The 57,671-nt window shown below is 34.6% G+C and carries 52 protein-coding genes (1 of these 52 running past the window's edge); 29 read left to right on the top strand and 23 right to left on the bottom strand.

Annotated features, from left to right (window positions below):
- The 3 genes from mltG to AB8B52_RS11780 all read left to right on the top strand — a co-directional run.
- A protein-coding gene (gene mltG / locus AB8B52_RS11790) for an endolytic transglycosylase MltG (RefSeq protein WP_406028343.1) crosses the window boundary here: on the top strand, positions 1 to 159 show its 3' portion. 885 nt of this gene lie to the left of the window's left edge; the window shows 159 of its 1,044 coding nt (coding positions 886-1,044); its start codon lies beyond the left edge, outside the window; its stop codon occupies positions 157 to 159.
- A gap of 1 nt (position 160) precedes the next feature.
- Positions 161 to 1,066, top strand: coding sequence for a DUF2279 domain-containing protein (locus tag AB8B52_RS11785; RefSeq protein WP_406028341.1), 906 nt, complete (start codon positions 161 to 163; stop codon positions 1,064 to 1,066).
- A 118-nt stretch (positions 1,067 to 1,184) separates the two neighbouring features.
- On the top strand, positions 1,185 to 1,841 hold the full coding sequence (locus AB8B52_RS11780) for a peptidoglycan-binding protein LysM (protein ID WP_406028339.1): 657 nt from the start codon (positions 1,185 to 1,187) through the stop codon (positions 1,839 to 1,841).
- A 140-nt stretch (positions 1,842 to 1,981) separates the two neighbouring features.
- On the opposite strand, the gene AB8B52_RS11775 is transcribed toward AB8B52_RS11780, so the two are convergent.
- The 4 genes from AB8B52_RS11775 to dnaA form a co-directional block, all read right to left on the bottom strand.
- Positions 1,982 to 2,698, bottom strand: coding sequence for an SAM-dependent methyltransferase (locus AB8B52_RS11775; protein ID WP_406028337.1), 717 nt, complete (start codon positions 2,696 to 2,698; stop codon positions 1,982 to 1,984).
- Positions 2,698 to 4,119 (bottom strand): PQQ-dependent sugar dehydrogenase, encoded by a 1,422-nt coding sequence (locus tag AB8B52_RS11770; RefSeq protein WP_406028335.1) that lies wholly within the window; start codon positions 4,117 to 4,119, stop codon positions 2,698 to 2,700. The genes AB8B52_RS11775 and AB8B52_RS11770 overlap by 1 nt, the downstream gene beginning before the upstream one ends.
- A gap of 70 nt (positions 4,120 to 4,189) precedes the next feature.
- A complete protein-coding gene (locus AB8B52_RS11765; RefSeq protein ID WP_406028333.1) occupies positions 4,190 to 4,645 on the bottom strand; it encodes a low molecular weight protein-tyrosine-phosphatase in 456 nt (151 codons plus the stop codon).
- Positions 4,646 to 4,657: 12 nt separating this feature from the next.
- Positions 4,658 to 6,085: a chromosomal replication initiator protein DnaA gene (gene dnaA / locus AB8B52_RS11760; protein WP_406028331.1), complete on the bottom strand. Its 1,428-nt coding sequence runs from the start codon at positions 6,083 to 6,085 to the stop codon at positions 4,658 to 4,660.
- A 203-nt stretch (positions 6,086 to 6,288) separates the two neighbouring features.
- Here dnaA and AB8B52_RS11755 point away from each other — a divergent pair, with 203 nt between their 5' ends.
- The gene (locus AB8B52_RS11755; RefSeq protein WP_406028329.1) at positions 6,289 to 6,696 is read left to right on the top strand and encodes an acyl-CoA thioesterase; all 408 of its coding nucleotides are present in this window, start codon (positions 6,289 to 6,291) and stop codon (positions 6,694 to 6,696) included.
- On the opposite strand, the gene AB8B52_RS11750 is transcribed toward AB8B52_RS11755, so the two are convergent.
- The 5 genes from AB8B52_RS11750 to AB8B52_RS11730 form a co-directional block, all read right to left on the bottom strand.
- A complete protein-coding gene (locus AB8B52_RS11750; protein WP_406028327.1) occupies positions 6,691 to 7,296 on the bottom strand; it encodes an IMPACT family protein in 606 nt (201 codons plus the stop codon). The genes AB8B52_RS11755 and AB8B52_RS11750 overlap by 6 nt on opposite strands.
- Complete coding sequence (locus AB8B52_RS11745; protein WP_406028325.1) at positions 7,296 to 8,147, bottom strand: EamA/RhaT family transporter; 852 nt, start codon at positions 8,145 to 8,147, stop codon at positions 7,296 to 7,298. The genes AB8B52_RS11750 and AB8B52_RS11745 overlap by 1 nt, the downstream gene beginning before the upstream one ends.
- Entirely contained in the window at positions 8,144 to 8,755 is a 612-nt protein-coding gene (locus AB8B52_RS11740) for an HAD family hydrolase (RefSeq protein ID WP_406028323.1), read from the bottom strand. The genes AB8B52_RS11745 and AB8B52_RS11740 overlap by 4 nt, the downstream gene beginning before the upstream one ends.
- A 285-nt stretch (positions 8,756 to 9,040) precedes the next feature.
- Positions 9,041 to 10,147, bottom strand: coding sequence for a bifunctional diaminohydroxyphosphoribosylaminopyrimidine deaminase/5-amino-6-(5-phosphoribosylamino)uracil reductase RibD (gene ribD / locus AB8B52_RS11735; protein WP_406028321.1), 1,107 nt, complete (start codon positions 10,145 to 10,147; stop codon positions 9,041 to 9,043).
- Entirely contained in the window at positions 10,148 to 10,528 is a 381-nt protein-coding gene (locus tag AB8B52_RS11730) for an LEA type 2 family protein (RefSeq protein WP_406028319.1), read from the bottom strand.
- Positions 10,529 to 10,710: 182 nt separating this feature from the next.
- On the opposite strand from AB8B52_RS11730, the gene AB8B52_RS11725 reads away from it, so the two are divergent.
- The 5 genes from AB8B52_RS11725 (at position 10,711) to AB8B52_RS11705 (ending at position 15,630) form a co-directional block, all read left to right on the top strand.
- Complete coding sequence (locus tag AB8B52_RS11725; RefSeq protein ID WP_406028317.1) at positions 10,711 to 11,202, top strand: GNAT family N-acetyltransferase; 492 nt, start codon at positions 10,711 to 10,713, stop codon at positions 11,200 to 11,202.
- The gene (gene prmC, locus AB8B52_RS11720; RefSeq protein WP_406028315.1) at positions 11,202 to 12,077 is read left to right on the top strand and encodes a peptide chain release factor N(5)-glutamine methyltransferase; all 876 of its coding nucleotides are present in this window, start codon (positions 11,202 to 11,204) and stop codon (positions 12,075 to 12,077) included. Before AB8B52_RS11725 ends, prmC begins: the two co-directional genes overlap by 1 nt.
- A gap of 73 nt (positions 12,078 to 12,150) precedes the next feature.
- Positions 12,151 to 12,732 carry a TIGR00730 family Rossman fold protein gene (locus tag AB8B52_RS11715; protein ID WP_406028313.1) on the top strand — a complete coding sequence of 194 codons (582 nt, stop codon included), beginning with the start codon at positions 12,151 to 12,153 and terminating at the stop codon, positions 12,730 to 12,732.
- A 59-nt stretch (positions 12,733 to 12,791) separates the two neighbouring features.
- A complete protein-coding gene (ligA, locus tag AB8B52_RS11710) occupies positions 12,792 to 14,786 on the top strand; it encodes an NAD-dependent DNA ligase LigA (protein WP_406028311.1) in 1,995 nt (664 codons plus the stop codon).
- Positions 14,787 to 14,889: 103 nt separating this feature from the next.
- Positions 14,890 to 15,630 carry a hypothetical protein gene (locus AB8B52_RS11705; RefSeq protein ID WP_406028309.1) on the top strand — a complete coding sequence of 247 codons (741 nt, stop codon included), beginning with the start codon at positions 14,890 to 14,892 and terminating at the stop codon, positions 15,628 to 15,630.
- Between the two features lie 91 nt (positions 15,631 to 15,721).
- On the opposite strand, the gene AB8B52_RS11700 is transcribed toward AB8B52_RS11705, so the two are convergent.
- A complete protein-coding gene (locus AB8B52_RS11700) occupies positions 15,722 to 16,636 on the bottom strand; it encodes a bifunctional metallophosphatase/5'-nucleotidase (RefSeq protein ID WP_406028307.1) in 915 nt (304 codons plus the stop codon).
- Positions 16,637 to 16,687: 51 nt separating this feature from the next.
- Positions 16,688 to 17,440, bottom strand: coding sequence for a 5'-nucleotidase C-terminal domain-containing protein (locus tag AB8B52_RS11695; protein WP_406028305.1), 753 nt, complete (start codon positions 17,438 to 17,440; stop codon positions 16,688 to 16,690).
- 71 nt (positions 17,441 to 17,511) lie between these two features.
- Here AB8B52_RS11695 and AB8B52_RS11690 point away from each other — a divergent pair, with 71 nt between their 5' ends.
- The 17 genes from AB8B52_RS11690 (at position 17,512) to AB8B52_RS11610 (ending at position 40,785) form a co-directional block, all read left to right on the top strand.
- Entirely contained in the window at positions 17,512 to 18,030 is a 519-nt protein-coding gene (locus tag AB8B52_RS11690) for a DUF6913 domain-containing protein (RefSeq protein WP_406028303.1), read from the top strand.
- Positions 18,030 to 18,914 (top strand): 4-hydroxy-tetrahydrodipicolinate synthase, encoded by an 885-nt coding sequence (dapA, locus tag AB8B52_RS11685; RefSeq protein ID WP_406028301.1) that lies wholly within the window; start codon positions 18,030 to 18,032, stop codon positions 18,912 to 18,914. Before AB8B52_RS11690 ends, dapA begins: the two co-directional genes overlap by 1 nt.
- A gap of 222 nt (positions 18,915 to 19,136) precedes the next feature.
- Entirely contained in the window at positions 19,137 to 19,937 is an 801-nt protein-coding gene (locus AB8B52_RS11680; RefSeq protein ID WP_406028299.1) for an outer membrane protein assembly factor BamD, read from the top strand.
- 11 nt (positions 19,938 to 19,948) lie between these two features.
- Positions 19,949 to 20,281 (top strand): DNA-directed RNA polymerase subunit omega, encoded by a 333-nt coding sequence (locus AB8B52_RS11675; RefSeq protein WP_406028487.1) that lies wholly within the window; start codon positions 19,949 to 19,951, stop codon positions 20,279 to 20,281.
- Positions 20,282 to 20,288: 7 nt separating this feature from the next.
- On the top strand, positions 20,289 to 21,500 hold the full coding sequence (coaBC, locus tag AB8B52_RS11670) for a bifunctional phosphopantothenoylcysteine decarboxylase/phosphopantothenate--cysteine ligase CoaBC (protein WP_406028297.1): 1,212 nt from the start codon (positions 20,289 to 20,291) through the stop codon (positions 21,498 to 21,500).
- Positions 21,493 to 22,380: a DUF4835 family protein gene (locus tag AB8B52_RS11665; RefSeq protein ID WP_406028294.1), complete on the top strand. Its 888-nt coding sequence runs from the start codon at positions 21,493 to 21,495 to the stop codon at positions 22,378 to 22,380. The genes coaBC and AB8B52_RS11665 overlap by 8 nt, the downstream gene beginning before the upstream one ends.
- A 128-nt stretch (positions 22,381 to 22,508) precedes the next feature.
- Complete coding sequence (gene recN / locus AB8B52_RS11660; RefSeq protein ID WP_406028292.1) at positions 22,509 to 24,161, top strand: DNA repair protein RecN; 1,653 nt, start codon at positions 22,509 to 22,511, stop codon at positions 24,159 to 24,161.
- A 135-nt stretch (positions 24,162 to 24,296) separates the two neighbouring features.
- Entirely contained in the window at positions 24,297 to 25,115 is an 819-nt protein-coding gene (locus AB8B52_RS11655; RefSeq protein ID WP_406028290.1) for an enoyl-ACP reductase, read from the top strand.
- Positions 25,116 to 25,192: 77 nt separating this feature from the next.
- Positions 25,193 to 26,917 carry an FG-GAP-like repeat-containing protein gene (locus AB8B52_RS11650; protein ID WP_406028288.1) on the top strand — a complete coding sequence of 575 codons (1,725 nt, stop codon included), beginning with the start codon at positions 25,193 to 25,195 and terminating at the stop codon, positions 26,915 to 26,917.
- Positions 26,918 to 27,070: 153 nt separating this feature from the next.
- Positions 27,071 to 31,099 (top strand): FG-GAP-like repeat-containing protein, encoded by a 4,029-nt coding sequence (locus AB8B52_RS11645; protein WP_406028286.1) that lies wholly within the window; start codon positions 27,071 to 27,073, stop codon positions 31,097 to 31,099.
- A gap of 208 nt (positions 31,100 to 31,307) precedes the next feature.
- Positions 31,308 to 35,309, top strand: a complete 4,002-nt coding sequence (locus AB8B52_RS11640) for a T9SS type A sorting domain-containing protein (protein ID WP_406028284.1) — start codon at positions 31,308 to 31,310, stop codon at positions 35,307 to 35,309.
- A gap of 77 nt (positions 35,310 to 35,386) precedes the next feature.
- Positions 35,387 to 36,388, top strand: a complete 1,002-nt coding sequence (locus AB8B52_RS11635; protein WP_406028282.1) for a glycosyltransferase — start codon at positions 35,387 to 35,389, stop codon at positions 36,386 to 36,388.
- 25 nt (positions 36,389 to 36,413) lie between these two features.
- Positions 36,414 to 37,358 carry a CdaR family protein gene (locus tag AB8B52_RS11630; RefSeq protein ID WP_406028280.1) on the top strand — a complete coding sequence of 315 codons (945 nt, stop codon included), beginning with the start codon at positions 36,414 to 36,416 and terminating at the stop codon, positions 37,356 to 37,358.
- Between the two features lies 1 nt (position 37,359).
- Positions 37,360 to 37,950: a dephospho-CoA kinase gene (gene coaE / locus AB8B52_RS11625; protein ID WP_406028278.1), complete on the top strand. Its 591-nt coding sequence runs from the start codon at positions 37,360 to 37,362 to the stop codon at positions 37,948 to 37,950.
- 71 nt (positions 37,951 to 38,021) lie between these two features.
- Complete coding sequence (locus AB8B52_RS11620) at positions 38,022 to 39,590, top strand: sensor histidine kinase (RefSeq protein ID WP_406028276.1); 1,569 nt, start codon at positions 38,022 to 38,024, stop codon at positions 39,588 to 39,590.
- Positions 39,591 to 39,599: 9 nt separating this feature from the next.
- Complete coding sequence (locus AB8B52_RS11615) at positions 39,600 to 40,310, top strand: response regulator transcription factor (protein WP_406028274.1); 711 nt, start codon at positions 39,600 to 39,602, stop codon at positions 40,308 to 40,310.
- 76 nt (positions 40,311 to 40,386) lie between these two features.
- Positions 40,387 to 40,785, top strand: a complete 399-nt coding sequence (locus AB8B52_RS11610) for a VanZ family protein (RefSeq protein WP_406028272.1) — start codon at positions 40,387 to 40,389, stop codon at positions 40,783 to 40,785.
- A gap of 30 nt (positions 40,786 to 40,815) precedes the next feature.
- Here the strand turns inward: AB8B52_RS11610 and miaA are convergent, their stop codons facing one another.
- The 6 genes from miaA to AB8B52_RS11580 form a co-directional block, all read right to left on the bottom strand.
- Positions 40,816 to 41,721, bottom strand: a complete 906-nt coding sequence (miaA, locus tag AB8B52_RS11605; protein WP_406028485.1) for a tRNA (adenosine(37)-N6)-dimethylallyltransferase MiaA — start codon at positions 41,719 to 41,721, stop codon at positions 40,816 to 40,818.
- 23 nt (positions 41,722 to 41,744) lie between these two features.
- Positions 41,745 to 42,638 carry an ion transporter gene (locus tag AB8B52_RS11600; RefSeq protein WP_406028271.1) on the bottom strand — a complete coding sequence of 298 codons (894 nt, stop codon included), beginning with the start codon at positions 42,636 to 42,638 and terminating at the stop codon, positions 41,745 to 41,747.
- Between the two features lie 24 nt (positions 42,639 to 42,662).
- A complete protein-coding gene (locus AB8B52_RS11595; protein WP_406028483.1) occupies positions 42,663 to 44,027 on the bottom strand; it encodes an exonuclease domain-containing protein in 1,365 nt (454 codons plus the stop codon).
- Between the two features lie 102 nt (positions 44,028 to 44,129).
- On the bottom strand, positions 44,130 to 44,789 hold the full coding sequence (locus tag AB8B52_RS11590) for a YggS family pyridoxal phosphate-dependent enzyme (protein ID WP_406028481.1): 660 nt from the start codon (positions 44,787 to 44,789) through the stop codon (positions 44,130 to 44,132).
- A 73-nt stretch (positions 44,790 to 44,862) separates the two neighbouring features.
- A complete protein-coding gene (locus AB8B52_RS11585; protein WP_406028269.1) occupies positions 44,863 to 46,101 on the bottom strand; it encodes a DUF1015 domain-containing protein in 1,239 nt (412 codons plus the stop codon).
- 13 nt (positions 46,102 to 46,114) lie between these two features.
- On the bottom strand, positions 46,115 to 47,005 hold the full coding sequence (locus AB8B52_RS11580; protein WP_406028267.1) for a 3-hydroxybutyryl-CoA dehydrogenase: 891 nt from the start codon (positions 47,003 to 47,005) through the stop codon (positions 46,115 to 46,117).
- Positions 47,006 to 47,294: 289 nt separating this feature from the next.
- Between AB8B52_RS11580 and AB8B52_RS11575 the strand changes: the two genes are divergently transcribed.
- Positions 47,295 to 48,476, top strand: a complete 1,182-nt coding sequence (locus AB8B52_RS11575; RefSeq protein WP_406028265.1) for a pectin acetylesterase-family hydrolase — start codon at positions 47,295 to 47,297, stop codon at positions 48,474 to 48,476.
- Positions 48,477 to 48,512: 36 nt separating this feature from the next.
- Here AB8B52_RS11575 and AB8B52_RS11570 read toward each other — a convergent pair whose 3' ends face one another.
- Positions 48,513 to 49,472: a Gfo/Idh/MocA family protein gene (locus AB8B52_RS11570; protein WP_406028263.1), complete on the bottom strand. Its 960-nt coding sequence runs from the start codon at positions 49,470 to 49,472 to the stop codon at positions 48,513 to 48,515.
- Positions 49,473 to 49,752: 280 nt separating this feature from the next.
- Here AB8B52_RS11570 and AB8B52_RS11565 point away from each other — a divergent pair, with 280 nt between their 5' ends.
- Entirely contained in the window at positions 49,753 to 50,394 is a 642-nt protein-coding gene (locus tag AB8B52_RS11565; RefSeq protein ID WP_406028261.1) for a protein-L-isoaspartate(D-aspartate) O-methyltransferase, read from the top strand.
- 87 nt (positions 50,395 to 50,481) lie between these two features.
- Here the strand turns inward: AB8B52_RS11565 and AB8B52_RS11560 are convergent, their stop codons facing one another.
- The 4 genes from AB8B52_RS11560 to smpB form a co-directional block, all read right to left on the bottom strand.
- Positions 50,482 to 52,323, bottom strand: a complete 1,842-nt coding sequence (locus tag AB8B52_RS11560; protein ID WP_406028259.1) for a Xaa-Pro dipeptidyl-peptidase — start codon at positions 52,321 to 52,323, stop codon at positions 50,482 to 50,484.
- Positions 52,324 to 52,437: 114 nt separating this feature from the next.
- Positions 52,438 to 52,956 (bottom strand): hypothetical protein, encoded by a 519-nt coding sequence (locus tag AB8B52_RS11555; RefSeq protein WP_406028257.1) that lies wholly within the window; start codon positions 52,954 to 52,956, stop codon positions 52,438 to 52,440.
- Positions 52,957 to 52,965: 9 nt separating this feature from the next.
- Entirely contained in the window at positions 52,966 to 55,428 is a 2,463-nt protein-coding gene (locus AB8B52_RS11550) for a DUF5686 and carboxypeptidase regulatory-like domain-containing protein (RefSeq protein WP_406028255.1), read from the bottom strand.
- A gap of 213 nt (positions 55,429 to 55,641) precedes the next feature.
- Positions 55,642 to 56,100 carry an SsrA-binding protein SmpB gene (gene smpB / locus AB8B52_RS11545; protein WP_406028253.1) on the bottom strand — a complete coding sequence of 153 codons (459 nt, stop codon included), beginning with the start codon at positions 56,098 to 56,100 and terminating at the stop codon, positions 55,642 to 55,644.
- Between the two features lie 51 nt (positions 56,101 to 56,151).
- Here smpB and AB8B52_RS11540 point away from each other — a divergent pair, with 51 nt between their 5' ends.
- The gene (locus AB8B52_RS11540; RefSeq protein WP_406028251.1) at positions 56,152 to 56,304 is read left to right on the top strand and encodes a hypothetical protein; all 153 of its coding nucleotides are present in this window, start codon (positions 56,152 to 56,154) and stop codon (positions 56,302 to 56,304) included.
- Positions 56,305 to 56,659: 355 nt separating this feature from the next.
- Here the strand turns inward: AB8B52_RS11540 and AB8B52_RS11535 are convergent, their stop codons facing one another.
- Positions 56,660 to 56,923, bottom strand: coding sequence for an NIF family HAD-type phosphatase (locus tag AB8B52_RS11535; protein WP_406028249.1), 264 nt, complete (start codon positions 56,921 to 56,923; stop codon positions 56,660 to 56,662).
- Positions 56,924 to 57,671 lie beyond the last annotated feature (748 nt).

Below are 57,671 nucleotides of genomic sequence, written 5' to 3'. Positions count from 1 at the left end.
ATAAAAGCAGTTTTAAATCCTGAAACTCATCAATACCTCTATTTTGCAGCAGATGCAAAGCGTATAGGTTACCACAAGTTTGCAAAAACACTTGGGCAACATAACAATAATGCAAGGGCTTACCATCAATATTTATCGTCTCAAGGGATTAATAAATAAGGTGAAGCGTTTTTACTGCTATACCGTTTTTTTTATTTTTTTAAGTCATTCGCTTTTTTCACAATCTCAATTCAATTCCTTTTTAAAACCGAGCGATTCGTTAAATCTTACACGCAGAAATATTGTGGTAATCACAGAAACCGCGCTAGCTACAGCAACCTTAGTCGGACTCAATCAATTATGGTACGCAGATTATCCACGTTCAAAATTTCAAACTTTAGATGATAGTGGCGAATGGTTGCAGATGGATAAAATGGGTCATGTGTTTTCTTCTTACCAATTGGGAAGGCTAGGAGCCAATGCTTTAAGTTGGGCAGGAGTCAGCAAAAAAAATCAGCTTATTTATGGATCTACCTTAGGTTTGGGTTTTTTAACTGCTGTTGAAGTATTAGATGGTTTTTCAGAAGAATGGGGATTTTCTTGGACAGATATGGCAGCCAATGCCGCAGGAACAGGTTTGCATGTAGGTCAAGAATTACTATGGGATGAGCAACGCATCCTTTTAAAATATTCTTTTCAGCGTACTCAATTTGCACAACAACGCCCTAATATATTAGGCAGCGGCCTTTCTGAAGAATTTCTAAAAGATTATAATGGACAAACGTATTGGCTTAGTGCTAATATAAATTCATTTTTAAAAACAGAAACCATTCCTAATTGGTTGAATATTGCCTTTGGTTATGGAGCCGATGGTATGCTGACAGGAAATCCAAATGACTTATCCGTTTTAAATCAGAACAGAACACGTCAATATTACCTGAGCTTGGATGTTGATTTAACCCGAATTAAAACAAATTCTCACGTCCTGAAATCCATTTTTGATGTTTTAAACGTAATTAAGCTACCTTTTCCAGCCATTGAGATAAACAGCAATGGACGGATAAAAGGACACTATATCTACTTTTAAGTTAAAAATTTAATACTTAAACGGTTGATTTTCAATAATTAGAAAAATGTCGTATATTTGCACGCGAATTTGATAAAGTAGTTTGAGGAAATTATTTTACAACATAAATTTAGCTGTTATGATTAAAAATAGCATTAAGAATTTTATAGTACCTTTTGCAATTTGTTTATTTGCTGCATTAGCTTTATATCCAGATTCATCTCTAAATCCTGAGCATTATTCTACAGAGGGATTGGAGCTTAATTATAATATTTCAGAAGATTTAGCGATGGTTGATTTGGACCATGCTTCACATCAAAGTTTATTTACCCCACATTTAGGAAAATCCTTTCAAGGTTTTAAAGAAGCGTTAGCATTTAAAGAATCTCGAGGTGATTATTTTACGGTTAATTCTTTGGGTTATTTAGGTAAATACCAATTTGGATCAGAAACTTTAAAGTTAATAGGAATCTATACTCCAAATCAGTTTTTGTACAATCCTGAATTACAAGAAAAAGCATTTATTGCAAATGCAGAACGTAACAAATGGGTATTACGAAAAGACATTAAACGTTTTGAAGGCAAACAGATTGCTGGTATAAAAATAACAGAATCAGGTATTTTGGCTGCAGCGCATTTGGCAGGACCAGGAAGTGTGAAAAAATATCTTCGCAGCTCTGGAGGTCATAATATTTCGGATGCTTATGGTGCAACAGTAAGATATTACATGAAAAAGTTTTCAGGTTATGATACATCTATGATTATTCCTGATCAAAAAGCGAGAGTAACTTTGTAGGTTTTAAGTTCGGATTTTAGAGTTCAGTGTTGAGAGTTCGGAGTTTCAAATTGGAATGACTAATTATTCCTTTTTCTTTGTCAATTTCCGTGCCGTCTCTGTGAAACTTTGCGTAATCTTCCGTCTTCCATCTAAAAAACTCAATCCTTCTGAATAATAAATATCGCAGGACGTTTATGGAAATCTTCTTTATTATGTTTCCAGTCGCTAGCTGATTTTGTTTTAATAAATTCTGTTGGTAAAGTTAAATCGCAAGCAATACAAAGTCGTGTGCTAGGATGCAGCGTGTTTGCTAAATCTTCAAGCATTTTCATATTTCTATAAGGTGTTTCTATAAAAATTTGAGCTTGATTATGTTCTTGGGATAAACGCTCTAAGGTTTTTAATTTTGCTTTACGTTCACTTTTATCAATAGGTAAATAACCATTAAAGGTAAAACTTTGGCCATTCATACCTGAACCCATTAATGCCAATAATATAGAAGATGGCCCAACAAGAGGCACAACTTTTATATCCATTTGATGCGCTAAACTTACAATATCAGCACCAGGATCTGCAATAGCAGGACAACCAGCTTCAGAAATTAACCCTATTGAAATACCTTCTAAACATGGATTTAAAAAAGTATTGCGTTCTGCTTCTGTGGTATACTTATTAAGCACTTGTAATTTTAATGAGGGCTGCGACTTTCCAGAAGAGACGCGTTTTATAAAACGACGTGCTGTTTTTTCATTTTCAACAATATAATAATCAAGTGATTCAATTATTTTCTTAATAGAAATTGGTAATACTTCTAGTGGTGGATTATCTCCTAACCGTGTTGGTATGAGATATAATTTTCCTTTTGTTTCGCTCATTACTGAATAACCAGTTTATGTGTTCCTTGTGATCCGTTGTTCGAATTTACGTTTAAAATATAAATACCACCAGCCAGTTGTGATGTGTTAATAGTTTGAATATTGTCTTGATTACGACTAACGGACATTACTTTTTTACCTTGTAAATCGTGAATATCTATTTCAATTGCCTGGTCTGAAGTACTAAAAGGCCCAAAGTTAATGTTGACCTGATTTTTTGCTGGATTAGGATAGATAGATATGGAAGATATGACATCATCATCAAGACTTAGAGTCGTATCAATTAATTTAAAAATGTTTCCTGATGAAAGGTCTGATACATAGATTTCACCATTTAAATCTTCACCAAATGCAGACCATTGTCCTGAAAATTGTTCAAAGGTTTTGGACCAAGTCATCGTGCTTTCGTTAAACGTTAGGTATCCAATTTCTTGACTACAAATATCTGCAAAGAAGTATAAGCCTTCAAAATTAGTATAGGTAGTTCCTCTATAACGGTATCCGCCTGTTATGGAACATTTAGACGCTCCATCACCAGAGTGAAAATATCCTTCAACTGGAAATGTGTAAGCACTAGCATCGGAACAGTCGTCTGTATTAAAAGGACCATTGCCTTCATAACATCTCCAGCCATAATTTAAGCCAATTGCGGCCTCTGCTGAAGATACCATATTGATTTCTTCGTATTGGTTTTGGCCTACATCTGCAATCCATAAATCATTTGTAAAACGATCAAAAGAAAATTTCCAAGGATTTCTTAAGCCGTAAGCAAAAATTTCTGCTCTAAAGTTAGGGTGACCTATAAAAGGGTTGCTCGAAGGAATACTATAATTTTGTGTCGGTGTCGTAGCATCAATATCTAACCTTAAAAGATTTCCTAATAAATTTAAAGTATTTTGTGCGTTATCTTCTGGATCTCCACCAGAACCACCATCACCTGAAGCAATATAGAGATAACCATCTGGTCCAAAGGCTAAATCTCCACCATTGTGGTTGGAGAAGGGCTGGGCGTAGGTGATAATTATGAATTCAGAAGTAGGATCAGCAATATTAGAATTTGTAGCATCTCTTGTAAATCTCGAAACCACTGTATCACCAGCATTATTAATATAGTTAATGAAAAAGTAACCATTTGAGGCATAATCTGGATGAAAAGCTAAACCCAAAAGGCCACGTTCATTTCCTGTGTTTATCACACGATTATTAATATCTAAAAACGGAGTGCTTTGATTAGAGCCATCAGCATTAATTATTTTAATAAGGCCGTCTTGTTCAACAATAAAGAGTCTATCGTCTCCAGCATGTTTAATACTTACAGGGCGGTCAAAATTTGAGGCATAGAGTTCTAGATCTAAGATTTGAGCACTTACGAAAGACGTTGTTATAAAAATAAACAGCACTAATGTAATTGTAGATTTCATTTTTTTAGAATAACAGAGTTAAGCCCCTAAATTACAAAAAAGAAAAGTAGTTAAGGTGTTAATGTTTTCCTTACGCTTGTAATTGCTTTGCTAAGATATCGCAAGTCTCGTTAACCAAAGTGTAAACATATTCAAAATCTGATTGGTCTCCATAATAAGGATCTGGCATGTTTTTATTTTCAATGGAAGGATGTGTCTCTAGAAAAAGTTTTACTTTTTTAAGGTCTTCGTTGGTTCTAGCCAAACTAATAATATTGTCATAATTAGAATGGTCCATAGCGTAGATATAATCAAATGTATCAAAATCTGAAACTTTAAATTGCCTAGCACTTTGATGGCTAATATCTAATCCATTGTCACGCGCAACTCTAATAGAGCGTTTATCTGGCGCATTACCAATATGATACGCTGCTGTACCAGCAGAATCAACATAAAACTCAGTTTCGGAAAGTTTAGATTGCATCACTCCATGTGCTAAAGGAGAACGACAAATGTTTCCTAAGCATACCATTAAGATACGTGTCATAAAATGAAATAATTAAAGGGCTAACTTTTTAGATAAGTCTTCAACGTATTTTCTAAATTGCTTATCTGTAGAAGACAAGTTATCAACGGTTTTACAAGCGTGTAATACGGTTGCGTGATCACGTTGCCCAATTTGAGAACCAATACTAGCCAAAGACGCTTTAGTATATTTTTTAGCAAAAAACATAGCTAATTGACGTGCTTGCACAATATGGCGCTTTCGAGTTTTAGATTGAAGCGTATTGACATCCATTTGAAAATAATCGGAAACCACTTTCTGAATGTAATCAATAGAAACTTCACGCTTCGTATTCTTTACAAACTTCTCTACAATATCCTTCGCAAGATTAATTGTGATTTCTTTTTTATTAAAGGATGATTGTGCGATTAATGAGATAATAGCACCTTCTAGTTCTCTAACATTTGTTTTAATATGCTTCGCCACATATTCTACAATGTCATCTGGCATTTCAACACCATCTCTGTAAAGTTTATTCTTAAGAATAGACACTCTCGTTTCAAAATCTGGTGTTTGCAATTCTGCCGAAAGTCCCCATTTAAAGCGCGATAGTAAGCGTTGCTCAATATCTTGCATATCTACAGGTGCTTTGTCACTTGTTAAAATAACTTGCTTTCCGTTTTGGTGCAAATGATTAAAAATATGAAAGAAGACATCTTGCGTACCTGTTTTACCAGATAAGAATTGGACATCATCAATAATAAGTACATCTATAATTTGATAGAAATGAATAAAATCGTTTCTATTATTCTTTTTAACAGAATCTATATATTGTTGCGTAAATTTTTCAGCAGAAATATATAAAACGGTTTTTTCAGGATATTTATCTTTTATATCAACACCAATAGCGTGTGCTAAATGTGTTTTACCTAAGCCAACACCACCAAAAATTAAAAGTGGATTAAAAGACGTGCCTCCTGGTTTATTAGCAACTGCAATACCTGCATTTCTTGCTAATCGGTTAGAGTCGCCTTCTAAGAAGTTTTCAAAACTATAACTTGGGTTAAGTTGCGATTCAATCTTTACATTTCTAATGCCTGGAATAATAAATGGATTTCTTAATTCAGGACTTTTATTATTAAATGGCACATCAACATCTTGCGATTTTAAGGCAGAACGGTTAGCACTTGGAATTTTCTCGGTAAACGGTTGTTTGTTACCATAGGTGTTTTCCATTTTAATAACGTACACCAATTTAGCATCTTCACCTAACTCTTTGGTCAAAGAAACTTTAAGAATTTTTACATAATGCTCTTCTAACCATTCATAAAAAAATTTACTTGGTACTTGTATGCTTAAAGCGTTGCCAGAAAGTTTAACAGCATCTATAGGTTCAAACCATGTTTTATAGGCTTGTGGTTGTATATTGTCTTTTATAAAGGCAAGACAATTACTCCATACAGTTTGAGCTGTGTTCTCCATGCGTTAATTTTAGATTATGCGTTGTTAGTTAGATTCGCAAAAAAAAAGAGAATTAGAATTCTCTCTACGTTTTCAACAGGACAAATATGTGAACAAAATTCTTAAAAAAAAAATCTTATATCATTGAATGTTTAGAATTTTTTCCTCATGTTTAAAACGTTATAAAACTACAAATTTATTCCTAAACAAAAGTATATATCAATATGAATTATAATGAAGCAGAAATAAGAGTGCGTTATGGCGAAACAGATCAGATGGGCGTTGTATACCATGGGAACTACGCTGTGTACTTTGAAGTGGGTAGAACTGAGTGGTTGCGTGAGTTTGGACTTACTTATAGCGGAATGGAAGCAGATGGCATCATGCTACCTGTGGTTTCATTGTCTATAAATTACAAAAATTCAGCACGTTATGATGATGTGCTTAAAGTAAAAACAACACTAAAAAAAATGCCAACAGCGTCTATTGAATTTGAATATGAACTACGAAATGACTCGGATGTTTTACTGGCTACAGGGAGCACAATTTTAGCTTTTATAGACACGTTGAAGAATAGACCTACACGATGTCCGAAATATCTTTTAGACAAACTGCAAAATTATTCGTTATAATTCTTTAATCTCTACTCCGAAAAATTGATTAAACAGTTCAAATACTTTAGAACTGTTACTTTTTCTGACAGATATTTCTAACAAGCAATTTAATTCTAAAGTCTGATTTGTAATTTCAACGTCATTTTCTTTTAGAATTCGCATCACTTTGCTCATGTTTTTATATTCAAATTGAAGTTGAAAATTTTTGTTAATCGTGCGTTCTACAATTTTTGAAGCTTCTAAGGCGAATTGCGCACCAGTTCGGTAGGCGTTTATTAAACCACCAACTCCGAGTTTTACTCCTCCATAATACCTAACAACCACAATTAAAATGTTAGTGACCTCAAAAGATTGAATTTGTCCATAAATAGGCATGCCAGCCGAATTGTTAGGTTCTCCATCATCATTGGCTCTGTATTGCATGGTTTCCGTCCCAATCTGATAAGCATAACACCAATGCCTTGCAGAGTAATGTTCTTTTTTTAAATCTTCAAGGTGCTGTTTTATCTGAGCTTCATTAGTTACAGGATACGTAAATCCATAAAACTTGCTATTCTTATCTTTAAAGAGTTCGCCTTTGGCTGGTTTTAAAATGGTTTTGTAGAGGTCGTTTTCCATTACGCTAAAGTCACTAATAAAATTGAGATTAAAGCCAGCCCAATTCCTATCCAATTAACAACACTGATTTTTTCTTTAAATAAAACTAAACCAATTAAAGACGACAGCATTAAAATAGCAATATTGTTAATGGTAAATAATGCAGAGCTTTCGGTATTTTCAACGCGCAATGCTAATAATAAAAAATGAATGGAACAGTAATTTACCAGACCTAAAGCCATGCCAAAAGGTATACTTTTTAGTTGAAATCTTTGTTGATGTTTTAAGTTATTAAACACTAAGACAGAAACACCAATAACTGCAGCTATTGCAAAAATAGTTGCTGAGAATAAAGGGATGTCATCATCTGGTGCAAAATAATTTATGGACGTGTCTATAACACCAGAACCAAAAAACAGAATAATAGGTAAGTATAAAGATTGTGTGAGTACAACTGTTTCTTTCTGCTTTATGGAGGTTAAATAAACCGCAACTAAAGCTAAAAGAATGCCTATTATTTTCTGAGCACCAACACTTTCATTAAACACTATAATTCCGAACATTACAGGAATAATAACACTCATTTTACTAGAAACCGAAGCAACAGAAAGTCCGTTTTTTTGAGCCGTTAATGCCATCACATTGAAAATGGCGATAAATAAAAAGCCTAGAGCAACGGCAGCAAAGAACCAACTGGTTTGTATGATTTCAGAAGGGATAATAGCTTCTTCATAAAGCATAAACCCACAAAAACAAGCCGTAAAATAGTTAACAACAATGACCTGTAACGTATTGACCTTATATTTCCCTAAGAGTTTAAAAATTACAAAAATCCCAGTAGAGGATAGGATACTAAGTAGCAGATATATCAAAAGAGCTCTTTTTTAGTTTCAAAAAGCGTCACTACATCTTCTTTGGTTTCATCAATGTTCCAAGTATGAAAGTTTAATGTTTTAGCCATATCTATGTTGTCTTTAGTATCGTCGATAAAAAGACATTCGTTAGCAATAAGTTGATTTTCTTTGAGCACGAATTCAAAAATATCCGCATTTGGTTTTCTTAGGTGAATTTCTTGAGATAAGTAAAAGACATCAAAATAAGCTTTAAATTCCTCGTAAAATGAAACGTTCTCTTTTATGAAATTGATATGTAAATCATTAGTATTGCTTAGTAAAATAAGTTTGTATTCTTTTTGATGTGCTAATTCTTTAATAAAATCTAATCTGTGTTTTGGGAAATCTTTAATAATGAAATTCCAAGTATTTATAAGCGCTGTTTCATGAACGTTTGAAAATTTAGTTTTATAAAACTTAATAAATTCTGAAGTTGAAATCTTACCAACTTCATAAAGTGTGTTGGTTTCAATTATATCTGCTTCAAAGGTTTCAAGCTGAAATAAGTCCAAAGCGTTTTGCATAGCACCTTGCTTATCTAAATTGATAAAAACATCGCCAAAATCGAAAATTAGTGTTTTAATCATGTTTGTTTCTCTTGAAAATTAGTTATCTTAAGTTATTCTATTCACTAGCTCAGACCTGTCAGGTTTTTAAAACCTGACAGGTCCTGTCTCAGTTACGTTTGTTCCTGAAATTAAAGATGGTGTTTTTACTCATAATCATTTCCTTTCTTTCACACTGAGTGTAGTAGAAGTGTTTTTTATTTTAAATTATGTTTTCGCTTAAAGATCTGACAGATTTTTAATCCCGAAAAACTTTAGGGACTGCTAGGTCTTAGAATACTCGACTTACCGAGACCTCAAAGGTTTTTAAAACCTTTGAGGTCTGTAAATCTGAAGTATATCATCTAATATCTTTGTTTCCGAAATCAATTTCCCTTTTAAAACAGGTGCTTTTATACCTTGTTTAAATTCAGAATGACCAATAAAAATTCGCGCTTCGTCCCAAAGATTTTCATCTATAAACGTTTGTAATGTTTGTGCGCCACCTTCTATTATTACCGAATTGATATGTCGTTGGTATAAAACCCTAAGAATTTGAATCGCAATTGAATCTTTCAAATTCCAATCTATAAATTCCAAATTCATATTTACGGCAACATTCTTCAAGCTTCGCGCTTCTATCTTCGAGCCTACAGCAACATTCTTCAAGCTTCGTGCTTCTATCTTCGAGCTTATCGCAACCGTTTCAGCGTCATCATTAAACACATTATAATCAGAACTTAACTTCAAATCTTTATCCAAAACTACTCTAATCGGGTTTTCACCTGTCCAATCTCTAACCGTTAAACTCGGATTATCCTCAATAACCGTATTGGTGCCAATTAAAATTGCTTGTTCTTCAGCACGCCATTTATGCACCAATTGCCTGGAATAAGGATTTGTAATCCAAACCGGTTTTTTTTCATCCTTTTTTAAAGGCGCAATAAAACCATCAGTGGTTTCAGCCCATTTTAAAATAATAAAAGGACGTTTTTTATTATGAAACGTAAAAAATCGTTGGTGATGTGCTTTGCATTCCGCTTCTAAAACACCAACCATAACGGAACAACCTGAAGCTTTCAATTTGGCAATACCTTTGCCAGCCACTTCTGGATTATCGTCCACACAACCAATAACCACATTTGGTATTTGGTGCTTCACAATTAAATCGCTACAAGGTGGTGTTTTTCCAAAATGACTGCATGGTTCTAGCGTCACGTAAAGTGTGCTTTTTTTTAATAGGTCTTTGTCCTTTACGGAATTAATGGCATTGACTTCAGCATGATTGCCACCATATAGACTCGTAAAACCTTCACCAATAATTTTACCATTACAAATAATAACAGCACCAACCATAGGATTTGGTCTTGTAGTACCCAATCCGTTTTTCGCAATCTGTAAACAGCGTTTTATGTAGGTTTCGTGCGTGGTCAACTAAAGTTTTATTTTTACATCTTGAATTTCATCAACAGTATAAGTCGACGAAAAGCCCATAATTTTATATTTAATAGCGCCTTTGTATTGTACTTTCAATTTTTGCGAAATTAAACTGCCTAGTAAACCACCAAGACTATTTTTATTAAAAATGCTGTCCGTAGAAACAGCAACGGTTAGTGGAATAGTAAAATTATCTTTTTTAGGCACATCAAATTCATCCGAAATAATAGAAGCCACTTCTGTATCATTGATGTAAACTTTAAAATCATCGGTTTTTAAAGTGCCACCTACATTATTTTTATTGAGAAATAAAGCGTCGGCACTAAGGGTAATGTTTTTAGAGTTAGAGTCAATGACTTGTATATTATCGAGTTTCAAAAATTCTGGTTTTTTAGTGACCGAACAGTTGAAAAGTAATGTAAAAGTTAACGAAAACAGTAAGCATCTTTTAAGCATAAAATTGTTTTTATATGTATTTTTGAATCTATATGAAGGTGTCATTTTTAGTTATAAGCGTTACGCGAAATCAGGATAAATAAAAGTGATTTAAAATAAAATTAGTGCACAAAGATACTATTGTTATTCGAGAAATTGAAGCTAAGGATAATCCTAAAATAGCAAAAGCCATTCGTTCTGTTTTAATAGAAATGGGTGTGCCAAAGGTAGGTACAGCTTATGAGGATGCTGCGCTAGATTGTATGACAGAAACTTACAGCCAGCCAAATAAAACTTATTTTGTGGTAGAGCGTGGTAATGCTATTTTGGGTGGCGCAGGCATTTCACCTTTAGATCATTATAAAGGTAGTGTGGCCGAGTTGCAGAAAATGTATTTTATGCCAGAGGCGAGAGGCAAAGGCTTAGGAAGTGAAATGATGGCAAAATGTTTGGCTTTTGCTAAAAAAGCTGGTTTTGAGCAATGCTATCTCGAAACCTTACCATACATGGATGATGCACGTAAATTATATAGAAAGGTAGGTTTTAAATCTATAGCAGAACCTATGGGAAACACAGGTCATTACTCATGTACCGTTTGGATGCTTAAAGATTTATAATGGTATTAAAAGACTTACAAAACATATTTCACAAGGAATTAGATGCCATTTATGGTAAAGATGAAGTCAACAGTTTTTTCTTTTTGTGCACCGAACATTACCTCAGCGTGCCTCGCATTCAATTAGTCTTAGAACCACAATTCACCATTGCAAAGTCTGAAACGGCTATTTTTTTTAACGTATTAGAAGATTTAAAACAACAAAAACCAATACAATACATATTAGGTGAAACCGAATTTTTCGGGTTGCAATTTAAAGTCAATGAAAGTGTTTTGATTCCGAGACAAGAAACCGAAGAACTAGTGGCTCTTATCATCGCAAATTCCAAAAAACAAAAACAAAATTCCAAACCGATTAACGTTCTTGATATTGGAACAGGTTCTGGTTGCATAGCGATCGCTTTGGCTAAGAACTTATTAAATGCTAAAGTTTACGCTATAGATGTAAGCAAAGAGGCATTAAAAGTTGCAAAATATAACTCAAGACTAAATAACGTAGAAATTACATTCTTCGAAGCTGACATTTTAAACAAGACCAACTGGAATTTAGAGTTTGAAAACTTGGAATTCGACATCATAGTTTCTAATCCACCATACGTTAGAGAATTAGAAAAGCAAGAAATACAACCTAACGTTCTAGATAACGAGCCACATTTAGCTTTGTTTGTAGAAGATAATAATCCGCTGTTGTTTTACAAAGCCATCACAGAATTTGCCATTAATAATTTGGAACCAAACGGAAGCCTTTACTTTGAAATTAACCAGTATCTTGGTGAAGAAACAAAGCAGTTATTGGTTGATGCTAACTTTGAAGGTGTTGCGTTGTTGAAGGATTTGAATGGGAATGATAGACTATTAACAGGAAATAAAAAATAATTCTAAATAGAAACACAACTACAATTTTAAATCTTACCTCGATTAAAGTTGACATAAAAAGAAAAAGAAATTAATGAAAAGTATCGCTGTATTTTGTGGAAGTAGTGAAGGTAATGACCAAATAATTATAGAAGAAGCCTACAAGTTAGGTCAAACTTTAGCCAGCCAAAATATCACTTTGGTTTATGGAGGTTCTAAAATTGGTATTATGGGAAAAGTAGCGCAAGCTGTTATAGATGGTAATGGTGATACCATTGGTATTATTCCTGTATTTTTAAAAACAAAAGAAATTGTCCATACCGAACTAACCGAATTAATCGTCACTGAAAACATGCACGATCGTAAAGTCATTATGTATGAAAAAAGTGATGGTTTTATAATTATACCAGGTGGATTTGGTACGATGGACGAGTTTTTTGAAATTACCACTTGGGGACAATTAGGCTTGCACACCAAACCCATCGGAATTTTAAACACCAACAGTTATTACGATGCCTTAATTGCCCAATGCAAAATGATGGTAGAACGTGGTTTTCTGAAACAAGAAAATTTAGAGGCTGTGGTGGTTGATACGACGATAGACGGTTTGTTAGAAAAAATGAACAACTACAAACCATTACCAGCGCCACAGTGGTTAAATAAATCTGGACTCTAAATTCCTGTGAAAGCAGGAATCTTATATTACGAAGAAAATAATAGTCATACCTCTTTTAAATGAACATAAAACAAAAAATAGAAACGCTCAGAGAAGAACTAAGTCAGCACAACTACAATTATTATATTCTAGACAATGCGACGATAAGTGATTACGACTTCGATATTAAACTAAAAGAACTTCAAGCTTTAGAAGATGCTCATCCTGAGTTTTTTGACGCAAATTCGCCAACGCAACGTGTTGGAGGTACCATTACTAAAAATTTTAAAACGACGGTTCACGACTCTCGAATGTACTCTTTAGATAATTCCTATTCCAAAGAAGATTTATTGGATTGGGAAACCAGAATCAAAAAAATGGTAGATGGTGAAGTAAATTACACCTGCGAGCTAAAATACGATGGTGCTTCCATGAACCTTACTTACGAAAATGGTAAATTGCTAAGAGCTGTAACAAGAGGAGATGGAGTGCAAGGCGATGAGGTGACGGCAAACATAAAAACCATAAACACCGTACCATTACAATTAAAAGGCGATTATCCTGAACGTTTTGATATTAGAGGCGAAATCATTTTACCAATAGCAGGATTCCTTAAAATGAATGAAGAGCGCATTGCTAACGACGAAGAACCTTACAGAAATCCAAGAAATACAGCTTCGGGAAGTTTGAAACTTCAAGACAGCTCAGAAGTTGCAAAACGGCCTTTAGAATGTTTACTATATAGTATTGTAGGAAGCGATCTTAATATTACCACACAATATGAAGGTTTAGAAAAAGCCAGAGCTTGGGGATTTAAAGTGCCACAAGAAGCCAAATTAGTCCATTCCATCGATGCTGTTTTAGATTACATTAATCATTGGGATAAAGAAAGACACAACTTACCATATGAAATTGATGGTGTTGTTGTAAAGGTGAATAATTTATACCAACAAGACGAATTAGGCTTTACGTCTAAAGCACCACGTTGGGCTATGGCTTATAAATTTAAAGCCGAACAAGTTTCAACCCGATTAAACGAAATCACATACCAAGTAGGAAGAACAGGGGCCATTACACCAGTAGCAAATTTAGAACCTGTAGAATTAGCAGGTACAACAGTGAAACGTGCATCGCTTCATAATGCAGATCAAATTGAAAAATTAGACATTAGAGAAGGTGATGAGGTGTTTGTAGAAAAAGGCGGTGAAATTATTCCTAAAATTATAGCTGTGGATTTAACGAAACGACCTTTAGAGTCCCAGCCTACAACATATATTACCAATTGTCCTGAGTGCGAAACAGAACTCATTCGAGTAGAAGGTGAAGCCAAACATTACTGTCCTAATTATAAAGGCTGTCCAACACAAGTGGCTGGCAGAATTCAACATTTTATATCTAGAAAAGCCATGGATATTGATGGTTTGGGAGGTGAAACCGTCTCGCTTTTAGTGAAAGAAGGCTTAATTAGGAATTATTCAGATTTGTATGAATTAACCATAGAGCAGGTGATTCCGCTAGAGCGTATGGCAGAAAAAAGTGCCGAGAATTTAGTGAATGGCATTGCGGCTTCAAAACAAATTCCGTTTGAACGCGTATTGTTTGCTTTGGGTATTCGCTTTGTTGGTGAAACCGTTGCGAAAAAATTAGCCAAACATTACAAATCGATTGATGCCTTAATGTTTGCTTCAACCTTAGATTTAGTAACTGTAGATGAAATAGGAGAGCGGATAGCAGAGAGTGTGGTTGAGTTTTTTAGTTCAGAAGAAAACAAACAAATTATAGAACGATTAAAGTCTTTTGGTGTGCAATTAGAAATTTCAGCCGAAAAACTAGCAGGCCAAACCGAAAAATTAAAAGGGCAAACCTTTGTGGTCTCTGGTGTGTTTGAAACCATTTCTCGTAATGAACTGAAAAAACTTATCGAAGATAATGGTGGTAAAGTAGCTTCATCTATCTCATCTAAAACATCTTACGTAGTTGCAGGTGACAAAATGGGACCAAGCAAACGTACAAAAGCTGAAAATTTAAACATTGCCATACTAACAGAAATAGAGTTTTTAGATTTTTTGAAATAAATTCCTACACAAAAACAGCTATTTATTCGATGAAATACACTTTTTTAACGTTAAAATGTAAAATATTTGTTTATATTTGCTTCCGTTAATAAGGGATTAATTAATGTTAGTAAATAAAATTTTAAAAATAGTATTGTTACTACTTGGTGGTACTTACGTTGTTCTTCAAGGTCTCGCTTTAGAGAAAGAAGGTTCAGCATTAGGAGCACTCATGCTCATTCTACTTATTTGGCTTTATGTGGGTTGGACAAAACACAAGTCTAAATTCTTTTTTTGGTTTTTAGTTGTGTTTACCTCTGGGCAAATTATAGGCTTTTTAGCTTGGTACATGCCCGAAACCAAAGAAGGAGATATAAATTATTCCTATTACTTAGCTAACATGCTTTTTATTCTATCCTACGCATTATTAATTTTTAGAATACTTAAAGGTTTAAACTTTAAAAAGGTATTTTCAGAATTAACGATTCCAATTATTGTGTTAGTTGTTTTGGATGTATTCTGCGTCTCGTTAATTTCTGGAACAACAGAAGGTCTCTTGTCGTATGATGAATATCTTTTAGAATATACGTATAATGCCGTTGTTATGGCACTTTTATCATGCGCTTTAATTAATTATATGTATCGTAATAATAATAAATCGATGCTTTTTTTAATTGGGTCTATTTTTATGGTGTTTTCGGAGATTATCCAATTAGCCTATTACTATATCTTGCCTGAAGATAGTTTAGGTTTAGTTTACGCTATATTTTTAGTGATTGCCTTTATTTTCTTTTACTTGCAATCGCAACACAAAGTTTCAGAACCTGTTGCTGCTTATTCAGACGAACCTTTAGAGGTTAATTAAATTTTTGTAAGGTACAAGTATAATTCAGCTTAAGCAATTTATGGTATTTTCAAACTTTAGAAGTACATCTTTAAGTATTCAATTTTAGAACCTATACCATAATAGAAGCACCACCCGCTTTAACTTTTTTTCCTGGTGTAAAATGAAAATCTACTTTACCGAGATATAAGCCATATGCGCCAACTTGGTTAACGAGAACGTCTTTTCCGATACTATTTTTTTCTACAGTCGGTTTTGGTAAAAAGGTATGTGTATGTCCACCAATAATAAGATCAATATCCTTAGTCGCTCTTGCTAAGACAATATCGCTAACACGACTAGGATCGTTTTTGTAGTAATATCCTATATGAGAGAGGCAAATCACCAAATCACAATGCTGTTCTTCCTTTAGAATACGAGACATGTCCTGAGCAATTTCAATAGGTGGATTGTAGACCGTTTCTTTGTACATATTCTTATCTACCAAGCCTTCAAGCTTTATACCAAGTCCAAATATGCCGATTTTAATACCATCCTTAATAAATATCTTATACGGCTTTACATGTGTGTCCATTTCCGTGTTGTAGAAATCGTAATTTGCAGAAACAAAGTCGAATTTAGCATGCGGTAATTGTGCATAGAGTCCAGAAATACCATTATCAAAATCGTGATTACCAATGGTGGCTAAATCGTATTTTAGTATGCTCATCAGTTTAAATTCTAATTCGCCGCCATAATAGTTAAAGTATGGTGTGCCTTGAAATATATCTCCTGCATCTAATAGTAAGGTGTTCGGATTTTCTTGTCTAATAGCTTCTACTAAAGTGGCACGTCTTGCAACACCACCTTTATTGGCGTTTCTGCCATCATCTGGTCCAAATGGATCAATATGACTGTGGACATCGTTAGTATGAAGAATGGTTATTTTCGTTTTCTTTGCAGGACTAAAAGACTGTAATCCCAAACCACCAACACCAGCTAAAACGGTTGCTGCAGTAGATTTTTTTATAAATTGAATTCTTTTCATTGCACATTATTTGTTAGCTCCAACGACGTGGAAATGCTTTGTTCTTAATTTTTAGAGTTGAATAAAACGATCATCACGTTTAGGATTGAGCGAATCTTTCTTTTTAAAATGATCAATTAATACATCTCTAATTTTATAATCTAAAACATGTAAGCCGTCGTTTGGTTGAAAAAATACCATGCCATCACCACCATTATAGAGATAGTCGTTAGTGGCGACATAATAGGTTTTGTCATTGTCTATTGGTTGTCCATTAACAGTTGCAGATTGCACAGCACCAGTAGAATCTAAAGTAAGTTGAAATTGCTTAGAAAGCGGATGCGCACGTTTGGCTGCAGCAAGATACGTCACCATTTCATTAACTTGTGCGCCTTTTATGGCAGCTATGACGACGGAATTTTCAAAAGGCATAATTTCATAAGCGGTTCTTATAGTAATATTACCTTTAGAAATAATGGACCGAATACCTCCGTGATTAAGAAGTACAAAGTCAATGGTGTTACCAGTGCGTTTATTAAAAATTGGGTTGCCTTCGCTATAAACAGCATCTGCCATAAGATTGCCAATCGCTGTGTTTAAAAGGCCATCTTTTTTGGTGTACGTTTCAGGAGCATATGAAATAATGCTATCCATGTTTTTATTCACATGTTCGCGAAAGGGTTTAATAAAATCTTCTACGGCCTGATTTGGTTGAATGCTTTCATCAACACTAAGGCGTTCTCCTTCAATTTTAGAAATTTTTGTTGATGCACAAGAAAAAATGAGCAACAAAAAACAGAGTTTTAAAGCTTGTTTAATAGTCATTGAATAACTTATAGGTAGTTTATAATAAAATGTTAGTGCTTTTATTAAATTTGCACAAAGCCTAAAGGTAAATGATTTTAAAAGCATTTAAAGAAAAATCAAATTTAAAATATGTCAATAATTTATTGGCAACGCGCAAATCTACTGTAGACAACAGTAAAATACAGACGGTTGCCGTGTTGCTTAATGCTAATGAATTTCATGAGTTTGAAGTGTTTAGGGTTTATTTTAAAGCCCTAGGTTTAATCTCTCCAAAAAACAAAATTGTAGCATTTACTTTAGATGATAAATTAGAGCATAATAAATGGAATGCGCATTTTAGTCCAAAAGATTTTGGTTGGAAAGGACAAATTAAAAATCCTGAATTGGAAGCTTTTATTAATGAGCCTTACGATATGCTCATCTGTTTTTTTAAAAACCCTGTACTTCAGTTAAATTTAATGTCCGCTGCGTCTAGCGCAAAATTTAAAGTAGGCATCTCTCAAGAAGACGAGCGGTTATATGATCTCATAATTGATGTAAATTTGCAAGACATCAACATTTTTAAACAAGAATTAAAAAAATATTTAAACATTCTAAAAAAATTATAATGACCCAATTTATAGGAACAGGTGTGGCACTAATTACACCTTTTAAAGCAGATTTAAGTATCGATTTTGATGCCTTAGAACGTTTAATAGAGCATAATATAGCTAATGGCACGGATTATTTAGTTATAAGTGGTACCACAGGCGAAAGTGTTACCGTAACACCTGAAGAGAAAATAAAATTAATAGCGTTTATTGCCAAAGTAAACAAAGGCAGATTGCCCTTAGTGTTAGGTATTGGTGGAAATAACACCGCTAACGTAATTAATGAAATTAAGGCTACTGATTTTACAGAGATCGACGGTATTTTGTCTGTATCTCCATATTATAGTAAACCAACACAAGAAGGGATTTACCAACATTTTAAAGCTATTTCTGAAGTGTCACCAAAACCAATCATTCTATACAATGTTCCTGGCAGAACAGCATCAAACATGTCTCCTGAAACAACCGTAAGATTGGCAAATGATTTCACCAATATTGTAGCCGTAAAAGAAGCAGGTAATAATGTACATCAGTATTTAGAATTGTTAAGAACCAAGCCTAAAGATTTTTTAATCCTTTCTGGTGATGATGATTTAGCGCTTGGTGTGGCTTTGGCAGGTGGATCTGGTGTGATTTCTGTGATAGGGCAAGCGTTACCAAAAGCGTTTTCGAAAATGATACGCTTAGGAATAGAAGGTAAGGCTAAGGAAGCTTATGATATTCATTTTAAATTGATGCCAATTACCGCATTAATTTTTTCTGAAAACAATCCTTCTGGAATCAAAGCTGTTTTAGAGGTTTTAAACATCTCCGAGTCGCATGTGCGTCTGCCATTAGTGAAGGCAACAGACCAGTTAATAATTAACGTTAAAAAAGCACTAAATGATTTAGAGAAAAGTTAAACTTTCTACAAATGGCTTTTTAGGCTTTGAACAACGCTTATTTTAGCCAAGAATAAAGTCATCATTTTATTTTGAGATCTATATTTACTAAACATCTCAAGTACTAAATTATACTGTGCTTTAGAAGTTTTTTTAAGGTCTAAAATAAATGAAACAGAGTTCAATACTATTTGTTTTTTAAATCCGTTAATAATGTTTACTTTTGCAATCTGTTTAAAATTTATGAATCGAGGAATTTACATACTACTAATCAGTATTTTATTTGCGTCTTGCAGTAACTATCAGAAAGTTTTTAAGTCTGAAGAAACAGCTCCAAAGTTTGAGCTTGCAACTAAATTATTTGAAGAAGAAAAGTGGAGTAAATCGCTTAAGCTTTGCGATCAAATTCTTCAAAAGTATAGAGGAAAGCCACAGGCTGAAAAGCTAACTTACATGCACGCCATGTGCTCTTACCAGCTAAAAGACTATTATATTGCAAGCTACCATTTAGATAAGTTTACAGATATTTATCCTAAAAGTGAAAAGGCGGAAGAAGCGTCCTTTTTGTCAGCTAAAGGTTTTTATTTTGGTTCTCCAGTCTATTCTAAAGAGCAAAAAGAAACCGTTGAAGCTATTGAAAAATTACAATTATTTGTAAATGCATATCCCAATTCGCAATATTTAAGCGAAGCAAATACATTGGTTAAGGAACTCGATTTCAAGTTAGAGAAAAAGGCTTTCGAAATAGCAAAGCAGTATGATTTAATTAAAGATTACAAAGCTTCTGTAAAATCGTTTAATAATTTTTTACTCGAATTTCCAGGAACAACATTAAGAGGTGAGGCATTTTATTATAGATTTGATGCGGCTTTCAATTTAGCAACTCTAAGTGTCAATTATCTTAAGGAAGATCGAATTAAAGAAGCTAAAGGTTATTACAACGCTCTATTAAAGTCATATCCAGATAGTAAATACATGGAAGATGCCAATTTAAAAAAAGCACAATTAGAACAAGAATTAAATACATTGACTACTAAAAGTTAAAGATTATTATGATGGATTTAAAAAAAACAGATGCACCAGTAAGTACTATTACTTACAACAGAAATGAAATCGACGCTGCAACAGATAATATCTATGAAGCTATTTCTGTAATTTCTCGACGTGCTGAGCAAATTAATACAGATATTAGACGTGAGTTGATTGACAAATTAGAAGAGTTTGCAACTTACAACGATAGTCTTGAGGAAATTTTTGAAAACAAAGAGCAAATTGAAGTGTCTAAGTTTTATGAAAAATTACCAAAACCACATTCTTTAGCGGTTAAAGAGTGGTTAGATGATAAAATTTACCACAGAAATACTGAGGATACTCAGCCAGAGCACTAGACCATAAATGTCTATTCTCAAAGACAAAAATATTTTATTAGGCATTACTGCTGGTATTGCCGCATACAAATCTGCTCATGTAGTAAGATTGTTTATAAAAGCAGGTGCTAACGTTAAAGTCGTTATGACGCCTGCTTCAAAAGATTTTATTACTCCACTTACACTTTCTACACTTTCCAAAAACCCAGTTTATTCGTCGTTTACAGATGAAGAAGATGATAATGAGGTATGGAACAATCATGTCGATTTAGGCCTTTGGGCAGATGTCTTTGTTATTGCTCCAGCAACCGCTAATACGATGGCTAAAATGGCTAATGGTGTTTGTGATAATATCTTATTAGCAACCTATCTTTCAGCAAAGTGTCCTGTATATTTTGCGCCTGCAATGGATTTGGATATGTATAAACATCAATCCACTAAAGCATCATTTAAGAAGTTAACAGCTTACGGAAATAAACTTATTCCTGCAGGTACTGGAGAACTCGCTAGTGGTTTAGTTGGTGAAGGTCGTATGGCTGAGCCAGAAGCTATCGTTAAATTTATAGAAAACGATATTTTAGTGCAATTGCCATTATATGGTAAACGCGTTTTAATTACAGCAGGTCCAACATATGAAGCTTTAGATCCTGTGCGTTTTATTGGTAATCATTCTAGTGGAAAAATGGGTTTTGAAATTGCTAAAGCAGCTTCAAATTTAGGAGCTGAGGTAGTTTTAGTTACAGGACCGACACATCAAAAAATAGAAAATCATTTGGTAGCTGTGAAACCTGTGGTTAGCGCAGAAGAGATGTATAAAGAAGTGCATAAGCATTTTAAATCGTCTCATATTGCTATTCTTTCTGCGGCTGTAGCAGATTATAGACCAAAGAATGTTGCAGACCAGAAAATAAAAAAGAAGGATACAACGTTTACTATAGAGTTAGAAAAAACAAAAGACATTTTAAAGTCTTTAGGAGAAATTAAAACCAACCAGTTTTTAGTAGGTTTTGCGTTAGAAACCAATAATGAGTTAGAACACGCAAAAGGCAAATTAAAGGCTAAGAATTTAGACCTTATTGTTTTAAATTCTTTAAGAGATAAAGGCGCAGGTTTTGGAGTGTCCACAAATAAAGTTACATTTATAACAGCAAATAATACGATTATTGAAAACGAATTAAAATCGAAGGCAAACGTTGCTAAAGATTTAATGGAACTGATATTAAAACAAACACATGCGTAACCTATTTCTTTTAATAGCGATCTTTTGGACGTCGATGAGCGTTTCGCAAGAGTTAAATTGTACAGTAAATGTTATAGCCCAACAAACAGGAAACGATAATAATGTCGTTTTTAATACCTTAGAAAAGCAACTCACAGAGTTCATTAATAGTACAAAATGGTCTTCTAAAGAGTTTGGAAGTCAGGAGCGGATTAATTGCAGTATGGTGATTAATGTGTTAAGTTATAACAACGACTCATTTTCTGCTTCATTACAGGTCTCGTCATCACGACCAGTTTTTAATTCTACATACAGTTCGCCTGTATATAATTACAATGATAAAAATTTCAATTTTCAGTATTTAGAATTTCAAAATTTAGTGTTCAATCCTAATCAATTTGAGTCTAACTTAATTTCGGTACTGTCGTTTCATGTCTATATGATTTTAGGGATGGATGCAGATTCGTTTGAACTTAATGGAGGTGATACTTATTTTAATCAGGCGCAGACTATTGCAAGTTATTCGCAACAACTGAGTGGACAAGGTTGGAAATTAGAAGATGGCTTACAATCGCGTTTTGCTTTAATCGACAATTTAATGTCTCCATCATTTAAAGGCTTGCGTTCTACGATGTATAATTACCATATCAAAGGTTTAGACACTATGAATGAAGGTGCTAAAGCCGGAAAAGCAAAAATAGTCTCAGCGCTAGATGATTTGCAAAAAGTACATCGCATAAGGCCAAATTCATTTTTAATGCGTGTGTTTTTCGATGCAAAAGCGGACGAAATTATGGATATCTTTTCAGGCGGACCTAATGTTAATATCACTGAAGCTATGGATATTCTCAATAGAATTGCACCAATGCACTCACAGAAGTGGCGAAACATAAAATTTTAGAATGTTTTTAGAGGATGATACCTTCTTGTTCTCACTTTCTTCGAAGTATTTTAAAATCAAATTTTTTTCTTTCATCTCAGATTACTAATTAGTAAAAACTTAATTTTGTAACACCAAATAATAGAACTGTGCTCACATCACTTCATATAAAAAATTATGCTCTTATAGATGAGTTAAACGTAACGTTTAATAACGGTTTAACTATTATTACGGGTGAAACTGGAGCAGGAAAATCGATTTTATTAGGTGGTTTGTCTTTAGTTTTAGGGAAACGTGCCGATTTAAGTCAGGTGAAAAATACAGATGAAAAATGTATCATCGAGGCCACTTTCGATATTGCTACTTACGATTTAAAACCCTTGTTTACTTCGTTAGATTTAGATTATGATGTACAAACCATTATACGACGCGAAATTTTACCATCAGGCAAATCAAGAGCGTTTATCAACGACACACCTGTAGTTTTAGATAATTTGGTAGCTTTGAGTGGTTATCTTATTGATATTCATTCACAACATCAAACCCAACAACTAACGCAAGATGATTATCAGTTTAAAGTGATAGATGCTTTGGCTGATAACAAAGGCAATTTAGAAGATTTTTCGAAACAATTAGTCGCTTACAAAGTACTTCAAAAATCATTAGATACTTTAAAATTATCTAAAGCGGAATTGATAAAGGAATACGACTATAATTTGTTTTTGTCTAAAGAATTAAATGCTATAACATTAGAAAAAATTAATCTTGAAGATTTAGAAGCACAATATGAGGAACTCAATAATGTTGAAGTGATAGGTGAGAAGCTAAGCGCCACAAAATCAATATTAAAGAATGAAGAAGTTGGAGTTATAGATCAACTGACTTTAGCCAAGCAAGAATTGTCTAAAATCGCCAGTTTTGGGCCGTTTTATGATAGCTTAAAAGAACGCATCATTAGTGTTGGTATTGAACTCGATGATGTATTAATTGAGCTTGATAATTTAGAGGAAAAATTATCTTCAGATCCGCAAGAACTAGAAGCGATTAGCAGCAAACTTCAAATTGTAAATAATTTGTTTCAAAAGCACACGGCTTCAACGATTGAAGAATTAATTGAAATCGATACAGATTTAAAAACTAAAATTAACAACACAGAAAGTTTAGATGATACCATTGCCGCTAAGGAAGAAGAATTGTTGAAAATGCATGAAAAACTAGATAAAATTGCTTTAAAAATTCACAAGAAAAGAAAAGCTATTATTCCTGTTTTTGTGTCTAAGCTAGAAGCCATTCTTTTAGATCTTGGTATGCCAAATGCTAAATTTAAAGTACAATTAGAAGTATCAGCGCAATTTGTAAAAAATGGTAAAGACGCACTTCAGTTTTTGTTTATGGCAAATAAAGGGTCTAGCTTTAATGAATTAAAAAAATCGGCTTCAGGTGGTGAATTATCACGAATTATGTTGGCTATAAAGTCTATTCTTGCAGAATACATTCAATTACCTTCTATTATGTTTGATGAAATAGATACTGGAGTTTCTGGCGAAATTTCAAATAAAATGGGAGAAATAATGCAGAAAATGAGTAGTAGCATGCAAGTGTTTACTATTACACATTTACCTCAAATTGCAGCCAAAGGCAATGCGCATTTTAAAGTGTTTAAAGCAGATATTGAAGACATAACGCATACGCAACTCAAAAGGTTAAGTGAAGATGAGCGCATTGTAGAGATTGCACAAATGCTTGGAGGTTTAAATATAACCGACTCTGCAATGGCACATGCTAAGCAGTTGTTGAATTAAAAATGAGTAACGATAAACTAAAACTTCAAACTTTTAGTAACTTTGAATCTACAAGAAGATGTAAGTTTGAGTTAATTTTAAAAAATTAAATAAATTATACCATACCAAAATAATAAACCATTTAACCATAATCAGATGTCATACAATTTACTAAAAGGAAAAAAAGGAATCATATTTGGAGCTTTAGACGAAAACTCTATTGCTTGGAAAACTGCCATGCGTGTTCATGAAGAAGGAGGTACATTTGTATTGACTAATGCTCCTGTGGCCATGCGTATGGGACAAATTAATGAGCTGGCAGAGAAAACAGGTTCTCAAATAATTCCTGCGGATGCCACATCAGAAGAAGATCTTCAAAACTTGGTGACGCAAGCGATGGAAATTTTGGGTGGTAAGTTAGATTTTGTATTACATTCTATCGGAATGTCTATTAACGTAAGAAAGGGCAAACACTATACAGACCAGAATTATGCTTGGACACAAAAAGGGACTGATGTGTCTGCAATGTCATTTCATAAAACCATGCAGACGCTGTACAAAGCAGATGCTATGAATGAATGGGGAAGTATTGTAGCCTTAACGTATATGGCTGCACAACGCGTTTTTCCAGATTATAACGATATGGCAGATAACAAAGCTTATTTAGAAAGTATTGCACGTAGTTTCGGCTACTTCTTTGGTAGAGATAAAAAAGTACGTGTCAACACCATATCACAGTCACCTACACCAACCACCGCAGGCAGTGGAGTTAAAGGTTTCGATGGTTTTATTGCCTATGCAGAAAAAATGTCTCCATTAGGAAATGCAACAGCTTTAGATTGCGCCAATTATACCGTTTCGCTGTTTAGCGATTTAACCAAGCGTGTCACACTTCAAAATCTCTATAATGATGGAGGTTTTAGTAATATGGGAGTTAGTGATGCGGTTATGGATACATTTGTAGACAATCAATAAAGTTTTATTACTTCATTTTAAAGCCATTATGCCTATTGTATAATGGCTTTTTTTTATATTGCTTAAAATTTAGAGGTATGAAACTCTGTATATCTACTTTACTATTTTTAGCCACGTTAACAATTGAGGCACAAGTTTTTTTTGAAGATCAAGCGAATATTGTTGGCATTACAGAAGATACCGGAGTAGTGAGTATGGGAGGTGGTGTCAGTTTTGTCGATTATGATGATGACGGCTGGGACGACATTACACTTGGTACAGGAAATGGAAAATCCATACAATTCTATAAAAATTATGATGGGTTTTTTGCACAAGAATCACTTTTACCAGTAGATTTAAATTTTCAGAATAAATCCATCAACTGGGTAGATTTTGATAACGATGGGGATAAAGACTTATTTGTAACCAGCCAAACCGATGGTAATCGCCTTTATGAAAGGCTTAGCGACAATACTTTGGTTGATATCACCGTTTCTGCTGGTTTTGTTACCGAAAATTTATTCACATTTGGTACATCTTGGGGAGACATCAATAATGACGGTTGTTTAGATATTTATATCTCAAATTACACGGATACCTCTACAATCACAAACTATTTTTATCAAAGTAACTGCGATGGCACATTTACCGAAGTTACCAATCAAGTAGGACTATCAAATACTCCAGCATTGACATTTTGTTCAGGTTTTTTCGATTTTAATAACGATGGTTGGCAAGATATTTATATCGCTAACGATAAAATCCATCAAAACTATTTATACAAAAATAATGGCGACGGTACGTTTACAGATGTCAGCCAAGCTTCAGGAACCGATGTAATTGTAGACGCCATGTCTGTAACGGTCGATGATTTTAATTCGGACGGTTACTTAGATATTTTTATTACGAATACACCTAATGATGTTGCAGTAACTTTTGGAAGCACTATTTTGTTGAAAAATAATGGAGATGAAACATTTTCTAATATTTCCGAAAGTGCCAATGCACAATTAGATAGTTGGTCTTGGGGAGCCAATTTTTTTGATGCTGAAAATGATGGTGATCTCGATTTGTATGTGAGCTGCTCTTATGATGGCAGTAATGGTTTTCCGTCTTACGGTTTCTATGAAAATTCAGGTTTTGAAACGTTTGAAAATTCAATCGTCGCTGGTTTCGACAATAATGGTAGTAGTTTTTCTTCAGCCATTGGTGATACAAATAACGATGGTTTAGTAGATTTAATCGTAAATAACAACAATCAAACACCATTTATTTGGAATAATGAGACGACTACAGACCACAACTATATCAAAGTAAAACTGATAGGTATGGTATCTAATAGAGATGCTATTGGTTCTAAAATTGAAGTTTCAGTTGATGGTGAGCTGCAATACCGTTACTTGATGTGTGGTGAAGGTTATTTAGGACAAAATTCCTTGGTAGAACATATTGGTATTGATGATGCGACTACTATTGATTATATCAAAGTCACTTGGTTGAGTGGAGTAGAAGATATCCTTTATAATGTAGCTCCAAATCAAACAATAACAGTTACGGAGGGTAGCACCTTATCTGTAAAAGACTTTGATGAGGATATAACTTTAAAATATCAAAATCCAATAGATAATGAGTTGATAATGACATCATCTCATAGCATCGAAAATATGGTTATTTACAATAATCTTGGTATTTCTGTTTTTGAAGCCTCATTTAAAAATAAACACTGTCAAATTAATACAAATAATTTATCAGAAGGTATATATTTTTGCCGAATTAGATTTGATTCTAGTGCCTCTAAGACAGTTAAAATAGCGAAGAAATAATCTTGATTTAAATTTTATTTTCGTTTATAAATTTTCAAACTTTATCTTTGAATTTTAGTGCAATGAAGTTTAGTCTAAGAATATGGTAAATAGAAAGAACTCACTAAATCAGATATTAAATTTTTATATATCTTGACTTATCAAATAACTAAAATGATTTTACAAATTAAATTTAAGATCCTTGTTGTATTATCTTTAGTGTTTTCCTTTTCGGTAATGCAAGGTCAAAATTTTGAAAGAGTAGAGTCTATTGTAGGTCTTGATATTTTAGAGAGTAATAACGGAGTCGCTATTTCCGACTATGACGGAGACAACGACTTAGATATTTTTGTAGTGGCTAAGGCTGAAGATAATATAAATGCCCCTGCAACTTTAAGTCGCTTATTTAGAAATAATAACGACGGCTCTTTTACAGATGTTACCGAGCAATCTGGTTTTTCTGATTTATATAACGTCGAAGAAGAGCCTGATAGCTTTACAGGTTTATCTGGTTATAAATTTGGAGCTTTCTGGGGAGATTATAATAATGATGGTTATCCTGATTTATTTATGACGTTTCTTGATAGTGTTCAATTATGGAAGAACATGGGTGATGGCACTTTTAATAATGTTACTGAAGTTTCTGGAATCACCAATGTAAATAACTGTGGCAACACAGGCGCGACTTGGTTCGATTATAATAATGATGGTTTTTTAGACCTCTTTATTGCAGATTGGAGACGATGTGCTTCAAATACATTATATCTTAATAATGGTGATGAAACGTTTTCTGACGTTAGCGAACCAACTGGAATAACTAATGTTCAAATTTTCTTCAGTTATGTCGGTTTGCCATATGATTTTAATGCAGACGGGTTTATGGACTTGTATGTGACTAATGATTTACATGGTCCAAATGAATTATTTGTTAATCAAAGCGGATCAAGTTTTTTAGACGATGCGGCAACCTATAACGCAAACAGTACAGGTGATGATATGGGTATAACGGTTGGCGACTATAATTTAGATGGGCATTTCGATATCTTTATTTCAGGTCTTGACGATAATTTTTTACTCACCAATAATGGAGACGGTACTTTTTTAGAAAATGCAGAAGCGTTAGGTATAGGGAATTCTTTATGGTCTTGGGGCACAAAATTTTCTGATTTCGATTTAGATGGTGATGAAGATTTGTTCGTAGCCAATGGTTATGAGTTAGATGGTAGAGCAGAGGAACCAAATTTTTATTATCAAAACTCAACAGTTCAAGGTGCGGTGATCTTTAATGATTTTTCTAGTCAATTAGGCTTAAATGAACTCGGAGTTAGTGTAGAGGCCATAGATTTTGATTATGATAATGATGGAGACATAGATTTATTAGTTACAAATAGTGATAGAGAATGTTTCTTTTATGAAAACAAGCTCTTAAATTTTGACGATACAGATAGTCTGCTAAATTGGTTTAAAATAAAACTAGAAGGAACAATTTCAAATCGTGATGCTATTGGCACAGAGATAACAATTATAACTGCCAATGAGACTTATAATCGCTATTATTCAGGGGTTGGGTTTTTAAGTCAGAATTTACAACCTGTACATTTTGGTTTAGGCAATGCATCTCAAATTGAAACAGTGAAGATTAAATGGCCTTCTGGTCTTATAGAAACTTTCGAAACTTTAGAATCCAACACTACAATTAAAGCAACAGAAGGGCAGGGTTATGAAATATTAGATATTTTACCAAGTCAAAAAATTAATGGCTGTACGGATCCAGTTTCCTGTAGCTTCAATCCAGAGGCAACGGCAGATGATGGATCATGCACATATCTTCCAGCTCAGGCTATAGCAGGAAACACGAGCTCTTCATTCTTAAGAACAGAAACATATTCTTACAATGCGGCCGATCAATCTACAGTAACATGGCAAATAGATGGAGGTGAATTATTAAGTGGGCAAGGTACAAACGAAATTACAGTAAAATGGCAATTACAAGATGTTGGTCGCGTACGAATTACAGAATCTAATAATGAGTGCTCAAGCCAAGAGGTTGTCATAGATGTGCAATTAGGGGTAGATAATTTGCCAGCAGATGTGTCTATTGCTAGATTATGGAATGAGGCCTTGTTATCTGCTATAAGGGGAGATTTTGCAAGACCAACAATTCATGCAAGAAATTTATTTCATACTAGTGTCGCTATGTACGATATTTGGTCAGTTTATAACAATGAGTCTAATCCATATTTAATCGGTAATACTGTAAATGATTTTAGCAGTAGTCTAGAAGTATTTGAGCCGACAGAAGGTATAGATGATTCTCAAAACCGTGCTATTAGCTATGGCATGTATCGTCTATTATCGCATCGTTTTCAAAATTCACCAGGTGCAGAAAATTCCCAAGAAAAGTTTGATTTATTAATGGATAAATTAGGCTATGATACATCTATAACATCATTGTATTATGAAGAAGGTGATGCTGCTGCCTTCGGAAATTATGTGGCACAGACCATTATAGATTATGGTTTACAAGATGGCTCTAGAGAGTCAACAGGTTACGATAACGCTTATTACCAACCTGTAAATGAGCCTTATACGTTAAATGATAATCTTAATTTAAATACACCTATCAATGATTTAAATCGCTGGCAACCGCTAGCATTAAATATTTTTATAGATCAAGGAGGAAACATTGTTGATGAGGATACACCTCCCTTTTTGAGCCCAGAATGGGGAAATGTGTCGTCATTTGCACTTTCAGAGCAAGACAAAGTTACGTATCAGAGAGACGGTTACAACTATAATGTCTTTCATGATCCTTCAGATCCACCCTACATAAGTCTTTCCGAAAACAATACAGACAGTGAAGCTTATAAATGGGGATTTTCTATGGTGTCGGTTTGGCAATCACATTTAGATCCTAGCGATGGTCAACTTTGGGATATTTCGCCTAATTCTATTGGTAATATTGATATCGGTGCGTTTCCAACAAGTTATGACGATTATCCTAACTTCTATAATTTTTTTGAAGGAGGCTCTATTTCTAATGGACATACTATAAATCCTTTTACAGGAAGCCCTTATGAAATAAATATGGTACCAAGAGGTGATTATACAAGAGTCTTAGCAGAATTTTGGGCTGATGGACCAGATTCTGAAACACCACCAGGACATTGGTTTACAATTTTGAATTATGTAAATGACCATCCACAGTTTGAAAAGCGTTTTGAAGGCGAAGGTGACATTTTAGACCCCTTAGAATGGGATGTTAAGGCTTATTTTATCTTAGGAGGTGGCATGCACGATGCTGCTATCTCAGCTTGGAGTGTTAAAGGTTGGTATGATTATATCCGACCAATTTCTGCTATTAGAGCAATGGCAGAACGCGGCCAAAGTTCAAATACGAGTTTAGATAATTATGATAGTGCAGGTATCCCTTTAATTGATAACTACATTGAAGCTGTAGAAGTTGGAGACCCACTTGCAGGTAGTTCTAATCAAAATATTGGTAAGATTAAGCTGTTTACTTGGCGAGGACATGATTTTATTAGTAATACAGAAACCGATGTAGCTGGTGTTGGTTGGATTTTAGCAGAAGACTGGTATCCTTATCAAAGACCCACTTTTGTAACTCCGCCATTTGCAGGTTATGTGTCTGGTCATTCTACATATTCTAGAACTGCTGCGGAATTAATGACAAGATTAACTGGTAGTGAATATTTCCCTGGAGGTTTAGGCGAATTTGTTGCCAAGCAGAATGAATTTCTTGTATTCGAAGAAGGACCGTCCACAGATATTGTATTGCAATGGGCAACTTATAGAGATGCTTCAGACCAAACCAGTCTGAGCAGAATTTGGGGAGGAATTCATCCGCCAGCCGATGATATTCCAGGGCGTTTCATAGGTGAAGAAGTGGCAGAAGATGTTTTTGAATTTGCTATTCCTTATTTTAATAATTCTTTGAGCATTGAAAAATTTAATAAGTCAGTGAGTATTTTTCCTAATCCTACTCAAGGTGAGGTTCAAATTTATAATGCTAATCCCGAAGATAAAATAGAAGTTTTCGATGTTGGAGGTCGCTTTATTGAAGTACATGACAAAGTGTATAATCCAATTAGAAATATAATTTCGATTAAAATTAATGCCGAAGATGGTTTTTATTTTATTCAAATTAACAACTCAACAAGGACTGTCATATTAAAAAAATAAAAGAATGTTACTAGTTTTAGAAAGTAATTAATATTGTTAAACGCTCATAAATATTAAAATTCATTTAATTATATTAGAAGACTTTGTAAGTTTAATTTCATATTGCTATTAAACGCTCTTTTCTACATTTAATCGATTAGTCTTGTTAAACTAATTTTTTTCTTTTAAAAAATTTTATTTTTAAATATTACTAACTTAATAATATTTTATGAAAAAAATTACTTTAATGCTTATTTGCTTAGTTGGGTCTTTTGCCTTTGCACAAGTAAATATCAATGAAAATTTTGATGGCGGAACCCCTATGGGCTGGACGGATTCCTACGCCAATTCAAGCGAATTGCCCTGTGCTGGTGCTTCTGAACGTGATAATTTATTTGCATCCAGTGCAACAGGTAATCTAACGACACCTAATATTGTAGCTGGTTCAAATGCTACCGATCTTAATGTTAGTTTTGATTATAAGATTGTAGATTATGATAATGCTACTTTTGGTGCATCTAATAACCCTACACCAGCAGGTTGGGGGTCTGCGGAACTGCAGTACTCTACAGATGATGGTGTTACTTGGGTTACTGCATTGGTTATTGATGATGCTAATCACACTGCATCAGCATCTTGTGCTACAATGATGGCAACAATACCTGCGGCTAGTTTACCTACAGGCTCTGATGTGAAATTACAAATAGCAAATACTTGGTTAGCTGGTGATTATTTCTTTTATATTGATAATTTCGTAGCGCAACAAGACTTGGGTTGCGTAGCACCATCAGGAACAGCTACTTTTGTGTCTGAGGACTGTGTAGCAGGTACATTTGATGTGGATGTAGATATTACAAACTTAGGTGATGGGACTCCTGTACTCTTCGATGGTACAACGTCAACACCAATAACGGCAGTAGGCCCATTTACGCTTACGTATCCTATTGGTACTCCAGTTACCTTTACTTTAGAGCATGGTGCTAGCGCAGCATGTGATATTAGTTTAGGTACAATTAGCGATACGGGACTTTGTCCTATTTTTGCTACTGTAGATTGCAGTACTGGTACACCTGTTAATACAACGTTATGTTATGGAAACGATGCAGACATACGTTATGTATTTACTTCCACAGATGGTTCTCCATTAAGAGTAGATTTTATCGAAGGCTACTTTGAAGATTGTTGTGATGATATTATTATTTATGATGGTGGTGAAGTAACAGATCCGATTTTATTCGCCAGCGATACAAATTTTAATAATGATGCAACTGGCATTTCAGCAATTGCTACTGGTGATACTATTTTGGTTCAAATCGTATCGGATGGTTCTGTAAGTTGTGCTTCGGGTTCAGGATCAGGTATTCCTTTAAATTTTGATGTAAGCTGTAGTACATGTGCACCAGCTATCGCTACTGCATCAGTTGTTGATGACTGTGCTGTTTCTGGTGGTTTTAATATTGTTGTTGATATTACTGATTTAGGATCAGCTACTGACATCACATTATCTGATGATCAAGGTAGTACTGATCAAAATATTACTGCAATTGGCTTGTATACTTTTGGTCCATATGTAAACGGAACAGATGTTACAATCACTCTTGCTAATGATGCTGACGCAGCCTGTACTGAAATATTTAGTGGGTTAATACAAAATGCTTGTCCGCCTTCTAATGATGAATGTGCAGATGCCATCGCATTATCTGTGAATGAAGATTTGTCATGTACAGATGTTACTTCTGCAACAATTGAAGGTGCTACTGTATCTGGTGAAGACGAAGCGTCTTGCTTTGGTACTGAAGATGATGATGTTTGGTTTACGTTTGTTGCTGCGGCTGAAACACATAGGATTGATTTAACGAACATAACTGGTGGGACAACTGACTTATACCATTCACTTTGGTCTGGTGCCTGTGGTACGTTAACCAATTTACTTTGTAGTGATCCTAATTCTAGTGTAGCGACCGGTTTAACGGTTGGTGAGACTTACACTTTAAGAGTATATTCTTGGACGGCTACGCCAGGGCAAACAACATCATTTGATGTTTGTATCGGTACGCTACCACCACCTCCAGCTAATGATGAGTGTGCTGATGCGATCGCATTAACCGTAAATACAGATTCATCTTGTACAAATGTAACGTCAGGAACAATTGCATCGGCAACTGCTTCTGGTGAAGACGAAGCAGCTTGTTTTGGTACTGAAAATGATGACGTTTGGTTTACGTTTGTTGCGACAGCAGATACGCATGATATTGAATTATCTAATATAACTGGTGGTACAACAGATCTTTACCACTCAGTATGGTCAGGGGATTGTGGAACATTAACTAATTTACTATGTAGTGATCCTAATACAAGTACGGTTGATGGGTTAACTATTGGCGAAACGTATACTCTAAGAGTATATTCTTGGACATCCACTGCTGGTCAAACTTCATCATTTGATGTTTGTATTAGTACACCATGTACTGCAGAAGCAGGCACATTAACAGCAGATGCAACACCAGTTGCCTTAGTCGGAGGTACAGCCACAATAAGTGCTACAGTTGATACAGCACCAGTTGAACCAGCAGGTTATACAACGGCTTATGTTTTAACGTCAGGTGCAAATCTATTGATAGTGCAGTTAGGCACAATGCCAAGTTTTGATGTGACAGTAGCTAATGATTATACAATTCATACGTTAGTTTATGATGCAGCAACTTTAGATCCTACGAGTTTACCAGCAGGTGCTACAGGAGTTGATGTTAATGCCTTATTAATACAAGGTGGTGGATCTATCTGCGCAGCGCTAGATGTTGCAGGTGCACCAATTACGGTCTTAGAAGAATGTTTAGCAGATGCTGGTACATTAACAGCCGATGCTTCTCCAGTGTCATTAGCAGGTGGAACCGCAACGATAAGTGCAACAGCAAATGGTGATAGTGTAGTTCCAACCGATTATGATGTCACTTATGTTTTAACATCAGGTGCAACATTAATTATAGAGCAAGCAGGTGCAACACCAAGTTTTAATGTTACAGCGGCTGGTGATTATACGATCCACACGTTAGTAGCAGAAACTACGGATACCATGAGTCCAAATTATTTAGACTTAGGTGTTATTGTTTTTGGAACAACTACAGGAGGAGATGTATTAGGTTTAGTGACTACTAACAATTTATGTGCATCGTTAGATGTTGCAGGTGCGCCAATAACTGTTTTAGAAGAATGTTTAGCCGACGCAGGTACATTAACTGCAGATGCCACACCAGTTGCATTAGCAGGTGGAACCGCAACGATTAGTGCAACAGCAAATGGTGATAGTGTAGTTCCAACCGATTATGATGTCACTTATGTTTTAACATCAGGTCCAACATTAATCATTGAGCAAGCAGGAGCAACACCAAGTTTTGATGTTACAGCAGCAGGCGATTATACGATCCACACGTTAGTAGCAGAAACTACAGATACCATGAGTCCAAATTATTTAGACTTAGGTGTTATTGTTTTTGGAACAACAACAGGAGGTGATGTATTAGGCTTAGTAACTACTAATAATTTATGTGCATCTTTAGATGTTACAGGTGCACCAATAACTGTTTTAGAAGAATGTTTAGCAGATGCAGGTACATTAACAGCAGATGCTTCTCCAGTTGAATTGCCAGATAGTGGTTCCGTAACTATAAGTGCAACACCAAATGGTGATAGTGTAGTGCCAACCGATTATGATGTGACTTATGTTTTAACATCAGGACCAACGTTAATCATTGAGCAAGCAGGCGCAACGCCTAGTTTCGATGTTACTGCAGTTGGTGATTATACGATCCATACGTTAGTAGCAGAAACTACGGATACCATGAGTCCAAATTATTTAGACTTAGGTGTTATTGTTTTTGGAACAACTACAGGTGGTGATGTATTAGGGTTAGTGACTACTAACAACCTTTGTGCATCTTTAGACGTAACAGGAGCACCAATAACAGTTGAAGATTTGTTAAGTGTTGGAGATGAAGCTAATGTAGCAGCGTTTACATACTTCCCTAATCCTGTACAAAACACGCTAACATTGAATGCTCGTAATACAATTGAAACTGTAACGATGTACAACATGTTAGGTCAAGAAGTATTAAGAGTAACACCAAATTCTGTAGATAGTGATTTAGACATGTCTACTTTAGAATCTGGACCTTACTTTGTACAAGTTACTATTGCAAGCGTTACTCAAACAATTAGAGTGATTAAGCAGTAAGTTTAGTACTTAATAATAATTTCAAAAGCCACCTTTTTAGGTGGCTTTTGCTTTTTGTTTATTTACCTTTGTCGCCTATGGAAGCTATAACTTTTTCTTTTATTATTCCTGTCTATAATCGACCAGATGAAATTAAAGAGCTCTTAGAGAGCTTTTTAAATTTGGGTACATCAAACGATTATGAAATTGTTATTATTGAAGATGGATCTACAGAAACCTCAAAACACATCGTTGAGCAATTTGCTAGCCAGCTCAATATCTCGTATTATTTTAAACCAAATTCTGGTCCAGGTGATTCTAGAAACTATGGCATGCGTAAAGCAAAAGGAAATTATTTTATCATTTTAGATTCCGATGTGTTGTTGCCTTCAAATTATTTAACGGAAGTAAAAACGTTTTTAGAAACAACCTATTACGATTGTTTTGGAGGACCAGATGCAGCACATTCGTCGTTTTCTAATCTTCAAAAAGCGATTAATTTTGCTATGACTTCTTTTATGACCACAGGAGGTATTCGAGGTGGTAAGAGAAATGTCGAAGATTTTCAGCCAAGAAGTTTTAATATGGGTTTATCACAAAAGGCATTTATAGCCTCTGGTGGTTTTGGTAAAATACATCCTGGTGAAGATCCAGATTTATCTTTACGTTTGCATCAATTAGGTTTTAAAACCACCCTTTTAGAAGACGCTTTTGTATATCATAAACGTCGTGTATCTTGGTCTAAATTTTATAAGCAAGTCCATAAATTTGGTATGGTAAGACCTATTCTTAATCAATGGCATCCAGGTTCTAAGAGTGTAGTATATTGGTTTCCTGCGCTGTTTAGTTTAGGGTTGATACTGTCAATTATAATGAGTTGGTTTCAGTTTCATCTACCATTAGCTATTTTTGGCGTATATTTTAGTGTTGCTTTTATAGTTGCGTTAATTTCAAATAGAAGTGTGAGTGTCGCATTTCAGGCTTTACTGGCTATAGGTATTCAATTTTTTGGTTACGGTTATGGGTTTATAAAATCAACATTTAGTTTGGTTATATTAGGCAAAAATCCAGAAGAGTCATTTCCACATCTGTTTTTTTAAATTTTAAATAAATTCAAATCTTCACATGCGTATTTTAAATCATTTCAAAAAGAAAAGCGTCAAACGTTTTAGTCTGTTTTTTATGATTGCATTTGTGTTTCTAATTTTTTCGAAATTATCTAATTCTTACAAGCAAACCATTCCTTTAAAAATAAATTTAGTTGATATTGATGATGAAATTCTTTTAAAAAATGATTCCTTAAACTATATTAATGCTTATGTTGAAGCTAAAGGTTTTTCGCTAATATCTCTGATGTTTACAACATCTAAAGATCTTATTTTAAGTGCTAAACTTGATGTCAGTATTACATCGCATCATTTTATATTCGATGTTCAAAAACAGCAATACCTTATAGAAGATCAACTTGGTGATTCTTACAAACTGCTTAATACGAGTCCAGATACTCTTTTAATAGCCTATTCTAAAAGTGCTTCTAAGATGGTGCCTATTGAGTTAAAGCAAACTATTGATTATGCTATAGGTTACGATTTAAAAGGGAACTTTAAATTAAGTCAGGATAGTGTGAAAATAGTAGGACCTGCTTCCGAAATTTATAAAATCAATACTATAGCAACTAAAGAAGTTGTGCTTAATGATGTACAAGCTCAAATTGATGAAAGCGTAGATTTAGACATTTCAGAATATGCTGATATCGCTATTTTTCCCAAGAAAATTAGCATGAAGGGCGATGTTGTTAAATTTACGGAAGGGACGGTAGAAGTGCCGATTTCTATTAAAAATCAGCCTTCTGATGTGACGATTAATTACTTTCCAAAAACGGTGAATGTGTCTTATTACGTAGATTTAGAAAATTATAATACTATTAAGGCATTAGACTTTAAGGTGGAGTGTGATTATGACACCTTAAAAGAAAATCAAACCTATTTAGTGCCTAAAGTGGTTAAAAAACCAGAGGTGGTTAAATACACCAACGTGAAACAAAAAAAGATAGATTTTATTAAATTATAAGATGATAATAGTTGGATTAACAGGTGGCATTGGAAGTGGAAAAACAACGATTTTAAAGTGTTTTAAATCTTATGGTGTACCAGTTTATATCGCAGATGATGAAGCAAAGGCTTTAATGCATCGATCGAAAGTCATTAGAAGACAACTCATAAAGCTCTTTGGTAAAGAGGCTTATAAAGAAGATCAATTGAATAGAACGTATTTGTCTTCAAAAATTTTTGGAGATCGTACACTCTTAGAAAAGATGAATGCAATTGTACATCCTAAAGTTGCAGCGCATTTTAAACGGTGGTTAAAAAAGCAAAAAGGTGATTATGTGATAAAAGAAGCGGCAATAATTTTTGAAAATAATCTCGAAAGTCAATACAATTACATCATCACTGTAATTGCAGACGAAGATTTAAGAATAAAACGTGTTATGAAACGCGATGGTGCATCTGAAAAAAAGATAAAATCAATTATTAATAATCAGTTATCCGATGCTGAAAAAATGAAAAAATCTGACTTCATCATAACTAATAATGATTTAGAAGAAGCTAAAAAACAAGCTTTTGAAATTCATAATAATATCCTAGAAATTATAAAAAACTGATTTCAAATTTCTTTTGTTAACGTTAGGTTAAACATAATTTGTGCTAAATGTTAAAATGTTAAATTTGAGGGATGAGCAAAAAGCTATTCGTGTTGTTAATAGTGTTAATGAGTTTATCGCTCATAGGTATTATTTTTGTCCAATCTTTTTTTATCAATAATAGTATCGAGAATGAGGATAAGAATTTTACACTAAGTGTTAAACGTTCTTTGAGTTATGTATCTAAAGCGATTGAAGACTATGAGTTTCGTAGTTATTTCGAAAAACTTCAACCATTTTTAAATAAAGATAACAAAGCAGATTCGTCCATTCTTAAACAGCTTTTTATAGCGGAGGAAGATGATATTAATAATAAAACCATCGTACATCGTAATACCGTTTTAGAGGAACGTTTTAAAGTACCTTCTTTGTTTAATGAAATTGATGCCGACAGTTTTAATATCAGTAAATTATATAGTGAGCGTGTTACAGAAACGTTTAATACTACGACTATAGATGGTGTAAGACGCATGGATCCTGAAACTAGGTTAAGAGAATACTCATCATTAGGCGCATTAGACAAACAGGCCTATGAAGATTCGTTTAAAGATCTTTTAAAAGACAAGCCTGTTTATAAACGCGTTTCACAAGAGAAAGTTAGAGCATTGTTAGAACGCGAGTTAAACGATGAAGGTATAGATCTTGATTTTGAATTTGCAATTTATGATGATGATTTAGCGACAAAAGTTCAATCGCAAAATTTTGAAATGACACCTAATGTTTATGGTATTAAAATCTTTTTAGACAACAATAATGATAGTAGTTTTAATCTATGGGTTGATTTTCCGGATAGAAAAAAATACTTATTATCGTCTATTATGTGGATGATCATATTGTCAATCATATTTACAAGTATCATCATCATTGCTTACACAAGTGCTATTTATCAGTTAATAAGACAACGACAAATTTCGCAGATTAAGACTGATTTTATTAATAACATGACGCATGAATTTAAAACACCAATTGCAACCATCAATTTGGCCTTAGATTCTATTAGAAATCCTAAAATAATTGGAGACCAAGAGAAAGTCTTACGTTATTTAGGCATGATTAAGGAAGAAAATAAGCGCATGCATGCCCAAGTAGAAAATGTATTGCGAATTTCTAAATTAGATAAAAACGAACTTAATATTAGTAAGGAACGTATAGAATTGCACGACTTAGTAGAGGATGCCGTGACGCATGTTGAACTTATCGTTGAAGACAGACAAGGTTATGTAAAAACGCATTTAAATGCAGAACAGTCCTCAATACTGGCTAACGATACTCATTTTACAAACGTCATTGTTAATGTTTTAGATAACGCCATAAAATATTCGGATGAAGCACCTAAAATAGATGTGTATACCGAAAATGTAGGACACAATATTATAGTAAAAATTAGCGATCAAGGTAACGGAATGTCGAAAGCAGTGGCGAAGCGCGTGTTCGAGAAATTTTATAGGGAACACACAGGCAACGTACACAATGTTAAAGGGCACGGTTTAGGTTTGGCTTACGTTAAAAAAATTGTAGAAGACCATCAAGGTCATATATCAGTAGAAAGTGAAAAAGGAAAAGGCAGTACTTTTATTATAAAAATGCCGTTAATATCATAAAAACAAACTATGGAAGAGCAAAACAAAAAAATTCTTTTAGTAGAAGACGATCCAAATTTTGGAACTGTGTTAAAAGATTATTTAATGATGAACGATTACGATGTAGTCCATGCTAAAAATGGTATGGAAGGCTTCGAGAAGTTCAAAAAAGATGACTATGATCTTTGTATTTTAGATGTGATGATGCCATACAAGGACGGATTTACATTGGCTAAAGAAATTAGAGAAAAAAATACAGATGTGCCAATTATTTTCTTAACGGCAAAAGCCATGAAAGAAGATGTACTTAAAGGTTATAAAGTAGGAGCTGATGATTACCTCAATAAACCTTTTGATAGTGAAGTCTTATTAATGAAGATAAAAGCTATTATACAACGTAAGGCTACAGATACGGTTGCAGATAGTAAACAATTTGAATTTAAAATTGGACGTTTCGATTTGAATTCAAAATTACGCTTCCTGAAATTTGATGGCGAAAACCCGTCTAAATTATCACCGAAGGAAAATGAATTGTTACGTTTATTAGCCTTGCACGAAAATGATTTAATGCCGAGAGAATTAGCATTAACAAAGATTTGGAGAGATGATAATTATTTTACATCTCGAAGTATGGATGTGTACATTGCCAAATTGCGTAAATATTTGAAACCAGATCCGAATGTTGAAATATTAAACATTCACGGAGAAGGCTTTAGGTTGGTAGTTAATGCCAATTCTTAAGTTATAAAAAGTAATTTTAGTAAAAGCCCAGACTATAATTATGTTCTGGGTTTTTCTGTTTTAAAAATTGGAGCAGATGCATAGAGTGGTGCAAGTTATTACGATGTTGTTTTTTCTTTTTATTCTATGGATTATAGTTTCTGCGGATACCAATAAGCAAACGATATTCTTCGAAATTATTGGCAGCATACCTAATGGTGACAAAGTCGGTCATTTTTTTCTTTTCGGAATGTTGACCTTACTTTTAAATTTTGCGCTAAAATTCAAATCGATTAATTTGTGGCAAAAGTTACCTTTAGGAACAGTGTTAGTTTCTGTTTTTGTGCTTTTAGAAGAACTGAGTCAGGTGTTTTTTCCTAATCGTACTTTAGATATTGCAGATCTTATCGCAGACGGATTAGGGATTTTAATTTTTACTTTTGTAGGCTATTATTGGTTTGAAAATAATTTGTTCAGTTTAAAGGCATTTGATTAAAAAAAATAATCATTTTGTAGGTCTAGAAGCTTAAAGCTGCGTTTCAATAAAATCAATAATTTCTGTTGGATTTGTGTTATAGTCAAACCACGTGATACTTTTATCCTTTCTAAACCAAGTGAGTTGACGCTTAGCAAAACGTCTCGTATTCTTTTTTATTTCTGAAATGGCAAACTCAAGTGGCCATTCACCTTCAAAATAATTGAATAATTCTTTATAACCAACCGTGTTTAAAGCATTGAGATGTTTATAAGGAAAAAGTGTTTTTGCTTCATCAAGCAAACCATTAGCGATCATTATATCAACACGCTGGTTAATACGGTCGTAAATGATATCGCGTTCTGCGTTAAGACCAATGGAGATGGTTTTAAAATCCCGATTTTTAGCGCTATTAGTCAGAAAAGACGAATATGGTTCACCAGATCCAATACAAATTTCTAAGGCTCTTATGACACGTTGTGGATTATCAATAGCAATAGTATTATAAGAGGTTGTATCTAGCTTTTTAAGTTGTTCTTGTAAATGATTCAAACCATAATTTTCGAGCTGAAGGTTAAGATCAGATCTAATATGCGGTTCAACTTCAGGGAAATAATCCAATCCTTTTGTCACAGCTTTCACATATAATCCTGAACCACCAACCATAATCGCCATTTGGTTTTGAGTATGTAATTCTTTTAGTTTTAAAATTGCATCGCGTTCAAAATCACCTACAGTAAAATAATCTTTTATGGATTTATGTTGAATAAAATGATGAGGCGCTGCATTAAGTTCTTCTTTTGATGGTGCAGCTGTTCCGATAGACATTTCTTTATAAAATTGACGTGAATCTGCTGAAATAACTTCCGCTTTATAGTGCTGTGCTAGCTTTATACTTAAGGCCGTTTTTCCAATTGCTGTAGGACCAACAATAGAAATTAAATGGTTGTTTAACATCTTAGCCATTAAAATTTGCTAGTTTAAGGATGGAGCTCATGTCCGCAACTATAGCAGAATTCCGATTTATCTCTATGGTCTGAAACATTGCAATTAGCACAATGCTGAGAGTTAAGATGAACATGACCTAAGTTTGATTGAATGCGTTCGCTCTGGTTATTTTGATTTAAATGCTCTTCTTCCTGATCTGCTTTTTGACTACTTCTAACGTATTCCGCAGAAACAATGCCTGTTGGTACAGCAATAATGCCGTAACCTAAAATCATAATAAAAGTGGTAATTAATTGGCCTAAGGCTGTTTGTGGTGCAATATCACCAAACCCTACGGTGGTCAGTGTCACAACACACCAATACACACTTTTTGGGATGTTATCAAAACCATTAGCTTCTCCTTCGACTAGGTACATAATTGTTCCGAAAATAACAGAGGATATCATCACTGCAAATAGAAATACCATAATCTTAACACGGCTTGCAATTATGGAATCTTTGAGTTGGTTTGAAGCACCAAGATAACGTGCCAATTTTAAGATTCTAAAAACTCTTAATAATCGTAATGCTCTCAAAGTAACTAGGGCTTGTGAGCCTACGAATAAAAATGAAAGATACATTGGTATGGTTGACAGAAAATCTATAATACCAAAAAAGCTAAACACGTACTTTAAGGGTTTTTTTACACTTATAATTCTTAAAACATATTCTACCGAAAATAAAATGGTCACTAACCATTCACCTATATATAAAACACGATGATATTGTTGGTCTATACTGGTAACGCTTTCTAGCATTACTAAGACAATACTTAATAAAATAAAGAATAAGAGTAGAACATCAAACCATTTACCAATAGGTGTATCTGCCTCATAAATTATTTCATGAAGTTTACTTTGCCAATTATGTTTGTATTGCGATTCCATTGTTTAAATGTACAAAAAGTAAAACTAGGTTAATTCAACAATTTTTATTCGTTTATTTCTTCTCATATAACTTTGTATAATATGCTGGGTATCTCTATCGTTTTGCATAGGTGTTATAAGTGAAGATAAAATGTCTCTATTATTTATTTGATGATTCAAATTAAAAAAGCCAATCCCTTTAAAAATACCATCTTCTACCAACACCACACTTTTTTCTCCAGTAGTTCGTCCTTTATCAATTAAAGCCATACTTTTGGTTTGATACATATTGAGATCAATGACACTTTGGGCACGTTCATTATAAGCTTCGGTATCTTCTTCACAAACACAAGCTCCTTTACATTTTTTAATAGTGTACTTAAAACAATGCGTATCACCTTTTTCTAAACCACAGTGCTTATTGCAGAGCTCATAAGTTTCAATCATTTTGGTCATAAATGATAAACCACTCTGTTTATTTGCAAAGGTGGTTATGGGTGTTTTATCTTTTTTAAGATAACTAATCGTTAAATTTAAATAGCCATTGTTATCCATAAAACTATATAAACCATGACTAAACTTACTGCGCTTTAAAGCACGATTATGACGTGGTTTATTCACCTTAATTTCTTCACTTTCTTTTAGTAATGCCACCAATTCACTTCCTGTTTTTTCGTAAGTGACGGAAGCGACTTGAAGTTGTATTTTTTTAGATTTAGAATTGGTATTTGTAAAATGCTGCGTAATGCGTTTTTTTATATTATTGCTTTTACCAATATAAATAATACTACCATTGGCATCATGAATATAGTAAACACCAGTTTCGCTAGGCAATTCTTCAATGATGTCTTTTAGATTGGGAGCGAGTTTCGATTTCTGTTCTATTTTAATAGCATCTTTAACAATAGTTTTGTCGAGATCTTTATTTAAGAGCATTTTAAACAAGGTCACAGTTGCCATAGCATCTCCGTTGGCACGATGTCTATCGCTCATCGGAATGCCCAAAGCACGCGTTAATTTACCTAAACTATACGATTCCATGTCAGGAATCAATTGTTGGGAAAGCTCAACGGTACAGAGCGTTTTTCGCTTAAAAGGAAATCCTAAACGTTTAAATTCAGTTTTAAGAATACGGTAGTCAAAAGATGAATTGTGTGCTACAATAATACAATCTTCCGTAATTTCTACGATGCGCTTGGCAACCTCATAAAACTTGGGTGCGCTTTTTAGCATCTTAGAATTGATGCCAGTAAGATTAACTACAAAAGGTTGAATTTCGCGCTCAGGATTCACCAACGAAATAAATTGATCGGTGACTTTATGGCCATCAAATTGATAGATTGCAATTTCAGTGATGCCTTCTTCATTAAATTTACCACCTGTGGTTTCTATGTCTAGTATTGCGTAAATAACTTTTTTGTTAAGTTGTTTGTTGTGTCATCGTTGTCTGTAAACTCAGTGAAAATTAAGATCCAAAGGCTTTAAATGACCGTAATGACTTGCGAGCGAAATTTAATTACGAGCTCCAAAGATACTACTTCCTACGCGAATCATAGTGCTGCCACAATCAATAGCTAATTGATAATCGCCACTCATGCCCATACTTATAGTTTTGAGATCTGCGTTTAGTGATTGAAGGTCTGTAAACGTGCGTTTTAAAAACCGAAATTCATTTTCAACCTGAGTCATGTCATCTGTAAAGGTTGCCATACCCATAACGCCTGTAATTTTAATATGTTTTAATTCTGAAAATTCTGCCGATTGTAATAGGGCAGAAGCGTCTTGTGCTGACATCCCAAATTTACTCTCTTCTTCGGCAATTTTAATTTGAAGTAAACAGTTGATAATTCTATGGTGTTTTTCAGCTTGCTTATTAACCTCTTTTAATAGTTTGAAGCTTTCTACACCATGAATTAAACTCACAAATTCAGCCATATACTTTACCTTATTACGTTGCACATGTCCAATCATATGCCACTCAATATCTTTTGGCATGTGCTGGTACTTGTCTGCCATTTCTTGGATTTTGTTTTCTCCAAAAATACGCTGTCCAGTATCGTAGGCTTCCATTACGTTAGGTATCGGCTTCGTTTTTGAAACTGCAACTAAGGTAACGTGTTCGGGTAATTCTGATTTTATGTTGATTAAATTTTCTTTTATGCTCATTTCTATTTGTTTGTTTTTGGCTGCTTTGTTATTTAGTTGAGCGACTCAACGGCAAAACATCAAAACAACTAAACATTTATTAGTATTCATAAATTGTAATGCCACTTCTCAGTTTTGGTAATATATAGGTGCTTTTTGGAGGCATTTTTAAGCCTTCGTCTGCAATTTGTTTCATCTGTTGCACATTGGAAGCACACATACCAAAACCCACAGTAAAGTCTCCACTATCTACGCTACTTTTTATGGTAATCATTTCATGCCTTCCGTTAACGTAGGCAATACGATTATCATGTCTTAAATCTTCTATTTTTAAAATGGGTTGAAGAATGGTTTTATACAGTAATTGCGCATCCAATTCGTCTAACGCAGTTTTAAACTGATACGCTGTTTTCCGTAAGTATAAAGAATAAAACTCGCCATCTAAATACATGCTAAAATGATGTGGTTTAGAAGGGTGGTAAGGCATCTGACCTCTGTTTTCTATACGGTAAAATGCATCTAATTTAATTAAAAATTCTTCCTTTGATAAGCCGTTTAAATCTTTTACTAAGCGATTAAATTCATGAATGACTAACTCAGACTCAGGAATTAAATACGACATAAAAAAGTTATAAGATTCTGTGCCTTTGTGGTTGGTATTCTTTTCTTTTTCATCCGTATATAATAAATAAGACGAAGCTGATCTGTGATGCCCATCTGCAATATAGATGGTTTTCATCATACTAAATTCTGCTGTTATAGCTTCAATAGTTTTATCATTATCTATTTTCCATAGATAGTGCGTATCTCTATAGGTCATTGTAAATTCAAATTCAGCATAGCCTTTTTGAGTTTCTTTAATGATGTCCGCAATAATGGCATTATCAGGATAGGTCAATAATACAGGTTCTGCATTAAAACCAACAGTTTGGATATAGCTTTTAAAAGTTTCTTCGCGTTTAGCAATAGTATCTTCGTGTTTTTTTATAATGTCATTTTCATAATCTTCGGCACTGGTTGCTGCGATAATACCACTAAATTCCTGACCATAGCGATTTACAATTTTATAGACATAAAAGGATGGCTTTTCATCTTGAACGAAAACTCCATCTTCCTTAAACTCTAAATATCTGTTTTTTACCAAACGGTAACGTTCTTCACCTGTCACTTCCTGATCGTATTTGTAACCAGGATTTACAATATGCAGAAAACTAAATGGATTGTATTCCATACGAGATTCGCGTTCATCTACCGTATAACTTTGATACGGACGCGCAGCCACCAAGCCTACAATAGCTCTTGTTGGTTTTACTGCTTTAAATGGAATTATTTTAGCCATGTTTTAATACTTTTTACTTAGAAAATTGATCAGAAACTTTCTCAGCTTTTCTGCTCTCAGCATAATCATAAAATCCTTCGCCAGACTTCACTCCTAATTTTCCGGCCATCACCATATTTACTAAAAGTGGACAAGGTGCGTATTTTGGATTTTTAAAACCATCATACATCACATTTAAAATCGATAAACAAACATCTAAGCCAATAAAATCTGCTAATTGTAATGGACCCATTGGGTGTGCCATACCTAATTTCATAACCGTATCAATTCCTTCAACACCAGCAACACCATTGTAAAGTGTTTCAATAGATTCGTTAATCATTGGCATTAAAATACGGTTGGCCACAAAACCAGGATAGTCATTAACTTCGGTTGGTACTTTACCTAATGTTTTAGATAAATCCATTATGGTATTTGTAACTGCATCACTGGTACTGTAGCCTCTAATGATTTCAACCAATTTCATAATGGGTACAGGATTCATAAAGTGCATGCCAATCACTTTATCTGGTCGCGATGTTACAGCTGCTATTTGAGTGATTGAGATCGAGGATGTGTTGGTCGCCAAAATGGTGTTTTCATTGCAAACGTCGTCAAGTTGTTTAAAGATTTTAAGTTTTAACTCTAAATTTTCAGTCGCTGCTTCTACAACCAAATCCGCATGTTTAACGCCTTCTTTGGTATCCGTAAACGTAGAAATATTGCCTAAGGTTTCAGATTTATCGGCTTCACTTATTTTTTCTTTAGCGACCATACGATCTAAGTTTCTAGAAATGGTATCCATGCCTCGTTGTAGAGATGCGTCACTAATATCAATAAGTTGCACTTTAAACCCAGATTGTGCAAAGGTATGCGCAATACCATTACCCATGGTTCCTGCTCCTATTACTGCTATGTTTTTCATTTAATAAAGTATTGTTAAGTGTTTGTTTTTCAGTATGTTATTTTAAATTGTATCGTGGTATAATTATAGTCAAAGTTAGACATTGGTAGTGACATATACAAGTTGAGACGGCTTTTCAATTTTATGGGTTTTAGGCTTGAAAACTAGTTGGTAAAAGTGATTGTGATACTTAATTTATGTGAAGCTCTAATTTAGAATTCTAGATTAATATTTCTGTTAATAAGTCTTGATAATCAATAAATAATTGATATTTTTAAAATAAGTCACTATTTAATCTAAAAAACAACAAATGATCCCAATTAAAACCAAATCCCAACCATTATCCTTAGGGCAATTGTCTTGTTTCATTCTCTTATTGATTTTTAGCATAAGTTTTACAAGTTGTGAGTCGGATAATTCTACTAACGATTCCGATTCAGATGAAAACGAATTAACCGCTTTAGAGTTGGTGGCTGCGGATAGTCCAAATCAAATTACATGGATGGCTAATGACGCAGTGACTTCCAGAAATGGTGATGCTATGGGCTATGGAGTTGTGCTCAATCCTGACTCTCAAAAATTACTGATATTTTTAGATGGAGGTGGTGCTTGTTTTAATAATATTACCTGCTCTGGTAATATTGATAGCTTTACAGAAGATGACTTTTTTCAGCGTATTTCGAATCAAAATGCATTGATTATCGATAGAGATGCTGCAGATAATCAATTTGCCGATTGGAACTTTGTTTTTGTTCCTTATGCTACTGGAGATGTACATTCTGGATCAAATTCAGCTGCTGATGTGCCTAATGGAGGACCAAATAATCAAGTGATGACGGGATTCAGTAACGTCAGCGTTATCTTAAATGAACTAAAAACGTATTTTGATGCGAATGGTGGTGTATCTGAAATTGTTTTTTCTGGTTCTAGTGCTGGCGGATTTGGCATGTATTTAAATACTGTGCAACTTGCGTCTGTTTTCGGAACCGCAACTCCAACCACAGTTTTAGTGGATTCTGGCCCTGTATTTTTAGAGACTTCAATTTTAACGCCATGTTTAGAGTCCACATGGAATAACCTCTGGAGTTTAAATAATAATCTACCTAACGATTTAGATACTGTGGTACAAAGCACTTATGATTTTAATCTTCAAAAAGTATATGAATACTTGGCGGTTAAATATCCCACATTCAATTATGGCTTTATAAGTACTTATGAAGATACAACGATTAGAGGGTTTTATAGTTTCGGACAAGATAATTGTCCAGTTGTGCCATTGCAATTGCTCTCTGCGGAAGCATTTAGAGATGGTTTAATGACTATTAAAACCAATGTGCTCGACAACCATGATAACTGGAAAGTGTTTTACAAAGAAGGCACATCGCACACCTTTTTAGGTAGCGCAACATTGAATGAAACCGTCAATGGCACCACTTTAAATCAATGGATAGCTGATTTAAGAAACGGAACTGCTAGTGATTTGGTGGAATAATAAGATTTACACTATGAAGTTTTGAAAACATACGTTTTAAAACTGATTAATAATCATATTTGCAACTCTTAAAGCTTCTGTGCCATCATGCAAGGTCACCACAGGTTTGGTATTATTATTAATAGCATCTGCAAAGGTTTCTAATTCGTCTAAAATGGCATTGTTGTTTTCAATTTCAGGATTATCGAAATAGATTTGTTTTTTTATGCCTTCTGCATTCTGAAGAATCATATCAAAATCACCAGGATTTTCTGGAGCGTCTTTCATTTTTACAACTTCACATTTCTTCTCTAAAAAGTCCACTGAGATATAAGCGTCTTTTTGAAAAAACCGTGTTTTACGCATGTTTTTCAGTGAAATTCGGCTGGCTGTTAAATTGGCAACACAGCCATTTTTAAATTCAATACGCGCGTTTGCAATATCAGGAGTGTCGCTTACTACTGAAACTCCACTGGCTGAAATATTTTTCACTGTAGAATCAACAACACTTAAGATAATATCAATATCATGAATCATTAAATCTAATACCACTGGCACATCAGTACCACGAGGATTAAATTCTGCCAAACGATGACATTCAATAAACATCGGATTTTTAATCTGATCTTTAACTCCTATAAACGCAGGATTGAAACGTTCCACATGGCCAACTTGTCCTTTAACTCCATGCTCAGCCACTAAAGTTCTAATGGTTTCTGCTTCTTCAACCGTATTGGTAATGGGTTTTTCTATAAAAATATGTTTGCCTTTTTTAATAGCTTTTTTAGCACATTCGTAATGCGAAAGGGTAGGAGTCACAATATCCACAACATCTACAGCATCAATTAAATCGTCTATAGAATCAAAATACGTATAACCGAATTCTTCAACAACCAAATTTGCATTTTCAGGATCTGCATCGTAAAAACCGACAAGATCGTATTTGTTGGATTGATTAAGTAATCTCAAGTGAATTTTACCAAGGTGACCAGCACCAAGAACTCCAGCTTTCAGCATATGTTTAGGTTTTTAACAAAAATAGTGGATTTGAATTACATAATTCGTAAAGAAAGTCTAAAAATTAATACAGCTTACAAATTCCAAAAGCCAAAAACTAAATTCCAAAACATGCGATTTAAAATACAGTTGAAAAGAGGGTTTTGTAGTTTGAAAATTTATGACATTATTTAGATTCTTTTTTAAAGTTGGAATCTTGAATTTAGTTTTGGAATTTGAACTTTTAAGGTTGGAATTTGTTCTTCTTTGAACTATTTTTACTAAAACTAAACTCCGCTTTTTGAAAGATACATTCAAGCATCAAGGCATGCGCCAACAATTGGTTGAAACGCTGGTTAAAAAAGATATAAAAGACCAAGGCGTCTTAAAGGCTATTGGTAAAATTCCGAGACATTTTTTTATGGACTCAGGGTTTGTAGATCATGCGTATCAAGATAAAGCGTTTCCGATAGGAGCAGATCAAACCATCTCTCAGCCCTATACTGTTGCGTTTCAATCGGAGTTATTACAGGTACAACCTGAAGATAAAGTTTTAGAAATTGGTACTGGTAGTGGCTATCAAACAGCGGTACTTTTAGAACTTGGCGCAAAGGTGTATAGTATTGAGCGTCAGAAAGAACTCTTTAAAAAAACGTCTAAATTTTTACCCAAAATCGGTTATCGTGCTAAAAAACTCATTTTTGGCGATGGTTATAAAGGCTTGCCTGAAGAGGCCCCTTTTCAAAGTATCATCGTTACAGCAGGAGCACCTTTTGTACCTAATCCCTTATTGAGTCAATTAGCCATTGGTGGTCGGTTGGTAATACCAGTTGGTGATAAAGTACAAGTGATGACTTTATTTATTAGAAAGGGACCAAAAGCATTCGAAAAACATGAATTTGGTGATTTCAGGTTTGTACCGATGTTAGAGGATAAGAATTAAGATTTAAAAAAGACATGAGACCTTCCCATAGTAATCGGAACTCGTCTTTTTCCCAAAAGAAGAGAACTATTACTGAAAAACTAAAGATTAATTAGTCGCCTTCACAAAAGCATCACTTCCACCAACAACAGGCAAAGTCAATGTGGTCTTATCTAATTTAACGGTTAGTTCGGTTCCTGCTTTTGGATGTAGCGTATATTCCTTATCGCTTGAAAAAATCATGAGTCCAATTTGTTGTCCTGCTTTAATGATTTGATCGTCTGGCTGTAAATCGAAATTAACAGTGTAGAATTTTCCTGGTTTTAAATCCTCTTCATCTGTTAACGATTTGTGGTTTTTAGGATCTGCCCAACCTCGGGTTATAATATTGTCAGTAATTTTAAATTCTTTTCCTTCTTGCCATGGCAGAGACACCAACCAAACCGATAAATTAGCAGCGATTTTACTACTAGATAATGTTACTGTTATTTTAGGGACACCAGAAATATGCAAGTCTTCTTTTAATTTAGGTGTCACATATAAGAGTCTGTTTTTTGAGTTTTCTGTTTTTGCTAAATCACTGCCAGACATAGAAACATCATCAGAAAACAACTCTTCTGCCTCTGGGACAGTATTAAGTGTTAATCCACCAATAGAAGTTCCACCACTAGTTAAGTTTAAAGTCACAGCTTTAGCTTCAGGATTTGGATAATCTTTATAAGCCGTTGGTTTTAATTTATCATCATATTCTCTAACGATATAGGCTTTGTGTTCTTCATTTTCAACACCATTATCAATACCATGTAAATATTTTGTAAACCAGCGATTCATCATAGACAGAGGAGGTGGACCACCATGACCATTCTGATGGTAATAAATTTGCGTTGCTAAGCCTTTTTCTTTTGCGGCTTTGTAAATGCGGTAACTGTGCTCTGGCATCACATTCCAATCATTAAATCCATGAGCCATGAGGAGCGCAGCATTCATATTGTCCATCTGATTCAAATAATCTCTACCTGCCCAAAACTCATTATAATCGCCAGTTGCTCTATCCATACCATTTTTCATTTCGGTATCTCTAACGGTTTTATTATTGTAAGCACGATTTTCTTCTTTGCCGCTATGTACAAAATCATAAAGCACATCAATATCTTCTCCCAAATAACCACCTGGCGAACGTACTAAACCGTTAGAACGGTAATAATGATAATAAGAGGTATTTGGTGCAATAGGAATAATAGCTTCTAAACCTTCAACTCCTGTAGTTGCAGCAGCTAAGGGTAATGTACCGTTATAAGAAGTCCCTGTCATGCCTACTTTGCCAGTAGACCAATACGCTTTTACTTCCTCGTTGCCGTCTCTTTCGGTATAGCCTTTTGCGCGTCCGCATAACCAATCGATGACGGTTTTTGGTGCTAAAGATTCGTTTTTACCACCAATGGTTGGTGCTCCATCTGATAATCCTGTGCCTGGTGAAGACGAATGCACTACAATATAACCTCTAGGTATCCATTTTCTAATATGTGAATTTGAAATAATGGGACGTTGGCCTCTGCGTTGCACTTCAGGATGTACACGTTCTTTTGCGGTTTCACCTAATTCTATAGTAACATCCCACATAATCCCAGGCGCATCACCTGCTACACCAGCAAAATAAGGACTAGAAATATAAATTACGGGTAATTTTAAGCCTTCTGTTTCGGTTTGTGCTGGTCGTGTTACAGCAACATGCATACGATCTGGTTCTCCGTTTCCATCTGTATCGAATTCTGTCTCTACCCATAAATCGTGTCGTAACCAGTTGTCGGAATCACTAAAGGCTTCTACAATTTGAGCTTCACCATCTTTAAAAATGGGTTGTGCTTTCTTCTCAGTGTTTTGGGCACAACTCGCTATTGAAATGGATATGGCAATGCTTAAAATTGAAATTGATTTTAAAGGCTTATTCATGTATGAATTATTTTGAGAGATATTTTATAAAAATAAGTAGTAATTATGACACTGAAGTGGTGTTTAGAATTTCTTTATGACATCCATAAGATCGTCTTTGAAGACATACGACTTTCAATTTTTAGGCAAGTAGGCTTCAGGAATAGGAAATTCATCCGATTCTTGCATCCAATAGATATTAATAATCCACCAACGATTACCATCGTTAAATAATTGAATACTATTGATACCGCTCATTAATGGAGTTTTATCGGCTTTACTTTGGTAGGCTTCATAAGTACTAAAAACATGGGTAATATTTCCAAAAGTTTGAACTTCACGGTTGAGTTCTACTTCATGAAATCCATTTTCTACCAACCACTTTCCAGATGAATTGATATAGTCGTCTGGCGACATGTAACGCACCTTGGTTTCGCCCTTTGGATTTTTCCATGTCGGAATCAGTTTGGCGTCTTTTTGAAACAAATGTTTGAATAATTCCCAATTGCGTGCTTCACCTTTATCACCAGAAATTACGGAGTATAAGCTTGCTATGGTACTATCTAATGTTGAGACATTTTTTGAATAGTCTGTTGTTTCTTGAGCAGTTAAACTCAATGACATTACGAATGCTATAAATAGAAGTTTTTTCATTTTATAAAGTTAAAAGAATTTTAGACCAAACAAAATGGCATCACTCTGAAATCCGCTTTGGTACGAACGCACATAATCTACTCTTAAAAACCTCCATTTTCCCCAACCTATATTATCTACACCAACGGTAAATTCTTGATAAGGAGTTGCCTCTGGTGTTGCTAATAAGTGAGCTCCAACTACTAAATTAAAATTTAGCTTATTTAACAAAGGTACTTTTCCGAGTAAAAAGCCATTAAAATCGTGTTCCGTATGAGCTTCAAAATACGCATCATTGGTACTGGCTGTATAATAGCCTAAATTGTTAAACACGTCTGTGTAATTACCACGACGGCTTACATTAATTTGGTTACCATTAAAATGTTGGTAATCCATAAAGGCAATGTCTTCGGCATTAAAAAACTTACCAGCTCTTAGGTTGTATCTAAATCGTCCTTTATCTCTAATATTAAAAGCTTGCGTTAAACGTGCTTTGATTTGATTAAAATTATAGTCGCTATTAGTGGCTCCAAAACCTGTTTCGTAACCCAAAAATAAGCTTGGATACTTGTCATTGCCAATGTTGAATTTTTCATTAGGATAACTCATGTATTCTTGTCCAAAATTAATACGTGCTGTAAGTGATCCTTTAATAATATTATGATTTTCAAATGGAGCGCTACTACTGGTTGGGTCTAGTGGATTATTGCTTAAAAAGGCTTTATTTTCTTTCGGATAAAAAGTCTGATCAGTTGTGTTGAACAAGGCTTGTCGTCTTTCATAACTAGTATTAGCGTATAAACGGAAGCCATTAAATAACTCTTCGGAATAATTTAATTGTACAAACTGACGTTCGTAGAGTTTCATATAATTTTCTTCAAAAAATAGGGATGCTACAGAATTTTCTAAAAGTGAAATCGGATTCGAAGGATTAAATTGTTGAACAGCAACTCCACCAGATAATGTTAAAAATGAATTACTAACACTATTAAATTTATACGTTAAGCTTCCTGTTGCGCGTAGTCTGTCGTCCGAAAACCCATACTGAATGTTACTGCTTACGCTAAAAAATCGGTTATAATCATCATAGCCTTTGGTGTAAAACACGTTGGCATTTGCTGTAAAACCTTGAACGGTATTGAAGCTCACATCCGAAATTGGGATGTCATAACCAAGTCGGTAATCTTTATGAGAATTTTGGTAGGTATAACCTAAAAGACTGCCTAGTTTAAATTTATTTCGCACTCCATCGATTGAATCTAGATAAGGTTTCGACTCTTTTACAATTTGAATACTATCTTTTTTTATGTAATCGGTACGTTCTTCTAAAGTAAGCGGTATAGGTCTAATTTTATTCCAAAACAGGCTGTCTTTTTTATTGGCTGCATTTTCAAAAGCGACGATTTCGCGACCAAAATCTTTTCTTGTGAGTCCTGCATTAAAGTTATAATTACTATACACGGCTGTAAAGCGTCCATCTCCTTTAATACCAAAAATGCCATATTTAAAATCTAGACTTTGCGAAATTCTTGCCCAAATATCATCAGCTTGCGAGTAGGAAAAACTCTGTTTTAAAGAAATGACATCTACAGCAGGAATACGTGCTTGGATGCCTGTAATATCTAATTCCAACGCATATATTGTCCATTGCTCTTCTACAATATAAATGAACCCTGAAAAAACTGGGTCATTTTTTCGCTTTGGAATGACTTTTACTTTATTAATAAGATTGCCTCTATCGTCATAAAATACACCATCTAATTTATAACGGTAATAGTTAAACGCATTATTGGCTATTGGCGAAATAATTTCGTTGCCAAATTCTACCGTGTTATTATAGAAATTATAATCAACTTCTAGTGCTGTATTAAAGCTAAAGCCATTGTCATTACCACTGACTTTAGAAGCTGTTATCTTTTCTTTTAGTTTATCTGGATTTAAAAATTGTAATTTAGAAATGGTTTCAGATAAATAGATAATACCACTTCGGGTAGAATCTAAACCTCCGCCTAAATCGCCAATGTCTTGACCCATAATTTTTTCGGGAGCATCTTTAATTTTAATCAATCCTCTGGAATAGAAATCGGATGTAAAAGATGCAATTTTATCGAGATTTGCTTTTCGTTGTGCTATAGCTTGTCGCATTATGGCGTTGGCAGGATCGTTTTCTGAATCTATAACGACTTCACTCAGCGATACGGATTCTTCTTCTAAAGTGACGTTTAATTGAAATGGAAATTTGGTAATGGAAACTTCTTTTTTAATGGTTTTAAAACCCAAATAGCTATAAATAATGGTGTAGGTTTTTGGTGTTGAAATGTTAAGTTCGTAATAGCCATCATCATTACTTGTAGTGCCTTTGTAAGTGTTTTCAATTAGGATATTTACAAAAGGTAAAGAAGTATTATTTTGGTCGGTAATGTTGCCAGTAATTTGCGAAAAAACAGACAGACTAAAAACAATACATAGTATGTTCAGTAGATTTTTGGCCATAGTGTTTTGATTGATGATTGTTATTTAATGCTGATTACTGTCGAACTTATAGAATAAATTAAACGCACACGATTTATATGCATCCTACTGTATAACGTATCTAAATGTTACAACTGTACATTAACATAGACCTTATTTTTTTACAAATGGTTGCCTATATCATTTCAAACTTAGGATAAAAATGAATGTATAGAAGTTATAGGAATCTTAAAATTATCGAAAATCTTTCTTAATTCGGTCGAGATTCCGTTTGTTATCACGATCCTTAATGACTTCGCGTTTGTCGTAGAGTTTTTTACCTTTTGCAATGGCAATGACCAATTTAGCGAGTCCTTTTTCGTTAGTGAATAAGCGTAATGGAATAATGGCAATGCCTTTGACGTCCATTTCCTTTTTAAGTTTCTTTAATTCTTTTTTATTGAGTAGTAATTTACGCTCTGCCTTTGGTCTATGGTTATAATGGTTGCCGTATTTGTATTCTTCAACCGTCATATTAATCACAAACAATTCGTCTCTGTCATTGAATTCACAGAAGCTTTCGGCAATAGAAGCTTTACCAGATCTGATGGATTTAATTTCAGTTCCTGAAAGCACAATTCCAGCCGTATATTTATCTAATATCTCGTACTGAAATTTTGCTTTTTTGTTGAGTATGTTAACCGTTTTTTGCATCGCTGTCAAAGATAGTTTTTATAGTTGGAATTTTGAAGTGTGACGAAATAAATGATTTTGAGACACGAAGCTGAAGATCAAGGCGAAGACGAAGACGAAGAACAAGATGAAGATGAAGATGAAGATGAAGATAGACCGAAAATTGATCGTCGCACCACAAAGCAGCGCACCATGAGACTTCGCTGCGTGCGACGAAAGGTTTAGGCTTTTTTGAAGCTAGGCTTTCTTGAAACGATCCAGAGAAAACCCTCGCTTGAGGAATGCCAAACAGCGCCGCGGTGTTATGTGCTTCGATCTACTGCTGTAGACTATTAATATTTAATAGTGTGGAAAACAACACGGAATTCTGGGGAGAGACGCCGACGTGGTCATGGAAACCATGAGGTTTTCGAGCTGGATGGATGGCAAGGCCCAGAGGCACAAGGCGATGATTGTCGATTGTACTCCGCGCTTCGAATGGTCACAGTAGTTCAGGGGGGGTCGCGGGAACGGCGTTGCAAGAGTCAGACGTCGAGGGCCAAGAGTCAAGAAAGATATGTGGTAAATACGTCAAAGCAAGTCAGGGACAATACAATGCCACGATTCCAACCTTGCTCACCGCATCTGCGTACTGCGAGGTGCCAGCGGTGTAGATGGTCATCTCGAACATGGTCGCCGCCTGTGCCAAGAATCGCCTCAGCCCAGGCCTTCGACCCGACGCGATGCAAACCAATGCGATGTATGGTGGGCGCGATGCGGCAACGTCAGTCGTGACCAGAGCAACACAACAAAGAGCCAAACATGCATAGGGAGTGCTGAACCCATTCGCGATAAAAATATTCATAGGCAGGTACCGCAGGAGGGGGTCCAGCCCCCCCCTCCTATGTGAACCCGGTTGGGTCGTCTAGCTAGTCGTAGTGGAGGATGGGGGCCAGTGGGGCTAGACGACAGAGTCCAATAATGGGAGATAAAATAAAAAAACAAAAAACAAAAACTAGTAAGCACGACCATATATGTCTCTTCGCTGGTTGCGCATCCGTTTGCAGGCTTCTCACTTTTGATAGAATTCTTCTCCTTCGTTGGCTCCTGCTCCGGCCAAAGTGCTGTAGATGAATGGACGGTCATCTTTGACCTTCCGCTCAACGTCCGTAGGTTCGTTCTTCGTCCTGAAAGGTGAAGTTTTTCACATCAAAGAAGGACGCCGGAGCTCAAACGGTAGAAGGAATGTGCTTGCCTTTTGGATACCAGTCTGGCCGTGGACATACACGTTTAAAATATTCAGGTGAACATCTCAGAGTTGCACTTTAAATTAACATACATAATATACCTACGTAACTCTCTCTACATCGAATTTACACGCACTTCAAATTTTCCAACTTGATAAGATCAAGCAACCCCTTTCGAAATCTCCTGTGGGTCTACGTATGGATGTGCGTTTGGTATGTTCTCACCCAGATGCCATGTTTCTGTTTAGCGGATTCCAGAAGGTGGGTTCGGGGCAGCGTACATGGAGCTCGGGTGAACGGTGAACCGACACATCGGATTTCTGAACCCTCGACGAAATCAGAACCTTCCTTCGATCGGTTCATCAG

The sequence above is a fragment of the Winogradskyella sp. genome, assembly GCF_045105575.1.
Classification (GTDB): Bacteria; Bacteroidota; Bacteroidia; order Flavobacteriales; family Flavobacteriaceae; genus Winogradskyella.
The sequence above is the reverse complement of the archived record's forward strand: the minus strand, read 5'-3'. Positions and strand labels throughout refer to the sequence as shown.

Bases quoted from the DNA above. Each gene is read 5' to 3' on its own strand.
- AB8B52_RS11690 (WP_406028303.1), top strand. From the start codon at position 17,512: ATGATTTTAAAAGCATTTAAAGAAAAATCAAATTTAAAATATGTCAAT.
- AB8B52_RS11555 (WP_406028257.1), bottom strand. From the start codon at position 52,956: ATGAAAAAACTTCTATTTATAGCATTCGTAATGTCATTGAGTTTAACT.
- AB8B52_RS11540 (WP_406028251.1), top strand. From the start codon at position 56,152: ATGATTTTGAGACACGAAGCTGAAGATCAAGGCGAAGACGAAGACGAA.
- AB8B52_RS11535 (WP_406028249.1), bottom strand. From the start codon at position 56,923: ATGAATATTTTTATCGCGAATGGGTTCAGCACTCCCTATGCATGTTTG.
- AB8B52_RS11610 (WP_406028272.1), top strand. From the start codon at position 40,387: ATGCATAGAGTGGTGCAAGTTATTACGATGTTGTTTTTTCTTTTTATT.
- prmC (WP_406028315.1), top strand. From the start codon at position 11,202: ATGGTATTAAAAGACTTACAAAACATATTTCACAAGGAATTAGATGCC.
- AB8B52_RS11665 (WP_406028294.1), top strand. From the start codon at position 21,493: ATGCGTAACCTATTTCTTTTAATAGCGATCTTTTGGACGTCGATGAGC.
- AB8B52_RS11650 (WP_406028288.1), top strand. From the start codon at position 25,193: ATGAAACTCTGTATATCTACTTTACTATTTTTAGCCACGTTAACAATT.
- AB8B52_RS11775 (WP_406028337.1), bottom strand. From the start codon at position 2,698: ATGAGCGAAACAAAAGGAAAATTATATCTCATACCAACACGGTTAGGA.
- AB8B52_RS11680 (WP_406028299.1), top strand. From the start codon at position 19,137: ATGAATCGAGGAATTTACATACTACTAATCAGTATTTTATTTGCGTCT.
- AB8B52_RS11765 (WP_406028333.1), bottom strand. From the start codon at position 4,645: ATGACACGTATCTTAATGGTATGCTTAGGAAACATTTGTCGTTCTCCT.
- AB8B52_RS11705 (WP_406028309.1), top strand. From the start codon at position 14,890: ATGTTAGTAAATAAAATTTTAAAAATAGTATTGTTACTACTTGGTGGT.
- coaE (WP_406028278.1), top strand. From the start codon at position 37,360: ATGATAATAGTTGGATTAACAGGTGGCATTGGAAGTGGAAAAACAACG.
- AB8B52_RS11780 (WP_406028339.1), top strand. From the start codon at position 1,185: ATGATTAAAAATAGCATTAAGAATTTTATAGTACCTTTTGCAATTTGT.
- AB8B52_RS11585 (WP_406028269.1), bottom strand. From the start codon at position 46,101: ATGGCTAAAATAATTCCATTTAAAGCAGTAAAACCAACAAGAGCTATT.
- AB8B52_RS11580 (WP_406028267.1), bottom strand. From the start codon at position 47,005: ATGAAAAACATAGCAGTAATAGGAGCAGGAACCATGGGTAATGGTATT.
- dnaA (WP_406028331.1), bottom strand. From the start codon at position 6,085: ATGGAGAACACAGCTCAAACTGTATGGAGTAATTGTCTTGCCTTTATA.
- AB8B52_RS11740 (WP_406028323.1), bottom strand. From the start codon at position 8,755: ATGATTAAAACACTAATTTTCGATTTTGGCGATGTTTTTATCAATTTA.
- AB8B52_RS11575 (WP_406028265.1), top strand. From the start codon at position 47,295: ATGATCCCAATTAAAACCAAATCCCAACCATTATCCTTAGGGCAATTG.
- AB8B52_RS11560 (WP_406028259.1), bottom strand. From the start codon at position 52,323: ATGAATAAGCCTTTAAAATCAATTTCAATTTTAAGCATTGCCATATCC.
- AB8B52_RS11645 (WP_406028286.1), top strand. From the start codon at position 27,071: ATGATTTTACAAATTAAATTTAAGATCCTTGTTGTATTATCTTTAGTG.
- AB8B52_RS11600 (WP_406028271.1), bottom strand. From the start codon at position 42,638: ATGGAATCGCAATACAAACATAATTGGCAAAGTAAACTTCATGAAATA.
- AB8B52_RS11750 (WP_406028327.1), bottom strand. From the start codon at position 7,296: ATGGAAAACGACCTCTACAAAACCATTTTAAAACCAGCCAAAGGCGAA.
- miaA (WP_406028485.1), bottom strand. From the start codon at position 41,721: ATGTTAAACAACCATTTAATTTCTATTGTTGGTCCTACAGCAATTGGA.
- AB8B52_RS11615 (WP_406028274.1), top strand. From the start codon at position 39,600: ATGGAAGAGCAAAACAAAAAAATTCTTTTAGTAGAAGACGATCCAAAT.
- AB8B52_RS11675 (WP_406028487.1), top strand. From the start codon at position 19,949: ATGGATTTAAAAAAAACAGATGCACCAGTAAGTACTATTACTTACAAC.
- dapA (WP_406028301.1), top strand. From the start codon at position 18,030: ATGACCCAATTTATAGGAACAGGTGTGGCACTAATTACACCTTTTAAA.
- AB8B52_RS11770 (WP_406028335.1), bottom strand. From the start codon at position 4,119: ATGAAATCTACAATTACATTAGTGCTGTTTATTTTTATAACAACGTCT.
- AB8B52_RS11640 (WP_406028284.1), top strand. From the start codon at position 31,308: ATGAAAAAAATTACTTTAATGCTTATTTGCTTAGTTGGGTCTTTTGCC.
- AB8B52_RS11655 (WP_406028290.1), top strand. From the start codon at position 24,297: ATGTCATACAATTTACTAAAAGGAAAAAAAGGAATCATATTTGGAGCT.
- AB8B52_RS11695 (WP_406028305.1), bottom strand. From the start codon at position 17,440: ATGACTATTAAACAAGCTTTAAAACTCTGTTTTTTGTTGCTCATTTTT.
- AB8B52_RS11715 (WP_406028313.1), top strand. From the start codon at position 12,151: ATGAAAAGTATCGCTGTATTTTGTGGAAGTAGTGAAGGTAATGACCAA.
- AB8B52_RS11550 (WP_406028255.1), bottom strand. From the start codon at position 55,428: ATGGCCAAAAATCTACTGAACATACTATGTATTGTTTTTAGTCTGTCT.
- coaBC (WP_406028297.1), top strand. From the start codon at position 20,289: ATGTCTATTCTCAAAGACAAAAATATTTTATTAGGCATTACTGCTGGT.
- AB8B52_RS11570 (WP_406028263.1), bottom strand. From the start codon at position 49,472: ATGCTGAAAGCTGGAGTTCTTGGTGCTGGTCACCTTGGTAAAATTCAC.
- smpB (WP_406028253.1), bottom strand. From the start codon at position 56,100: ATGCAAAAAACGGTTAACATACTCAACAAAAAAGCAAAATTTCAGTAC.
- AB8B52_RS11755 (WP_406028329.1), top strand. From the start codon at position 6,289: ATGAATTATAATGAAGCAGAAATAAGAGTGCGTTATGGCGAAACAGAT.
- AB8B52_RS11700 (WP_406028307.1), bottom strand. From the start codon at position 16,636: ATGAAAAGAATTCAATTTATAAAAAAATCTACTGCAGCAACCGTTTTA.
- AB8B52_RS11630 (WP_406028280.1), top strand. From the start codon at position 36,414: ATGCGTATTTTAAATCATTTCAAAAAGAAAAGCGTCAAACGTTTTAGT.
- AB8B52_RS11635 (WP_406028282.1), top strand. From the start codon at position 35,387: ATGGAAGCTATAACTTTTTCTTTTATTATTCCTGTCTATAATCGACCA.
- AB8B52_RS11620 (WP_406028276.1), top strand. From the start codon at position 38,022: ATGAGCAAAAAGCTATTCGTGTTGTTAATAGTGTTAATGAGTTTATCG.
- ligA (WP_406028311.1), top strand. From the start codon at position 12,792: ATGAACATAAAACAAAAAATAGAAACGCTCAGAGAAGAACTAAGTCAG.